The 54,050-nt window shown below is 60.8% G+C and carries 64 protein-coding genes (2 of these 64 only partly in view); 40 read left to right on the top strand and 24 right to left on the bottom strand.

Annotation, left to right across the window (positions count from 1 at the left end; translation table 11 throughout):
• The 5 genes in view from EI983_RS05750 to EI983_RS05770 are tightly spaced (at most 43 nt apart) and all read left to right on the top strand, a layout consistent with a single transcriptional unit that may run on beyond the window.
• Positions 1–591, top strand: the 3' portion of a protein-coding gene (locus EI983_RS05750) for a VOC family protein (protein ID WP_157706433.1). The gene continues 30 nt to the left of window position 1, outside the view; the window shows 591 of its 621 coding nt (coding positions 31–621); its start codon lies off the left edge, out of view; its stop codon occupies positions 589–591.
• Positions 588–1,076, top strand: coding sequence for a GNAT family N-acetyltransferase (locus EI983_RS05755; RefSeq protein WP_157706434.1), 489 nt, complete (start codon positions 588–590; stop codon positions 1,074–1,076). Before EI983_RS05750 ends, EI983_RS05755 begins: the two co-directional genes overlap by 4 nt.
• Before the next feature lie 43 nt (positions 1,077–1,119).
• Positions 1,120–1,797 (top strand): molecular chaperone DjiA, encoded by a 678-nt coding sequence (locus tag EI983_RS05760; RefSeq protein ID WP_157706435.1) that lies wholly within the window; start codon positions 1,120–1,122, stop codon positions 1,795–1,797.
• 1 nt (position 1,798) lies between these two features.
• Entirely contained in the window at positions 1,799–2,827 is a 1,029-nt protein-coding gene (locus EI983_RS05765; RefSeq protein WP_157706436.1) for an endonuclease/exonuclease/phosphatase family protein, read from the top strand.
• 36 nt (positions 2,828–2,863) lie between these two features.
• Positions 2,864–3,223 carry a hypothetical protein gene (locus tag EI983_RS05770; RefSeq protein ID WP_157706437.1) on the top strand — a complete coding sequence of 120 codons (360 nt, stop codon included), beginning with the start codon at positions 2,864–2,866 and terminating at the stop codon, positions 3,221–3,223.
• A gap of 15 nt (positions 3,224–3,238) precedes the next feature.
• Here the strand turns inward: EI983_RS05770 and EI983_RS05775 are convergent, their stop codons facing one another.
• From EI983_RS05775 to EI983_RS05790, 4 genes are all read right to left on the bottom strand, one after another.
• Positions 3,239–4,783 (bottom strand): Ppx/GppA family phosphatase, encoded by a 1,545-nt coding sequence (locus EI983_RS05775; protein ID WP_157706438.1) that lies wholly within the window; start codon positions 4,781–4,783, stop codon positions 3,239–3,241.
• 91 nt (positions 4,784–4,874) lie between these two features.
• Entirely contained in the window at positions 4,875–7,049 is a 2,175-nt protein-coding gene (locus tag EI983_RS05780; protein ID WP_157708995.1) for an RNA degradosome polyphosphate kinase, read from the bottom strand.
• A 74-nt stretch (positions 7,050–7,123) separates the two neighbouring features.
• On the bottom strand, positions 7,124–7,789 hold the full coding sequence (locus EI983_RS05785) for a P-loop NTPase family protein (RefSeq protein ID WP_157706439.1): 666 nt from the start codon (positions 7,787–7,789) through the stop codon (positions 7,124–7,126).
• Positions 7,789–8,856, bottom strand: a complete 1,068-nt coding sequence (locus EI983_RS05790; protein ID WP_157706440.1) for an AI-2E family transporter — start codon at positions 8,854–8,856, stop codon at positions 7,789–7,791. Before EI983_RS05790 ends, EI983_RS05785 begins: the two co-directional genes overlap by 1 nt.
• A gap of 211 nt (positions 8,857–9,067) precedes the next feature.
• On the opposite strand from EI983_RS05790, the gene proS reads away from it, so the two are divergent.
• The 5 genes from proS to EI983_RS05815 all read left to right on the top strand — a co-directional run bounded on the left by proS (position 9,068) and on the right by EI983_RS05815 (position 14,109).
• Positions 9,068–10,465: a proline--tRNA ligase gene (gene proS / locus EI983_RS05795; RefSeq protein WP_157706441.1), complete on the top strand. Its 1,398-nt coding sequence runs from the start codon at positions 9,068–9,070 to the stop codon at positions 10,463–10,465.
• Positions 10,466–10,519: 54 nt separating this feature from the next.
• Entirely contained in the window at positions 10,520–10,996 is a 477-nt protein-coding gene (locus tag EI983_RS05800; protein ID WP_246162310.1) for a DUF2937 family protein, read from the top strand.
• 133 nt (positions 10,997–11,129) lie between these two features.
• A complete protein-coding gene (locus EI983_RS05805) occupies positions 11,130–12,419 on the top strand; it encodes a lipoprotein-releasing ABC transporter permease subunit (RefSeq protein ID WP_157706443.1) in 1,290 nt (429 codons plus the stop codon).
• Entirely contained in the window at positions 12,412–13,107 is a 696-nt protein-coding gene (locus EI983_RS05810; protein WP_157706444.1) for an ABC transporter ATP-binding protein, read from the top strand. Before EI983_RS05805 ends, EI983_RS05810 begins: the two co-directional genes overlap by 8 nt.
• 21 nt (positions 13,108–13,128) lie before the next feature.
• Complete coding sequence (locus EI983_RS05815; protein ID WP_157706445.1) at positions 13,129–14,109, top strand: Ldh family oxidoreductase; 981 nt, start codon at positions 13,129–13,131, stop codon at positions 14,107–14,109.
• Positions 14,110–14,165: 56 nt separating this feature from the next.
• Here EI983_RS05815 and EI983_RS05820 read toward each other — a convergent pair whose 3' ends face one another.
• Positions 14,166–14,720, bottom strand: a complete 555-nt coding sequence (locus EI983_RS05820) for a hypothetical protein (protein WP_157706446.1) — start codon at positions 14,718–14,720, stop codon at positions 14,166–14,168.
• Here EI983_RS05820 and EI983_RS05825 point away from each other — a divergent pair.
• The 5 genes from EI983_RS05825 (at position 14,713) to EI983_RS05845 (ending at position 18,678) form a co-directional block, all read left to right on the top strand.
• Positions 14,713–14,889, top strand: a complete 177-nt coding sequence (locus tag EI983_RS05825; protein WP_157706447.1) for a hypothetical protein — start codon at positions 14,713–14,715, stop codon at positions 14,887–14,889. The two genes, EI983_RS05820 and EI983_RS05825, sit on opposite strands and share 8 nt — an antisense overlap.
• A 46-nt stretch (positions 14,890–14,935) precedes the next feature.
• Entirely contained in the window at positions 14,936–15,337 is a 402-nt protein-coding gene (locus EI983_RS05830; protein WP_157706448.1) for a c-type cytochrome, read from the top strand.
• 33 nt (positions 15,338–15,370) lie between these two features.
• Positions 15,371–15,781, top strand: a complete 411-nt coding sequence (locus EI983_RS05835) for a c-type cytochrome (protein WP_157708996.1) — start codon at positions 15,371–15,373, stop codon at positions 15,779–15,781.
• A 6-nt stretch (positions 15,782–15,787) separates the two neighbouring features.
• Complete coding sequence (locus EI983_RS05840; RefSeq protein WP_246162311.1) at positions 15,788–16,267, top strand: DUF4864 domain-containing protein; 480 nt, start codon at positions 15,788–15,790, stop codon at positions 16,265–16,267.
• Between the two features lie 119 nt (positions 16,268–16,386).
• Entirely contained in the window at positions 16,387–18,678 is a 2,292-nt protein-coding gene (locus EI983_RS05845) for a glycosyl hydrolase family 28-related protein (protein ID WP_157706449.1), read from the top strand.
• 9 nt (positions 18,679–18,687) lie between these two features.
• Here the strand turns inward: EI983_RS05845 and EI983_RS05850 are convergent, their stop codons facing one another.
• Complete coding sequence (locus tag EI983_RS05850; RefSeq protein ID WP_157706450.1) at positions 18,688–19,329, bottom strand: hypothetical protein; 642 nt, start codon at positions 19,327–19,329, stop codon at positions 18,688–18,690.
• 111 nt (positions 19,330–19,440) lie between these two features.
• Here EI983_RS05850 and EI983_RS05855 point away from each other — a divergent pair, with 111 nt between their 5' ends.
• From EI983_RS05855 to EI983_RS05875, 5 genes are all read left to right on the top strand, one after another.
• A complete protein-coding gene (locus EI983_RS05855) occupies positions 19,441–19,761 on the top strand; it encodes an antibiotic biosynthesis monooxygenase family protein (protein ID WP_157706451.1) in 321 nt (106 codons plus the stop codon).
• Positions 19,761–20,063 carry a DUF5665 domain-containing protein gene (locus EI983_RS05860; protein ID WP_157706452.1) on the top strand — a complete coding sequence of 101 codons (303 nt, stop codon included), beginning with the start codon at positions 19,761–19,763 and terminating at the stop codon, positions 20,061–20,063. Before EI983_RS05855 ends, EI983_RS05860 begins: the two co-directional genes overlap by 1 nt.
• Positions 20,064–20,112: 49 nt before the next feature.
• Positions 20,113–21,081 carry a DMT family transporter gene (locus tag EI983_RS05865; RefSeq protein ID WP_246162312.1) on the top strand — a complete coding sequence of 323 codons (969 nt, stop codon included), beginning with the start codon at positions 20,113–20,115 and terminating at the stop codon, positions 21,079–21,081.
• A 129-nt stretch (positions 21,082–21,210) separates the two neighbouring features.
• Entirely contained in the window at positions 21,211–21,732 is a 522-nt protein-coding gene (locus tag EI983_RS05870) for a hypothetical protein (protein ID WP_157706453.1), read from the top strand.
• Between the two features lie 141 nt (positions 21,733–21,873).
• The gene (locus EI983_RS05875) at positions 21,874–22,116 is read left to right on the top strand and encodes a TFIIB-type zinc ribbon-containing protein (RefSeq protein WP_157708999.1); all 243 of its coding nucleotides are present in this window, start codon (positions 21,874–21,876) and stop codon (positions 22,114–22,116) included.
• Positions 22,117–22,155: 39 nt separating this feature from the next.
• On the opposite strand, the gene EI983_RS05880 is transcribed toward EI983_RS05875, so the two are convergent.
• The 3 genes from EI983_RS05880 to uvrB all read right to left on the bottom strand — a co-directional run bounded on the left by EI983_RS05880 (position 22,156) and on the right by uvrB (position 25,677).
• Positions 22,156–22,584, bottom strand: coding sequence for a hypothetical protein (locus tag EI983_RS05880; protein ID WP_157706454.1), 429 nt, complete (start codon positions 22,582–22,584; stop codon positions 22,156–22,158).
• 45 nt (positions 22,585–22,629) lie between these two features.
• Positions 22,630–23,415 carry a formate/nitrite transporter family protein gene (locus tag EI983_RS05885; RefSeq protein WP_157706455.1) on the bottom strand — a complete coding sequence of 262 codons (786 nt, stop codon included), beginning with the start codon at positions 23,413–23,415 and terminating at the stop codon, positions 22,630–22,632.
• A gap of 72 nt (positions 23,416–23,487) precedes the next feature.
• On the bottom strand, positions 23,488–25,677 hold the full coding sequence (gene uvrB, locus EI983_RS05890; RefSeq protein WP_157706456.1) for an excinuclease ABC subunit UvrB: 2,190 nt from the start codon (positions 25,675–25,677) through the stop codon (positions 23,488–23,490).
• Between the two features lie 185 nt (positions 25,678–25,862).
• Between uvrB and EI983_RS05895 the strand changes: the two genes are divergently transcribed.
• From EI983_RS05895 to EI983_RS05905, 3 genes are all read left to right on the top strand, one after another.
• Positions 25,863–26,174 (top strand): ETC complex I subunit, encoded by a 312-nt coding sequence (locus EI983_RS05895; protein ID WP_157706457.1) that lies wholly within the window; start codon positions 25,863–25,865, stop codon positions 26,172–26,174.
• Between the two features lie 205 nt (positions 26,175–26,379).
• Positions 26,380–27,312, top strand: a complete 933-nt coding sequence (ppk2, locus tag EI983_RS05900) for a polyphosphate kinase 2 (RefSeq protein WP_157706458.1) — start codon at positions 26,380–26,382, stop codon at positions 27,310–27,312.
• An 82-nt stretch (positions 27,313–27,394) separates the two neighbouring features.
• Positions 27,395–28,753 (top strand): MATE family efflux transporter, encoded by a 1,359-nt coding sequence (locus EI983_RS05905; protein ID WP_157706459.1) that lies wholly within the window; start codon positions 27,395–27,397, stop codon positions 28,751–28,753.
• Positions 28,754–28,772: 19 nt separating this feature from the next.
• Here the strand turns inward: EI983_RS05905 and EI983_RS05910 are convergent, their stop codons facing one another.
• Positions 28,773–29,189 (bottom strand): hypothetical protein, encoded by a 417-nt coding sequence (locus tag EI983_RS05910; RefSeq protein ID WP_157706460.1) that lies wholly within the window; start codon positions 29,187–29,189, stop codon positions 28,773–28,775.
• A 130-nt stretch (positions 29,190–29,319) separates the two neighbouring features.
• Positions 29,320–30,522, bottom strand: coding sequence for a pyridoxal phosphate-dependent aminotransferase (locus tag EI983_RS05915; protein ID WP_157706461.1), 1,203 nt, complete (start codon positions 30,520–30,522; stop codon positions 29,320–29,322).
• Between the two features lie 88 nt (positions 30,523–30,610).
• On the opposite strand from EI983_RS05915, the gene EI983_RS05920 reads away from it, so the two are divergent.
• The 3 genes from EI983_RS05920 to EI983_RS05930 all read left to right on the top strand — a co-directional run bounded on the left by EI983_RS05920 (position 30,611) and on the right by EI983_RS05930 (position 31,873).
• Positions 30,611–31,012 (top strand): helix-turn-helix domain-containing protein, encoded by a 402-nt coding sequence (locus tag EI983_RS05920; protein WP_157706462.1) that lies wholly within the window; start codon positions 30,611–30,613, stop codon positions 31,010–31,012.
• The gene (locus tag EI983_RS05925; protein ID WP_157706463.1) at positions 31,005–31,271 is read left to right on the top strand and encodes an FAD assembly factor SdhE; all 267 of its coding nucleotides are present in this window, start codon (positions 31,005–31,007) and stop codon (positions 31,269–31,271) included. Before EI983_RS05920 ends, EI983_RS05925 begins: the two co-directional genes overlap by 8 nt.
• Before the next feature lie 101 nt (positions 31,272–31,372).
• Positions 31,373–31,873 (top strand): MarR family winged helix-turn-helix transcriptional regulator, encoded by a 501-nt coding sequence (locus EI983_RS05930; RefSeq protein ID WP_157706464.1) that lies wholly within the window; start codon positions 31,373–31,375, stop codon positions 31,871–31,873.
• On the opposite strand, the gene EI983_RS05935 is transcribed toward EI983_RS05930, so the two are convergent.
• From EI983_RS05935 to EI983_RS05945, 3 genes are read right to left on the bottom strand one after another with little or no spacing between them, the layout of a single operon-like run.
• Positions 31,867–32,586 (bottom strand): DUF1194 domain-containing protein, encoded by a 720-nt coding sequence (locus EI983_RS05935; RefSeq protein ID WP_157706465.1) that lies wholly within the window; start codon positions 32,584–32,586, stop codon positions 31,867–31,869. The two genes, EI983_RS05930 and EI983_RS05935, sit on opposite strands and share 7 nt — an antisense overlap.
• Positions 32,583–33,347: a DUF1194 domain-containing protein gene (locus EI983_RS05940; RefSeq protein WP_157706466.1), complete on the bottom strand. Its 765-nt coding sequence runs from the start codon at positions 33,345–33,347 to the stop codon at positions 32,583–32,585. The genes EI983_RS05935 and EI983_RS05940 overlap by 4 nt, the downstream gene beginning before the upstream one ends.
• The gene (locus EI983_RS05945; protein WP_157706467.1) at positions 33,314–33,742 is read right to left on the bottom strand and encodes a VOC family protein; all 429 of its coding nucleotides are present in this window, start codon (positions 33,740–33,742) and stop codon (positions 33,314–33,316) included. Before EI983_RS05945 ends, EI983_RS05940 begins: the two co-directional genes overlap by 34 nt.
• Before the next feature lie 123 nt (positions 33,743–33,865).
• On the opposite strand from EI983_RS05945, the gene EI983_RS05950 reads away from it, so the two are divergent.
• The 3 genes from EI983_RS05950 to EI983_RS05960 all read left to right on the top strand — a co-directional run bounded on the left by EI983_RS05950 (position 33,866) and on the right by EI983_RS05960 (position 35,516).
• Positions 33,866–34,657, top strand: a complete 792-nt coding sequence (locus tag EI983_RS05950) for a thymidylate synthase (protein ID WP_157706468.1) — start codon at positions 33,866–33,868, stop codon at positions 34,655–34,657.
• Positions 34,654–35,133 carry a dihydrofolate reductase gene (locus EI983_RS05955; RefSeq protein WP_157706469.1) on the top strand — a complete coding sequence of 160 codons (480 nt, stop codon included), beginning with the start codon at positions 34,654–34,656 and terminating at the stop codon, positions 35,131–35,133. Before EI983_RS05950 ends, EI983_RS05955 begins: the two co-directional genes overlap by 4 nt.
• 104 nt (positions 35,134–35,237) lie before the next feature.
• The gene (locus tag EI983_RS05960; RefSeq protein ID WP_246162313.1) at positions 35,238–35,516 is read left to right on the top strand and encodes a hypothetical protein; all 279 of its coding nucleotides are present in this window, start codon (positions 35,238–35,240) and stop codon (positions 35,514–35,516) included.
• Positions 35,517–35,726: 210 nt separating this feature from the next.
• Here the strand turns inward: EI983_RS05960 and EI983_RS05965 are convergent, their stop codons facing one another.
• Entirely contained in the window at positions 35,727–35,933 is a 207-nt protein-coding gene (locus EI983_RS05965; RefSeq protein WP_157706470.1) for a cold-shock protein, read from the bottom strand.
• A gap of 185 nt (positions 35,934–36,118) precedes the next feature.
• On the opposite strand from EI983_RS05965, the gene EI983_RS05970 reads away from it, so the two are divergent.
• A complete protein-coding gene (locus tag EI983_RS05970) occupies positions 36,119–36,433 on the top strand; it encodes an arsenate reductase family protein (RefSeq protein ID WP_157706471.1) in 315 nt (104 codons plus the stop codon).
• Here the strand turns inward: EI983_RS05970 and EI983_RS05975 are convergent.
• The 5 genes from EI983_RS05975 to thrS form a co-directional block, all read right to left on the bottom strand.
• The gene (locus tag EI983_RS05975) at positions 36,430–36,951 is read right to left on the bottom strand and encodes a DoxX family protein (RefSeq protein WP_157706472.1); all 522 of its coding nucleotides are present in this window, start codon (positions 36,949–36,951) and stop codon (positions 36,430–36,432) included. The genes EI983_RS05970 and EI983_RS05975 overlap by 4 nt on opposite strands.
• A complete protein-coding gene (locus EI983_RS05980) occupies positions 36,952–37,710 on the bottom strand; it encodes an HvfC/BufC N-terminal domain-containing protein (RefSeq protein ID WP_157706473.1) in 759 nt (252 codons plus the stop codon).
• Positions 37,707–38,564 (bottom strand): MNIO family bufferin maturase, encoded by an 858-nt coding sequence (bufB, locus tag EI983_RS05985; protein ID WP_157706474.1) that lies wholly within the window; start codon positions 38,562–38,564, stop codon positions 37,707–37,709. The genes EI983_RS05980 and bufB overlap by 4 nt, the downstream gene beginning before the upstream one ends.
• 65 nt (positions 38,565–38,629) lie before the next feature.
• A complete protein-coding gene (locus EI983_RS05990; RefSeq protein WP_157706475.1) occupies positions 38,630–38,917 on the bottom strand; it encodes a BufA1 family periplasmic bufferin-type metallophore in 288 nt (95 codons plus the stop codon).
• A gap of 273 nt (positions 38,918–39,190) precedes the next feature.
• Complete coding sequence (gene thrS / locus EI983_RS05995; protein WP_157706476.1) at positions 39,191–41,137, bottom strand: threonine--tRNA ligase; 1,947 nt, start codon at positions 41,135–41,137, stop codon at positions 39,191–39,193.
• A 307-nt stretch (positions 41,138–41,444) separates the two neighbouring features.
• On the opposite strand from thrS, the gene EI983_RS06000 reads away from it, so the two are divergent.
• The 6 genes from EI983_RS06000 to EI983_RS06025 all read left to right on the top strand — a co-directional run bounded on the left by EI983_RS06000 (position 41,445) and on the right by EI983_RS06025 (position 45,302).
• Positions 41,445–41,684 carry a hypothetical protein gene (locus EI983_RS06000; RefSeq protein ID WP_157706477.1) on the top strand — a complete coding sequence of 80 codons (240 nt, stop codon included), beginning with the start codon at positions 41,445–41,447 and terminating at the stop codon, positions 41,682–41,684.
• A 194-nt stretch (positions 41,685–41,878) separates the two neighbouring features.
• A complete protein-coding gene (locus EI983_RS06005) occupies positions 41,879–42,043 on the top strand; it encodes a hypothetical protein (protein ID WP_157706478.1) in 165 nt (54 codons plus the stop codon).
• 84 nt (positions 42,044–42,127) lie between these two features.
• The gene (locus EI983_RS06010) at positions 42,128–42,886 is read left to right on the top strand and encodes an alpha/beta fold hydrolase (RefSeq protein WP_157706479.1); all 759 of its coding nucleotides are present in this window, start codon (positions 42,128–42,130) and stop codon (positions 42,884–42,886) included.
• Complete coding sequence (locus tag EI983_RS06015; protein ID WP_157706480.1) at positions 42,883–43,857, top strand: alpha/beta hydrolase; 975 nt, start codon at positions 42,883–42,885, stop codon at positions 43,855–43,857. Before EI983_RS06010 ends, EI983_RS06015 begins: the two co-directional genes overlap by 4 nt.
• A gap of 33 nt (positions 43,858–43,890) precedes the next feature.
• Positions 43,891–44,505 carry a hypothetical protein gene (locus EI983_RS06020; RefSeq protein WP_157709001.1) on the top strand — a complete coding sequence of 205 codons (615 nt, stop codon included), beginning with the start codon at positions 43,891–43,893 and terminating at the stop codon, positions 44,503–44,505.
• Between the two features lie 71 nt (positions 44,506–44,576).
• A complete protein-coding gene (locus tag EI983_RS06025) occupies positions 44,577–45,302 on the top strand; it encodes an alpha/beta fold hydrolase (protein WP_157706481.1) in 726 nt (241 codons plus the stop codon).
• Positions 45,303–45,371: 69 nt separating this feature from the next.
• Here EI983_RS06025 and phaZ read toward each other — a convergent pair whose 3' ends face one another.
• The gene (gene phaZ / locus EI983_RS06030; RefSeq protein WP_157709002.1) at positions 45,372–46,679 is read right to left on the bottom strand and encodes a polyhydroxyalkanoate depolymerase; all 1,308 of its coding nucleotides are present in this window, start codon (positions 46,677–46,679) and stop codon (positions 45,372–45,374) included.
• 106 nt (positions 46,680–46,785) lie between these two features.
• Between phaZ and EI983_RS06035 the strand changes: the two genes are divergently transcribed.
• From EI983_RS06035 to EI983_RS06050, 4 genes are all read left to right on the top strand, one after another.
• Positions 46,786–48,585 carry a PHA/PHB synthase family protein gene (locus tag EI983_RS06035; protein ID WP_157706482.1) on the top strand — a complete coding sequence of 600 codons (1,800 nt, stop codon included), beginning with the start codon at positions 46,786–46,788 and terminating at the stop codon, positions 48,583–48,585.
• A 147-nt stretch (positions 48,586–48,732) separates the two neighbouring features.
• Positions 48,733–49,182: a phasin, PhaP gene (locus EI983_RS06040; protein ID WP_157706483.1), complete on the top strand. Its 450-nt coding sequence runs from the start codon at positions 48,733–48,735 to the stop codon at positions 49,180–49,182.
• Positions 49,183–49,315: 133 nt separating this feature from the next.
• Entirely contained in the window at positions 49,316–49,882 is a 567-nt protein-coding gene (gene phaR, locus EI983_RS06045; RefSeq protein ID WP_157706484.1) for a polyhydroxyalkanoate synthesis repressor PhaR, read from the top strand.
• Positions 49,883–49,888: 6 nt separating this feature from the next.
• Entirely contained in the window at positions 49,889–50,854 is a 966-nt protein-coding gene (locus tag EI983_RS06050; protein WP_157706485.1) for a LysR family transcriptional regulator, read from the top strand.
• 36 nt (positions 50,855–50,890) lie between these two features.
• On the opposite strand, the gene EI983_RS06055 is transcribed toward EI983_RS06050, so the two are convergent.
• The 3 genes from EI983_RS06055 to EI983_RS06065 form a co-directional block, all read right to left on the bottom strand.
• Positions 50,891–51,799: an aminotransferase class IV gene (locus EI983_RS06055; protein ID WP_157706486.1), complete on the bottom strand. Its 909-nt coding sequence runs from the start codon at positions 51,797–51,799 to the stop codon at positions 50,891–50,893.
• A 31-nt stretch (positions 51,800–51,830) separates the two neighbouring features.
• Positions 51,831–53,045 carry a DegT/DnrJ/EryC1/StrS family aminotransferase gene (locus tag EI983_RS06060; RefSeq protein ID WP_157706487.1) on the bottom strand — a complete coding sequence of 405 codons (1,215 nt, stop codon included), beginning with the start codon at positions 53,043–53,045 and terminating at the stop codon, positions 51,831–51,833.
• A gap of 165 nt (positions 53,046–53,210) precedes the next feature.
• On the bottom strand, positions 53,211–54,050 hold the 3' portion of the coding sequence (locus tag EI983_RS06065; protein ID WP_157706488.1) for an NAD(P)/FAD-dependent oxidoreductase. Its footprint extends 465 nt past the window's final position; only the last 840 of its 1,305 coding nucleotides appear in the window; the start codon falls outside the window, past its right edge — the gene reads right to left on this strand; its stop codon occupies positions 53,211–53,213.

The raw sequence follows: 54,050 nt of genomic DNA on the forward strand, positions 1-54,050 counted from the left end.
GCGGTGGCTGCGGAAACGTTGGCCGAGGGGCAGGCTGCGGTTGAGGCAGCCCTTGGCGTGGCTCTGCAACCCGGCGGGCAGCATCCGCATTTCGCGACGCATAATATGCTTCTGGGGTTGGAGGACGGGCTCTATCTGGAGGTGATTTCGGCTGATCCTTCGGTCCCCAGCCCCGATTACCCGCGCTGGTTCGACCTCGACCGCTTTAGCGGCCCCCCGCGGCTGAGCAACTGGATCTGCCGGGTGCCGGACCTTGCCCGGATGGTCGGTGTGCTGCCCCAGGCGGGCAGTCCTGTGGCGTTGGCGCGGGGTGATCTGCGCTGGCAGATGGCGGTGCCCGAGACTGGCATCCTGCCCTATGACAACCTGTTTCCGGCCCTGATCGAGTGGCAAAGCAGCCCGCATCCTGCAACGCGGCTTGCCGCGTCGGGCTGCCGTCTCAGGCGCCTGACGATCCGGCACCCGAATGCCGCCGCGCTGCACGCCGATCTAGCGCCGCAGTTTTCCGATGACAGGGTGCGCTTTGAAACCGGAGAGCAGGCGATGCTGGCCGCGTTTGATACCCCACATGGCGAGAGGGAGCTGGCATGATCGTCCGCGACGCGCGGGCCGCGGACACGCCCGCGATTGCAGAAATCTGGAATCACAATATCCGCCACACCGCGAACACCTTCACCACCGCTGAAAAAACGCCCGAAGGTCTTGCCCGCGATATCGAAACGCGCCGGGCCGAGGGCAAGGGGTTTCTGGTGGCAGAAGACGGGAAAGACATCGTCGGCTTCGCCACCTATTTCCAGTTTCGTGGCGGTCCCGGCTATGCCTTTACAGCCGAACATTCGGTGATGCTGGCGGAGGCCGCGATGGGCAAAGGCACGGGCCGGGCACTTATGGAGGCGCTGGAAGCGCATGCGCGCGGGGCAGGGATGCATTCGCTTATAGCGGGTGTCGCCGGAGAGAATGCGGCGGGTATCGCCTTCCATGCGGCTCTTGGGTATCGAACGATTGCCGTTTTGCCGGAAGTGGGCCGCAAGTTCGAACGCTGGATGGACCTGACACTGATGCAAAAGATGCTGTAACGCCGCACTGACAAGGCCGACGAAAGGCGATAGGGTCCGTGCCATGTCGATCTGGACCCGCATCACCGAAGCGCTGAGCGCGCTGGCCTCGGGCGAGGGGCTGAGCGCGGTCTTTGATCGGTTGCGCAGCCCACCCGAGCGTTCGGTTGCCTTTACCATCGCCGTGATCGCCCTCAGCGCCAAGATGGCCAAGGCCGACGGTCTGGTGACGCGCGATGAGGTGACAGCCTTCCGCGAAGTCTTTCAGATTGCCCGTGCCGATGAGCCGGGGGCGGCGCGTGTCTTCAACCTTGCGCGACAGGATGTGGCGGGGTTTGAGGATTATGCCACGCGTATTAGCGGGATGTTTTCCGAGGACAGCTCGGTGTTGAGCGACTTGATGGAGGGGCTTTTTCATATCGCCATGGCGGATGGGGTCTATCATCCCAACGAAGATGCGTTCCTGGCGCGGGTGGCCGAGATTTTTGGCCTGAAAGAAACCGAATTCAAATCGCTGCGCTGCCGTTTCGTGCCCGATGCCGCGCCCGATCCCTACTCGGTTCTGGGGGTGTCGCCCGACACGCCGATGGACGAGATCCGGCAGGTGTGGCGGCAGATGGTGCGCGATACCCACCCGGACAGAATGCTGGCGCGCGGCGTACCCGAAGAGGCGATCAAACTCGCCGAGAAGCGGATGGTCGACATCAACCGTGCCTGGGAAGAGATCAGCGGGGCAGGGTGAGATGCGCATCGCCACCTATAATGTGGAGTGGTTCAACGCGCTCTTCGATGATGAGGGTAACCTGCTCGACGATGGGGAATGGTCGGCCCGCTATGATGTCACCCGTGCCGATCAGCTTGCCGCGCTGGGCATCGTCTTTACGGCGATGGATGCCGATGCGGTCATGGTCATCGAAGCACCTGACACCAACGGCAAACGGTCCACTGAAACGGCATTGGAGAACTTTGCCCGGGTGATGGGGTTGCGCGCGCGCAAGGCGCTGATGGGGTTTGCCAATGACACCCAGCAAGAGATTGCCCTGCTCTATGACCCGGATGTCTTCAGCGCGCGGCATGATCCGCAGGGCGATGAGACGGGCAAGAAAGGGTCGCCCGATGCGCCGCGCTTTGACGGGGTGTTCCGGATCGACCTCGATATTGACGCGACCGAGGATATGGTCACCTTTTCCAAACCGCCGCTGGAGGTGGCGCTAACGACGAAGGACGGCTTTGCGATCCGCATGATCGGAGCGCATCTGAAATCCAAAGCGCCGCATGGCGCCACCAACCGAGATGAAATCATGCGTATCGCCATTGCCAACCGGCGCAAACAACAGGCTCAGGCGGTCTGGCTTCGCCGCAGGTTGGAGATGCATCTTGCTGCGGGCGAGCCGACGATCCTTCTGGGGGATCTGAATGACGGTCCGGGGCTTGATGAGTATGAAAACCTTTTTGGCCGGTCTGTGGTCGAGATCATCATGGGCGAAGGCACCGGCGGGATCGAGCTTTTCGACCCGCATGCCCGCCAGGCACTCACGCGCAAGATCGGTGGTGTGACGACCACGGCGCGGTTCTATCTGAGTCATGAAAAGCGGTATATGCAGGCCCTTCTGGACTATGTCATGCTCTCGCCCGATCTGATGCGTCTCAATCCCAGGTGGCGCATCCTGCATCCGTTCGATGACCCGGATTGTTGGAAGATGCCCGAACTGCATGCGGCTCTGATCACCGCCTCGGATCATTTCCCGGTTCTGGTCGATCTGCAGTTGTGATCTTCTTTTCGGGAAATGCGTGCTTATATGCAGGGTATGAGACGGTTTATCACAACCTCCGGTGCGGTTTTGCTGGCCGCGACCCTGCCGCTTCAGGCGCAGGAGGAAGATGGCTTTTCGCTCATGGAGCGCGGCGCGCAACTCTTTTTCGAAGGGATTCAGCGCGAAATGGAACCGGCGCTGAACGATCTGATGGCGCTTGCCGATGATATGGAGCCCGCCTTGCGCGCGTTTATCAGCGAGATGGGGCCCGCCTTCGTCGAGCTTCTGGGACAGATCGAGGACCTCAGCGCCTATCACCCGCCCGAGATTCTGCCCAACGGCGATATCATCCTGCGCAAGAAGACGCCGGAAGAAATGGCCGAGGAAAACCCGGAAGGCGAGATCGAGATATAAACTCGCCGCTGCGGATCACCGCTGCATTTTGATCTCGGTTTCGGCTTCGAGTGAGCCGGCAAGAGAAGCAAGGCGCGCCTGCGCGACCTCCCCGAAAAGCGGCTCGGCCTCCGGGGTGAGCCGAAGTTCCAGCACACGCTTTTTCGGATACCAACGGAGCTTGCCGGGCGAGGCGTTCTTGTCCAGCCACAGCATTGCGCCGAAACGCATCGCCTTGCCGAGGATTTCCGCTTCGCGCTGCTCCTTTTCAGGGATCAGATGATAGAGGTTTTCAAAATGCGTGCCATCACGGCGATTGGTATAACGATGCAGAAGAGCCAGCCCCAGAAACACCCGTTCTGAATGTTTCAGCCCGCCCAGATTTGCGCGGGTCGCATTGTCAAAGCACACTTCGGCACGATAGTCGGGATGCGCCCGCCAGCTGACATCGTGCAGAAGGCAGGCCGCCTTGACGAGCCGCCGCCGTTCCGGGTGCACCGATTTGAACAGAGGCTGGATGAACTCGTACAGCAACTTGCCGAAACCCGGCACGCGCGCGTCCTTGTTCTCGGCAAAGCGGCAGGCCTCGATCAGCGGATCCCGATCGCGCAGCCGTTGGGGCATCTGCTCATAAAGCATGCCCTCACGGATACCATAGCTGGAAATGGCGATATCGTGCGGTCTGAAGAATTTGACCACTTCACGCAGCACCTCGGCGGCATGGGGCACAAGGCCGATCCGGGCCGAGGATATGCCGGTCTGCAGGCGCAGATCGTCTATTTCGTTGTCGAAGATGAATTTGGAGGTTGCGCGTACAGCCTTGGGCGTCATGCGATATTCGTGCAGCACGTTCAGGGGATAGCCGCGTCGCAGCATGTCGATCTTGGCGATGGCACGCCAGGATCCGCCCACCAGAAAGAGCCGGTTGCGCTGCGCTCCGAGTTCGCCCTGCATCTGCTCCAGCGTCTCGCGGATATGCGCCTTGCGTGCGCGTTTGCCGCCCTTGATGTCGCGCAGTTTGAGAGGCCCGAGCGGAGAGGTGACACGACGCCCGACCGTGCCGCCGTTGATCTCGGCCAGCTCCATGGATGACCCGCCGATATCGCAGACCAGCCCGTAAGCGCCGGGCCAGCCCAGCAAAACCCCCTGACCGGAGAGCCGTGCTTCTTCCCGTCCGTCGATCACAAAGATCTTCACGCCGGTCTTTTCCTCGACCTCGCGGACAAACTCCGCGCCGTCCTCGGCCTCGCGCACGGCGGCGGTGGCAACAGCGGTCAGCGGTCCGGTGCCCATCCCTTCGCCAAGGATCTGAAACCGCTTGATCGCGTGCAGCGCACGCACGCGCCCCTCGGGGTTGAGCCGCCCGGTCGCGGCCATGCCGGCCCCCAGCGCACACATGATCTTTTCGTTGAAGAAATAGGCCGGACTGCGCGCCGCCCCATCGAACACCACCAGACGAACCGAGTTGGAGCCGACATCGACAACACCCACTCGGCTGAGCGCGCGCACGGAGGGGTCATCGAAAAGAGGGCGCCCGAACGGGCCCCAATCGCCGGTTGACCTGTCGCTTGTGCCGTCCATGTCACCCCCGGGTGTCGTCCTCTTCGGGTTATGCGATGTTCCGCTCTACGGGTCAATCGGGGCAAGCTGTCGCGCCTCGAAAGAGCCTTTGTCAATCCTCGGTATGGGTGAGTTGCGGCACATCCGCCGCCCCGGCAGAGCCGCGCCCGGAAAGCGAGGGGTTCTCCATGAAAAACCGGTGACAATTGAACGCAAATTCGCCCTCGGGCACCTGCATCCGGGTGAAGCTGCCATCGGGGGCCATGACCCAGCTTTGCGCCACATCTGCCATGTTCGCGGCCATGATCTGACTGACGATCTGCGCCTTGACGGTGGGGTTTTCAATCTCGACCAGCGTTTCAATACGGCGATTGAGGTTGCGGCCCATCCAGTCGGCCGAGGATATGAACACGCGCGCCTTTTTCGAGGGCAGTTCGCGGCCGTTGCCAAAGCAGACGATGCGCGAATGTTCCAGAAAGCGTCCGACAATGGATTTGACCCGGATATTCTCGCTCAGCCCCTTGATGCCCGGTCTGAGCCCGCAGATGCCCCGCACCACGAGGCTGATCTTCACCCCGGCCTGGCTGGCCGCGTAAAGCGCGTCGATCACATCGGGCTCGATGAGGGAATTCATCTTGGCCCAGATTTCGGAGGGCTCGCCATTGCGGGCGTTCTCTGCTTCCTGCCCAATCATCTCGATCAGCCGATCCTTCAGGTGATGCGGAGAAATGGCGAGGTTTTCCAACCGCTCGGGCAGGGCATAGCCGGACAGATAATTGAACACCTTCGTGGCATCGCGGCCCAATGCAGCGTTGCAGGTGAAAAAGCTCAGGTCGGTGTAAATCTTCGCCGTGATCGGATGGTAATTGCCGGTCCCGTAATGAGTATAGGTCACCAGGTTCTCGCCCTCGCGGCGCACCACGGTGGAAATCTTGGCATGGGTTTTCCAGTCCATGAACCCATAGACCACATGCGCACCAGCCCGTTCCAGCCGCCGCGACTGGCGGATATTCGCAGCCTCGTCGAAGCGGGCTTTCAGCTCCACAAGGGCGGTGACGGATTTGCCCTCTTCGGCGGCTTCGCAGAGGGCGGCGACGATCGGGCTGTCATGAGACGTACGATACAGCGTCTGTTTGATGGCCACGACATCCGGGTCACGCGCGGCCTGGCTGAGAAAGCGGATGACCATGTCAAACGTCTCATAGGGGTGATGCAGCAACATGTCCTTTTGCCGGATCGCGGCGAACATGTCGCCGTCGAAATCCTGCACCCGCTCTGGCACGCGCGGCGTGAAGCTGGGCCAAAGCAGGTCGGGCCGCGTGTCGATCACCAGCTCAGAGAGGTCCGCAAGGCCAATGATGCCCTCGACTTCGACCACCTCGTCGGGCGTTACATGGAGCTCATCCATGATCACCCGGCGCAGGCCCTTGGGCGCGTCCGAGGAGATCTTGAGACGGACCACCTCGCCCCGGCGGCGGCGCTTGAGCGCGACCTCGAATTCGCGCACCAGATCTTCGGCCTCTTCCTCGACTTCCAGATCGCTGTCGCGCAGCACGCGGAAGGTGCAATGCCCTTTGTAGCGATAGCCGGGAAAGAGACTGTCGAGATGCAACAGCAAAAGCTCTTCCAGCGGCAGAAACCGGTGCGTGCCTTCATGCGCGGGCAAGGTCACGAAGCGGTCGATCATCTGCGGGATCGGCAACAGCGCCTGCAGCGGGCGTTTGTCCGTCTTGCGCTCAAGTTGCAGCGCCAGCGAGTAACCCAGATTCGGAATGAACGGGAACGGATGCGCCGGGTCGATGGCGAGAGGCGACAGGACGGCAAAAACCCGGTTCAGAAAGACATCTTCCAGATAGGTCTTGTCCGCCTCGGTCAGCTGGCCAAGATCGAGAATTGACAGGTTCTCGGCTTCCATCTCGCGGCGCAGCGCCTGATAGGTGCGTTGCTGCGCCTGCAGAAGCTTGCGCGCGTCTTCGTTGATCAGCACCAACTGTTCGGCAGGGGTCAGACCGTCGGCGGCGGGGGTCGTGTTGCCCGCATGTGCCAGCTCGCGCAGGCCCGCGACACGCACGTTGTAGAACTCGTCGAGATTGTTCGCCGATATCGACAGGAAGCGCAGCCGTTCGAGCAGGGGCACGCGCGGATTTTCGGCCTCTTCCAGCACACGCCAGTTGAAGCCCAGCCAGCTGAGCTCGCGGTTGAAGAAACGGCCTGGGCCGGTGATGTCGAGATCCGGCAGTTCGACCGGCGCTTGCAGATCGGAGGCCAGAAAATCAGAAGTCAGCATATCGGTCTTTGTCATGGGCCAAGAGTATCGCAGAAATATGACCGTGAACAGATAGGCCGCCGCCGCGCGCGCGCCTAACCCTCCAGCAGCTTGGCGGCAAAACGCGTGGTGATCGGAGCGCCCTGTTCCAGCGCCGCCTTGTCGAGCCGCTCCACGATCTCGCGCGCAGCCTGAAAGGACCGGTCGATGCGCGGCACCAGATACGGGATCAGGCGCGGCTCGGGGCGCAGTTGCCGGTCAGCCATCAGTTTCATCAGCACGGCCCCGAGTAGCGCGTCATCGGGGGGCTGAAGGTCGGCCTGGGTGGTGCCCTGCATGCGGCTTGCAAGATCCGGCAGGCCAAGCCCCCAGCGCGCGGGAGGGGTGCGCGAAGTGATCAGAAGCGAGCCCCCCTCGGCCAATGTGAGATTATGCAGGTGAAAGAGCGCCTCTTCGGCAGGCGCGCAGCCCGCGATCCGGTCGGCATCTTCGACCGCAACCGGCCCCCGTGCGAGGGCGGGTATGTCGCTGTCGGTCAGGGTGGTCGCGGATATAACCCGTGCACCCGAAAGCGAGGCCCAGACCTGTGAAAGATGGGTTTTGCCGGCCCCTTCCGGTCCGGTCAGCAACAGCTTGTGAGACGGCCAGTCGGGCCAGCTCTCGATCAGCGCGACGGCGGTGGCATTGGCCGGAGAGACGAAGAAATCCTCGCGCCCCAGCGCCTCGCGCACGGGCAGGTCAAAGCTGAGTTGGCGGGGCATCAGTCGGAGTCGTTCTGATCAAGGCCGCGATAGAGCCTGCTTGCCTTGTATTGCCCGATCACAAAGCGCGCCAGCACGCCGATCGCGGCGGCAACGGGCACGGCGACAAGCATGCCGACAAACCCAAAGAGCATACCGAACACCGACAGCGCAAAGATCAGCCAGACCGGGTGCAGCCCAACGGAGCCGCCTACCAGCTTGGGGGTCAGTATATTCCCCTCGATCACCTGGCCCAATACAAAGACCGCCCCCACCAGGCCAATACTCAGCCAGTCGCCCCAGAACTGAAACAGGGCCAGCCCGATCGCCAGCGCGCCGCCGAGCAATGCGCCGATATAGGGAATGAAGGTGATCAGTCCGGCGAAGGCCCCGACCACCAGGCCGAACTGCAACCCGACAAGCATCAGCGCAATCGCGTAATAGCTGCCGAGGATCAGGCAGACCGTGCCCATCCCGCGGATGAAGCTGGCCAGCGTCCGGTCGATCTGACCGGCCAGGTCGCGGATCACCGGGGCATGGTCGCGCGGCAGAAGATCATCCACCGCCGCCACCATCCGGTCCCAGTCATAGAGCAGATAGACCGCCACCACCGGAACGATCACGAAAAGCAGCGCGATATTGATGATCGAGGCCGCGGATGTCAGCAGCGAGTTGAGAAGCTCTCCCCCCCGCTGGCTGACGGTTTCTCCGACAGCAAGAAGTGATCTGTGCAGGGTGCTTTCGGGCTCGACCAGTTGCGGGAAGCGCGTGGTCAGAAACTCCCGAAGGTTTTGGGCCAGTTGCGGCGCCGCTTCGAAAAGAGCGACCGCCTGATTGATCAGCGTGGGCAGGATCAGCAACACCATGATCACGAAAATCATGATCGCGATGAAGGTGATGACCGCCACCGAAACCGCCCTGCTGAACCCCATTTTCTCAAGCCGGTCCGCCACCGGATCAAGGAAATAGGCCACCGCCCCGCCCAGAACAAAGGGCAGCATCACGTCGCCCAGCAGCCATAGGGCCAAAAGAAACACCAGTGTGGCGATGCCCCAGTATCTCAATTGTGTGTTAACGGGCAGGGCCATGAATGCCTCGGTTCAGTTCGGTCTGTCCTACATGTCGCCCATGGGGCGATGGGTTTCAAGGGCGCGTGTCGCGCGAAACGGCGACAGGTGTCAACCGGCCAGCGCGCCGGTCGCCCGCAGAAGCCGATAAAGCGCCTCGGGCGGTCTTGTCTCGGAGCGTGTGAAGCCATAAACCCTTGGCAAAACCTGCGCCGCCGAGAGGAGCCTTTTGATGCGTCTGAGCCGTTACTTCCTGCCCGTTCTCAAGGAAACCCCCGCCGAGGCGCAGATCGTCAGCCATCGGCTGATGCTGCGTGCCGGCATGATCAAGCAAGCCAGCGCCGGGATTTACTCCTGGCTGCCGCTGGGCTTCAAGGTGCTGCGCAAGCTGGAGGACATCGTGCATCAGGAACAGGTGCGCGCCGGGCATATCCCGATGCTGATGCCGACGCTGCAATCGGCTGATTTGTGGCGCGAAAGCGGACGCTACGACGATTACGGAGAAGAAATGCTGCGGATCAAGGACCGCCATGACCGCGACATGCTTTATGGGCCGACCAATGAAGAGCTGATCACTGACATCTTCCGCGCGCATGTCGGCAGCTACAAGGACCTGCCGCTGACCCTCTATCATATCCAGTGGAAGTTTCGCGATGAGATCCGCCCGCGGTTCGGCGTGATGCGCGGGCGCGAGTTTTTCATGAAGGACGGGTATAATTTCGACCTCACCAAGGAAGATGCGCTGCACGCCTATAACCGCCACCTGGTCAGTTATCTGCGCACCTATGAGCGGATGGGCCTGCAGGCGATCCCGATGCGCGCCGACAGCGGGCCAATCGGTGGCGATGACACCCACGAGTTCCTGGTGCTCGCGGAAACGGGCGAGTCGGAGGTGTTCTATGACAGCGCCGTGACCGACATTCGCCTGGGCGAGCGCGAGATTGACTACGACAATGTCGATCAGTGCCGGGCGGTGATGGAAGAGTTCACCTCGCTCTATGCCCGCACCGACGAAACCCACGAAGAAGCTGTGTTTAACCAGATCCCTGAAGAGCGCCGCCGCAGCGCACGCGGGATCGAAGTGGGCCAGATCTTCTATTTCGGCACCAAGTATTCCGAGCCGATGGGCGCCACCGTGCAGGGCCCCGACGGCAAGCCCGTGCCGGTGCATATGGGCAGCCACGGCATCGGCGTAAGCCGCCTTGTCGGCGCGATCATCGAAGCCAGCCATGACGACAAAGGGATCATCTGGCCCGAGGGGGTCACGCCCTACCATGTCGGCATCGTCAATCTGAAACAGGGTGATGAGAAGGCCGACGAGGCATGTGAGGCTCTCTACAAATCGGTCCAGGCGCTGGGCTTGGAACCGCTCTACGATGACCGCGACGAACGCGCCGGAGGCAAGTTTGCCACGATGGACCTGATCGGTCTGCCGTGGAGGATCACGGTCGGACCGCGCGGGTTGAAAAACGGTGTCGTTGAATTGACCTGCCGCCGCACTGGCAACAGCGAGGAATTGACGCCGGAGAAAGCCGTGGAAAAAGTCGCGGAAATCTATGCGCCGCACCATCCGCATCATGTCGCCCGGACAGAGCCGATGGCCAAGCAATCGTTCCACACCTGGATGTAATCTGTTACCCTCTGGCAGTTAAGAGGGCAGAGCATGGTGTTCAGGGCGTTGACATTGGCAGGCGGCCTCGCCGGAGCGGCGGCGCTGTCGCAGTTTCCGGAATTTTCACAGCAATATCTGCAGCGCATGGCGGGTCACGTCGAAGAGTTGACTCGCTTTGTCGAGGCGTTTGACGCCGATGCGGCAGCGTTGGGTGTCAGTCGCGAGCAGGCGCTGACCGACCTCGCGCAAGGTGGAGCGATCGGGGCCGAGCGGGCAGAGACCATGCGCCAGACGATGATACGGCAGGCACGTCTGTCGGCGGCCCTGCAGGATCTGCGCGGGGCCGGGCCGTTTACAAGGGCGTACCGCGCATCCGCGTTTACCGACACCGAGCTGGCGCGGGCCACATTAAAGGACTTCAAGCCCGCCATGCCGCTGACGTTCGAGGGTCTTGTTTTCGGTGCCGTCGGCTTTGTCGCGGGCATGCTGGCGTTGTCGGGCATTTCTGCCATGCTGGGCCGGGCGCTTCGGCGGCGCGGGCCTGCATGATATCCGCGTCACGATATGATCGGGGAGAAGAAAATTCGTACGAATTTTCTTGGCCCTCTCCCAAATCGTCTTATTCGCTTGACGATGAGCATTCGCGCACTCAGGTTGCGCCCAGCAGTCATTTGGAGCCCTGATGCCCGCCTCTCCCGCCCCCTTTGCCCCGTTTGAATGGATGATCGCCTGGCGCTACCTGCGCGCCAAGCGGGCCGAGGGCGGGGTCAGTGTGATGACCTGGATCAGCCTGATTGGCATAACGCTGGCGGTCTTTGCCCTTATCGCCACGCTGGCGGTGCGCTCGGGCTTCCGGGCGGAGTTCGTCGACACGATCCTGGGGTCCAACGCGCATGTCACGGTCTATTCCCTCGGCGAGGTGGATGCCGTGACGGGCCGGATCGACCGGACCCTCAGGAACTATGAAGAGATGGCCGAGGCGGTGCGTGGCGTGGAGGGCGTGACCCGTGTTGCCCCGCTTGTCAAAGGCCAGGTGATGGCCAATGCGCGCGACCGAAACTCGGGCGTGCAAGTCTTCGGTATCACGGCGGACAACCTCAAGACCATTCCGCGCATCGCAGACCCGGAGACGGGGATCGGCAATATTGACGATTTCGATCGCGGGGTCGCCATTGGCTCGGGCGTGGCGCGCGAGCTGGGCGTGGGCGTGGGCGACCGGATCAAGCTGATTTCACCCAATGGCGTGAAAACCGCCTTTGGCACCAGCCCGCGCATCAATGCCTATGACGTGGTCTATGTTTTCACCGCCGGGCGCTATGACATCGACCGCACGCGCATCTATATGCCGTTTGCCGAGGCGCAGAGCTATTTCAACCGCGAAGGTGTCGCCGATGAGCTGGAGGTGATGGTCGCGGCCCCGGAGCAGATCGACGATATGACCCTCGCTCTGATGCGCGCCGCCGGAGAACGCAGCCAGGTCTGGACCTGGCAGGATCAGTCCGGCAGCTTTCTGCGGGCGCTGGAGGTGGAGGATAACGTGATGTTCGTGATCCTTTCGATCCTCGTGCTGATCGCAGCGATGAACATCACCAGCGGGCTGATCATGCTGGTCAAGAACAAGGGGCGGGACATCGGCATCCTGCGCACGATGGGCCTGACCGAGGCGTCGATCCTGCGCGTGTTCTTCATCTGCGGGGCGTTCACCGGCATCATCGGGACGGCGATGGGTGTGATCCTGGGCTGCCTGTTCGCGATCTATATCGACCCGATCTTCAGCCTGGTGAACTACGTGGCCGGGGGACAGGTCTGGGATCCGTCCATTCGCGGTATCTATCATCTGCCGGCGCAGTTGCGGTTTGGCGATGTCATGTCGGCGGTGGTGCTGTCGCTGGGGCTGAGCTTCGTCGTGACCATCTTTCCGGCCCGGCGTGCGGCGCGGATGAACCCGGTGGAGGCGCTGCGCTATGAGTGATGCGATGTTGCGCCTGAGCGGGGTGAAAAAGACCTACAACGCCGGACGGAGCAACGAGGTGTGCGTTTTGCAGGGCGTGGATCTGGAGCTGCGGGCGGGTGAGCTGGTGGCGCTGGTGGCCCCTTCCGGAGCGGGCAAGTCAACCCTGCTGCATATCGCGGGTTTGCTGGATACGCCCGATACGGGGCGGGTCGAGATTGCGGGCACCGATATGACCGGGCTCAGTGACCGCCGACGCACCATCGCGCGGCGTCAGGATGTCGGCTTTGTCTATCAGTTTCATCATTTGTTGCCTGAGTTCACGGCGCTGGAAAACATCGTTTTGCCGCAACTCGCCAATGGCGTGGCCCGCGGCGAGGCCGAGACCCGCGCGCGACAACTCCTGGCGCAAGTGGGCGTGGTGGAACGGGCCAGTCACCGGCCGTCCGCCATGTCAGGCGGCGAGCAGCAGCGCGTCGCCTTTTGCCGGGCGCTGGCCAATCAGCCGCGCCTGCTTCTTGCTGATGAGCCGACAGGCAACCTTGATCCGGGCACGTCGGATCAGGTCTTTGCCGCGCTGATGGAGCTGGTGCGCGGCACCGGGCTTGCGGCGCTGATCGCCACCCATAATCTGCAGCTTGCCGCCCGTATGGACCGGGTTGTGGAGCTGAACCACGGAACCATCGCAGCCAGACCAAAGAGCGACTGACAGAGCGGAAGGAATACCGACATGCCGATGATATCCCTCGCAGAAATCGAAAGCACGACCCGCACCGCGCTGGAGCGGCACGGCGCTGCGCCCTGGATCGCGGCCTCTGTGGCGCGCGCTGTGCGGCAGGCAGAAAGCGTCGGCAACAGGATTTGCGGGCTCTACTATGTCGAGAGCTATTGCCAGCAACTCCGTTCGGGCCGGGTGAAGGGCGATGTGGAACCGGAGGTGAGCCGCCCGCGCGGTGGCACGGTGCTGGTGGATGCCAAATACGGGTTCGCGCAGCCCGCCTTCGAGCGCGGCTTGCCCGAGGCGGAGAAAGCGGCACGCGAGTGCGGGATCGCCAGCCTGGCGATTTGCCACGCGCATACCTGCACGTCTCTGGGATACTTCACCGAGCAGATTGCACAGGCGGGGCTGATTGGCCTTGGTTTTACCAACGCGCCGCCTGTGGTGGCGCCACCGGGCGGCAAGACGCGTATCATCGGCACGAACCCGATCTCGTTTGCCGCACCGGACGGGCAGGGCGGGGTTGCCATGCTGTTCGACCAATCGACCACCACCGTGGCGCTTGGCAAGATCACCATGGCGAAAGCCGCCGGAGAGAGTATTCCCGAAGGCTGGGCCATGGATGCCGAGGGTAATCCGACGACCGACCCGGCCAAGGGCGTGGAAGGGTCCTTGTGTTCCATGGGCGGGTACAAGGGCTGGGGTTTCGGCCTGATGTGCGAGCTGCTCGCGGCGGGTATGACCGGCTCGAAAGTGGGGCTTGATATGCAACCGTTAAAGGCGCCAGAGGGCGCGCCGCACGGCATCGGAGATTATTATCTGCTGATTGACCCGGGTACGACCGGCACGTTCCATGACCGCTTTGCGCGGGTGGCGGGGGCTGTTGCCGCCGACGGCGGCGGGCGCATCCCGGGCCAGAACCGGGCCACAACGGACCCTGTAGATGTGCCCGATGCCGCTTGGGCGCAGGTTCTTGAGCTTGCCCAAAACTAACAGCAAAGGCGTTTCATCGCGACGAAGCTGATGTTAATCGGTTCGAGCGGGTTGGATCAGAAACGCCCTTCGCTGGGGTGCTTGATCCAAGTGTCTAAGCCCTTGATGTATTTCTGCGTTTTCTGAATCTGTTCCTCAGCCTCCGCAGCAGCCCTGGTGTACCCTTTGTCCTTGGCACGTTGCCGTGCCTTCTTGAGGTCATTCAGCTCTTTCTGGACGCGGTTCCTTTCACGGGTGAGACGGGCAACGCGTTTCTTGTCGTCTTTCAGTTTTTGCATCTCGAGGATCAGGCGCTGCGTCCGGCGACGACGGTGCACTGCCATGAGGATCAGGTAATCGCTCATGTTCTGTGAAAACCCGGTGATATGCAGCCGCTTCCCACGAGTAAACTTCCACTCGAGCTGATCGAGTTCTGCGGTGGAGAGGCGCGTGAATTCGTCTTGTGTATATTTTGACTTTGTTGCCGGTGGCTGTTTTGGTCGCGGGCTCAGGCCGCTGTTTCCGCCGCCTCCGCCGTCGCCTCCTGCGGCCGAAGGAGAGCACAGGAACAGCGCCAGACCGGTGAGCAATAGCTGGCGACGGGTGGCGGAAGGGGGGCTCAACATGTTCATAATCCTCTCCGACTTGCGACGAAAAAACTGGGGACATCAAAAGCATCTGAAAAGTATGAAGGAAAGTTTACGCCAAAAGCACGATTTCGTCAAAAACCGGAGACGAGGCAGCGAAGATGGCTGGGTGCTGGCGCCGGGCGGCACCATGATCCAGATCATTGAACTTTGAGCCGTTCCGCAGGATACTTTGGTCAAAACAAATCGGAGGGCGAGCGATGCGACTATGGTCAGGCGTTGGAATTCTGGCGCTGGTGGCCTGTGCCCAGACGGTCAGCGACACATCTCTTGAGCGCGGGCGCGAGATTTTCGCAAGCTATTGCGCAAGTTGCCACGGAAGCTCCGGCACCGGCGATGGGATTTTGGCGACAGATCTGCCGGTGCGGCCGGCGGACCTCACGATGTTGAGCAAGCGCAATGGCGGCGTGTTTCCGACCTCTGACGTGATGGCCAAGATTTACGGCTATCCGGGGCGATACCAGGCTGAAGTGATGCCTGAATTCGGCCCTGTGCTGGAAGGTCCGTCGGTGCGCTGGACGGATGAAGCGGGGTTGCAGGTCGACACCCCTCAGGCGCTTTTGGACCTGGCAACGTATCTGCAATCTCTTCAAGACACGTAAGGACGTGGGGCGCATAGAGAAGGAGTGACGATGATGAAGATCAAATCCGTTACGGTGCTGCTGGCCTGTCTTGCGGGTGCGGCCCATGCCGCGGATGGCGATGCGATGCGCGGTGAAGACACCTTTCAACGCCATTGCGCTGTCTGCCACGGGCTGGAGGCGACAGGGCACGGGCCGATGGTGACGGTTCTGACGATCCCGCCGCCTGATCTCACGCGGCTGAGCGCGCGAAACGACGGCACCTTTCCGATGACACGCGTGGTCACGCGGATCGACGGACGGGATCCTCTGGTGTCGCATGGAAGCCCGATGCCGGTCTATGGCGATTTCTTTGAGGGGCGGGATGTGATGCTGCCTGCAGAGACCGGCCAGCCAATCGCCACGAGCCAGCCGATTGCCGACCTGGTGGCATATCTGCAAGGCTTGCAGCAGACCGGGGATTGATCGGACATGACAGCGCGCTACCCTTATCTTAGCGATGGGGGAGCAACGATGCGACATTTGCTGTATGCCTTTGCGATGATTATCGGGCTGACTGGCGCCGTACGCGCCGATGAAGCCGCTATTCAGGGCGTGATTTCCAGCCAGATAGACGCATTCAAAGCGGATGATTTCGCCACGGCTTTCACCTATGCCAGCCCGACCATTCAAGGTGTGTTTCGCACTCCGGAGCGCTTCGGCCTGATGGTGCGGGAGGGCTATCCGATGGTCTGGCGTCCGGCGGAAATGCGGTTTCTGGACCAGCAGGTGATCGATGGAGAGTTGTGGCAAAATGTGCTGATCCGCGACGCCGAAGGGCAGGAATATCTGCTTGGTTATCAGATGGTCGAAGGTGCGGACGGCTGGAAGATCAACGCTGTACGTGTCGAAAAAGCAGCCGCCGGTATGGCACAGAGCCCGGCACCGCGCGGTGGTCTGAGTTTCGGTTAACCCCTTGTTGATAAATCCCTGAGCCACCGGGCGCGCCCGGCAGGCGAAACATATGACATCCCGCGCGCATGGGCCGGATCCGAACCGGGGCGTGGCGCGGGGTGAGGAAAGGGATTTGCATGAACAAGGCAGTCACCGAAGGCATCCAGTTTAATCCGACCCCGTTCTCGGAGGGGCTCGATGTCTGGTCGAGCGGCGACGGGACGCCCGGCTCCAACACCTATCTGAACGATCCGAATGCGGCTTTCGTGCCTGCGGACCAGGATTTCGGCGGCGCGCTCGAACTGGTCAAGACCGATGCGGTGCAGAAGATCCGTTTCATGGGCGAGACGCCAATCCTGCCGGGCTGCTATCTGCAGATCAAGGCGCGGGTGAAGGCGATCAGCGGGGCCTTGCCTGCCATGCGGGTCGCGGGCTGGGCCGGGCAGGCGGGCGGGGCGCACCTGAACGGGGTGACCGAGATCACCGCCTCCACGGCGCTGACCAGCTATGGCGAGGTGGTTGAAGTGACGGGCATTGTCGGTGTGGGCGTGCGGTCGGGCGTGGATATGCCCTGGGGCACGCAGGCCGTGTTCGGGCATTTTGGCATCGACCTGATCGGCGCCAGCGGCGGGATCGTTCGGATCGACGATATCGAGATCACGGACGCGACCGAGTTTTTCCTGCGCGACATGATGGATTGGGTCGATGTGCGCGATTACGGCGCGATCGGAAATGGCAGTGCCGACGATCATGCGTCCTTCGAGCTGGCGGATGCGGCGGCGGACGGGCGCGAAGTGCTGGTGCCTGCCGGGACGTACCGGCTGAACAACAGCGTGACTTTCCAGAACCGGGTGCGCTTTCAGGGCACGGTGACGATGCCCGACGACAAGATTCTGTCGCTCACCAAGAATTTTGACCTGCCCGCGTATATCGACGCATTCGGCGATGAAGAGCTGGCGTTCAAGAAGGCGTTTCAGGCGCTGTTCAACAATTCGGGGCACGAATCGCTCGATCTTGGCGGGCGGCTGATTGCCGTGCGCGCGCCGATAGACATGCAGGCGGCGGTGAACAACAAAACCACCTTCAAGCAGCGTCGCTATATCCGCAATGGCCAGTTCTCGATTGTGCCGGGGTCGGCCTGGGACACGGAAACATACACCTCTCAGGGGACATACTCGCCCTCCAACAACAAGGTTCTGACCGGGGTCACCAATGTTGCGGCGATTCCGGTTGGCTCTCTGGTTCAGGGTAACGGCGTGGGCCGTGAGATTTATGTGCGGTCCAAGAATGTCTCGGCGCAGACGCTTACGCTGAGCGCGCCGCTTTATGATGCCGCCGGGACGCAAACCTATACCTTCAAGCGCTTCAAATACATCCTGGATTTCAGCGGGTTCGACCAGATCTCCAAGTTCGCCATGTCCAATGTCGATCTGCAATGTTCGGGCGATTGCAGCGCGATCCTGCTTCCGCCGAGTGGCACCGGATTTCAGTTGCGCGATTGCTTCATCACCGCGCCGAAGGATCGGGGTATCTCAAGCCACGGTGAGGGCGATCAGGGGATGATGATCGACCGGTGCCAGTTTCTGTCGAACGAAAGTCCCCTGCTTGTGGACAACCGCGAGTCGATCGGTCTGAACGCCAATGGCAACGATGTGAAAATCCGCAACAACAGGGTCGTGCATTTCAAGCATTTCGCGATTCTGGGCGGCTCCAGCTCGATCATCATGGGCAACCACATCTTTCAGGGCGATAACGGCCCCGTCGGGCCGCGCTCGGCCGGGATTGTTCTGACCAGGACGAACAATCGCGCGACCATCACCGGCAACTACATCTGCGACTGTTCGATTGTCTGGGCCAATGAGCACGACGAGGCTCCGGGTTTTTCAAGCGAGTTCTCCTTCAGCGGGCTCAGCATCACCGGAAATGTCTTTCTGTCGCAAAGCACCGCACCGTGGTTCAATTTCATCTCGGTGAAACCGCATGGCTCCGGGCATTTCATTAACGGGCTGGCGGTGACCGGCAACACGTTCCGCCTGATCGACGGAGCCATCGACCGGATCGAAGGGATCGACACCAGTTTCGCCAGCATGGATTTCAACCGGTTCCAGAACATCACCTTCGAGAACAACACGTTCAGCAATGTGAACGATCAGGTCGCGAACCCGCTGGTGCTGGATCACAATGAGGCCAGCGCGCAATCGGTCTGGAACGTCGTTCTGGCTCCTAAACTGCCGTTCGGGGCCTGGGTGCAAACGGTCGAATCGGTGCAGCCCGCCGGCGCGATCCGTGATGCGAACAATGCCGCCTATTATGGCATTCCGTACTACCAGGCCAAGCAAGGGCCAAACAAGGATCAGGTCAACCTCAACTGGGAAAAACCGGTGCGGGGGACGGTAACGATGCGGGTGCGGATTGACGATCCGGTGTGATGTCGTTTTTCAGAAGTGATGCCACAGGCCCAGCTTGACGGCATAATCCCCTTCTTCCTTGAGTCCGGCCTTCATCCCCAGTTCCAGATGCAGGCCGGGCGACGCTTCGAACACCACCGATGGGGCGAGGTTGATATAGTCGGGATCCATCGGGTGGTCCCCGCTCTGCACTTGCACCAGGAGTTTCAGCGCATCGGTCATGTTCAGGCCGACCGTGACATCGGTGCTGAATTCGACGTTATTGTTTTCGATTTCATAGATGGCGAGGCTCTCTATGGAGAGCCAGCCCGACCGCTCGGCAAGGTTGAAACCCCGCCCGAAGCTGAGGCCGGGGCGCAACACGGCGTTGTCCTCGGTGACACCGATCCCCAGTTCAAAGGCCGTTTTCCAATCCGCAGCAGCGTCTGAAAGCGAGACGCGGCCAAACGCCACGGCCTTGTAAAGCGTATCATCGCTGAACCCCAGATCGACCCCTGCGGTGATCCGCCCGGTGAGCCCGTATTCGGCGAAGGCGGCGGTGAAGAAGCTTTCATCTTCGGGCGCATATTCGATGCTGAAACTGAAAAACCCATGGCCTCTTTCCCGAGGCCAGGCACCGGCCAGAGCCTGCCCGGTCATCAGTATCAGTAGCAACAAGGCCCGGATCGCCATCCATTCTCTCCTGCAAGCAGCATCGTTAAACAAAGTAAACGGGGGGTTAACGACGCTTGGGATTTGACCCGGGCGATCAGGCTGATACGCTGGAGCGGAAGGGAGACAGACATGCCCATAATCGCCAAATCCGCAAGCTATCAAACCGTCATCACCACCTTCGAGATGACACCCGGAACCTGCCAGGATCTGCTTGATGCTCTGACTGACGCCTATGAGAGTTTCATTTCGAAACAACCGGGCTTCATCGCCGCTGGTCTGCATGTGAATGACGCCCAGACGCGTATCGCCAACTATTCCCAGTGGGAGCGCCGCGAGGATTTTCAGGCGATGCTGAGGACCGAAGAGATGCGTCAACGCAATCGCCAGATCAACGAGATGTGCAAGACATTCGAGCCGGTGATGTACGACGTTGCCGCCACATTCGACTGATGTCCAAGGCGGATGACAGGCGCGAGGCCGAACTTTCGGTCACGGCAGAACTGAAAGCGGTGCGCAAAGAGCTCGAGCAGCTCAATTCGCACCGTTTCATCCGCATGCACAATTCATTCTTTCGTCTGATTGGTTTCAACCTCGCCCGTGGGCTGGCCTTTGGCCTGGGTACGGTGCTTGGCGCGTCGGCCCTGATTTCCTTCATCGCCTGGTCCGTAAGCCAGATCGAGTTCATCCCGATCATCGGTGAATGGGCGACGGAAATTCTCAAGCAGATCGAACAGATACAGGAAAGCCGGTAACCGCATGAAACGGGTCGCCGGGCAGGGCGTCCTGATGCGATGAGGGCGTATGACACCCACCGCGCCCCGCATCACCCCTGTCGCTGCTCTCATGTTGTTCGCCCTTGCGTTTGTCTGGGGCGGCTCTTTCTTTTTTGCCGAGGTGGCGCTTACCGAGCTGCCGCCCCTGACCGTCACGCTGCACCGTGTTGCCTGGGCGGTGCCCGTTCTGTTCATTGTGGTGTGGCGCATGGGGCTCTCGTTGCCGCGCAGCCCTTGGGTCTGGGGGGCGTATCTTGTCATGGGCGGGCTCAACAACGCCTTGCCGTTTTCGCTGATCTTCTGGGCGCAGACCGAGATCGAGAGCGGGCTTGCCTCCATTCTCAACGGAACCTCGGCGGTGTTCGGCGCTGTGGTGGCCGGGGTATTGCTGAAGGACGAACCCCTCAGCCCGCGCAAGCTCCTTGGCGCGTGTTTCGGCCTTGTGGGGGTGGTGTTCATCCTGGGCTTTGATGTGTTGCGCGGGCTCGACCTGCGGAACCTGGCGCAAATTGCGGTTCTTGGCGGGGCGTTGTCCTATGCGTTTGCGAGCGTCTGGGCCAAGCTGTGTCTGGCGGGCCAAGCGCCGCAAATGAACGCGTTGGGCATGTTGATGGGCAGCACGGTGATCATGGCGCCGCTGGCGATCTGGCTGGATGGTTGGCCGACGTTCCATCTGTCTCTTCCCGTCTGGGGGGCGATTGCGGGGGTCGCGTGCCTGTCTACCGCGCTGGCCTATCTGCTTTACTTCGCCATTCTGGTCAGAGCCGGTGCCGCCAATCTGATGCTGGTCACGCTGCTGATCCCGCCCTTTGCCATCGGCCTCGGCGCGGTGTTTCTTGACGAAAAACTCTCAGGATCGGCCTATCTGGGCTTTGGTTTGATCGGGCTTGGACTGATTGTCACCGATGGCAGGCTTTGGGCCTGGCTGACCCGGAAACGGAAAAATCGCGCTTCGCCGCGACGGGGAAAAGCGGGGAATTCCGCGCATATGTGCTAAAAATCCAAGGAATTCTTTGGTTTTGACGCCTATTCCGTGTATCTTCCCCTATCGGTGAGAAAGTTTTGCGACAGAATTGAACCACTCGCCCGTATCAGATGCAGATCGTCGATCTCAAGGAGGCAGACAGTGTTTAAACGTTTTATCACCCCGCTCGTGGCTGGCGCAGTGGCCCTGACCCTTTATGCCGCGCCCGTGCAGGCCGGTCCCGGCGAGGACCGTCAGCAGGGGCTGGACACCTATCAGACCTGGCAGCACGATAGCGTGACATCGCGCAAGGCCTGGAAGCGCAATGGCGAACTTCGCAAATCGAAGCGGCGCGGAGAGCGTGGCCAGTTCCGTAAGGGCAAAAAGCGCGACAGATGGCAACAGGCCCAGGTGAACCGCAAGGCACGGCGCGCCAATGGCGGGGCTGTCCGCTCTGCCGATGTCGGGGGTCATCCCGGCTCCTTCACCCAGATTTTGAGCGGGTATGACCTGCCGGATTATGTCGGTGGGTACAACCAGCCGCCGGACAACGGCTCGGGCGGGCTGACCCGGATCCTGAACGAATACGATCTGCCCGACTATATCGGCGGGTATAACCAGCCGCTGAACAATGGCGGGGCCTCGATCCGTGACTACATCGGCGATGTGAACGTCTATCAATAAACGACGATCAGCAAGAGTGCCGAGAGCACGCATACGCGGGCAGACATAGGGTCTGCCCGTTTTGTTACGACCGCCAAACCTTTAAATCGAGCAGGAATGACCTAAATCTGAGTGATACGCTCAGATAAGGAGACCACCTCGATGCAATGCCCGATTGATGGAACCCAACTTGTCATGACTGATCGCGCCGGGGTCGAGATTGACTATTGTCCACAATGCCGCGGCGTATGGCTCGATCGGGGGGAGCTGGACAAGATCATCGAAAGATCCGCGCCGCAACAGGTCGCTGCGCAACCTGCCCGGCAGCATGATGACGGCTATGGCGGCAAACCCTACAAAAAGAAGAAACGCGGCGGGTTCCTTGAGGATATCTTTGATTTCTGATCGTGCGGCGGGGTGAGCCTCGACTCGGCAAAAGATCTGTCATGACGCCAGCGGCGCGCCCTCGCAGGCCCGGAATGCGGCGACCGGCTCGGCCGCGCCCTCCAGTGGGAAACTGACCTGCGCATCACCGGCCATCGCAAGGGCCGTGTGATTGAACTCCAGCCCGTCCAGCACATTGCCAAACCCTGTGTCGATCACGGTCAGGGCCGTGCCGCCCTCGTGCAGCTTGTGCCTGTCCGTGCCGATCCCGATCGCGCGGGGGCCGTCAAAGCGCATCGCGAAGACGGGCGCGTCGGGCCAGGGTAGGGCGCGGGTGATCGTGATCGTATAGAGCGGTTGGATGGGATCATAGGTCAGCTCGATCTGCGCCTCTGGCGTCTCGTGGCTGAGCCGACAGGGCAGGCCGGGTGTGAACTCCCAGGCCTGGGCGGGCAAAGCAAGACTGAACAGCAGACCAATGACGCGCATGACCGCAAGATAGCGCCTTCATGCGCCCCTGCCAGCCCCCGCGGCTCAGTCGCGCGGTGGATAGGCAAAATGATAGGCCAGCGCCACGCCGCCCGCGCCGCCAAGAATATTGCCCAGCGTGACCCAGATGAGGTTTGCAACCATTGCGCCGATGGGGGCTGTGCTGCCAGCCAGAACACCTTGGGGAAAGAGGTACATATTGGCGACCGAGTGTTCGAGACCAAGAAGGACAAACGCGGAGATCGGCCAGAGAATGGCAAGTATCTTGCCCGCCGCCGTGCGTGCTCCGAAGGTGAGCCACACCGCGAGACAGACCAGACCATTGCAGAGCGCGCCGCGCATGAACGCCTGCAAGGGTGATAGGGCCGTCTTGCCCTCTGCGATGTTCATGGCTGTCTGGCCCATCGGGCCGTCGAGAAGACCCGTCAGCGCGAAGGCAACGGCAAGCCCAAGCGCACCCAACGCATTGCCGACATAGACAAGGCCCCAGTTGCGCAGAAGGGCGGCAAGGGTGATGCGCCTGTCGACCGCGGCCATCGTCATCAGAGCATTGCCGGTAAAAAGCTCTGCACCACCGATGATCACGAGGATCAGACCCAGGGAAAAGACGACACCGCCCAGAAAGCGCGCGGGGCCGAAACTGCTGTCCAGGCCCGTCATCACCATGGTGTAGGCCGCACCGCCAAAGCCGATGAATGCCCCCGCAAGAATGGCCAGTGTCAGCATCTGACGCGCGGGTAGCGCGGCCTTGGCCACGCCCGCGATTTCGACGCGCTCCGCGATCTCGGCAGGTTTGTAGGCGTCAAGCCCGGTGGGATTGGCAGGTGTCATGACAGGCACAATGCCCGGTTCGCGGTCAAGACGATTTGATCGGGATCAAATCAGAGGGAGCGGTCTTCGTACTTATCTCTTGCGCCGCTTCACATTCCCGCCACGCTGCCCCGGACGGCCGGCCGTAGAGCGGCCTTTCGTGGCCTCGCTTGCCGCCTCCACCACAGATTGCCGGGCCAGCGGATCGTCAGCCACGGCCAGGTCCACCGCTTCCAGCCGTTTGATCTCGTCGCGCAGGCGGGCGGCTTCCTCAAATTCCAGGTTTTCGGCGGCCTTGCGCATATCCGTGCGCAGCCCGTCGAGATGCGCCTGAAGATTTGCACCGACCAGAGGTTTGTCGACCTTCGCCGTGACACGCGCCATATCCACGTCGCCCTTGTAAAGCCCGGCCAGGATGTCCTCGACGTTTTTCTTTACCGTTTCGGGGGTTATGCCGTGTTCTTCATTATAGGCGATCTGTTTGGCGCGACGGCGGTTGGTCTCGTTCAGGGCACGTTCCATCGAGCCGGTCACCTTGTCGGCATACATGATCACGCGGCCCTCGGCGTTGCGCGCGGCGCGTCCGATGGTCTGAATGAGAGAGGTCTCAGAGCGCAGGAACCCTTCTTTGTCGGCGTCCAGAATGGCCACCAGCCCGCATTCGGGGATGTCGAGCCCCTCGCGCAGCAGGTTGATCCCGATCAGCACGTCGAACGCCCCGAGGCGCAGATCGCGCAGGATCTCGATCCGTTCGAGCGTGTCGATGTCGGAATGCATGTAGCGCACGCGGATGCCCTGCTCATGCAGGTATTCGGTGAGGTCCTCGGCCATGCGCTTGGTCAGCGTGGTGACAAGGGTGCGATAGCCATCCGCCGCCACGCGCCGCACCTCGTCCAGCAGGTCGTCCACCTGCATCTCGACAGGACGGATTTCCACTTCGGGGTCCAGAAGGCCGGTGGGGCGGATCACCTGCTCGGTAAAGACCCCGCCCGATTGCTCCAGCTCCCAGGCGGCGGGGGTCGCGGAAACGAAAACGGATTGCGGGCGCATCGCATCCCACTCCTCGAACTTGAGCGGGCGGTTGTCCATGCAGGAAGGCAGGCGGAAGCCATGTTCGGCCAGGGTGAACTTGCGCCGGTAGTCGCCTTTATACATCCCGCCGATCTGTGGGACCGAGACGTGGCTTTCGTCGGCAAAGACGATGGCATTATCCGGGATGAACTCGAACAGCGTGGGGGGCGGCTCTCCGGGTGCGCGCCCGGTGAGATAACGGGAATAGTTCTCGATCCCGTTACAAATCCCTGTGGCTTCAAGCATTTCCAGGTCGAAGTTCGTGCGTTGCTCCAACCGCTGCGCTTCCAGCAGGCGGCCCTCGTCAACCAACTGGTCCAGGCGGATGCGCAGCTCTTTCTTGATGCCCTGAATCGCCTGCTGCATCGTGGGTTTGGGCGTCACATAGTGCGAATTGGCATAGACGCGGATCTGCTCCATCGTGTCGGTTTTTTCCCCGGTCAGGGGGTCAAATTCTGTAATCGATTCAAGTTCTTCACCGAAGAAGCTCAACTTCCAGGCGCGATCTTCAAGGTGGGCGGGCCAAATCTCCAGGCTGTCGCCGCGCACACGGAACGCGCCGCGCGCAAAACCCTGATCGTTGCGGCGGTAGGCTTGCGCCACCAGATCGGCCATGATCTTGCGCTGGTCATATTCGCCGCCGACTTTCAAATCCTGCGTCATTGCCCCGTAGGTCTCGACCGACCCTATGCCGTAGATACACGAAACCGAGGCCACGATGATCACATCATCGCGTTCCAGCAGCGCCCGCGTGGCCGAGTGGCGCATGCGGTCGATCTGTTCGTTGATCTGGGATTCCTTCTCGATATAGGTATCCGAGCGGGGCACATAGGCCTCGGGCTGGTAGTAATCGTAGTAGCTGACAAAGTATTCCACAGCGTTATGGGGAAAAAACCCTTTAAATTCCCCGTAGAGTTGTGCTGCAAGTGTTTTGTTGGGGGCGAGAATGATCGCCGGGCGTTGCGTTTCCTCGATCACCTTGGCCATCGTATAGGTTTTGCCGGTGCCGGTGGCCCCGAGCAGAACCTGGTCGCGCTCGCCGCTCAGCACGCCCTCGCTCAGCTCGGCAATCGCGGTGGGCTGATCGCCTGCGGGCGAAAACTCCGAGACCATCTCGAACCGCTTGCCGCCTTCGAGCTTGGGGCGTTCTCTGACATCGGGCGCCGGGTTCGACAGCAGCGCCTCGGTCTTGTCGGAATGGGCATAGGGCATTGGGGGTGTCCTCTGGTTGCCCCCAAAGTTGATGTCTTTGCCGGGTACTTCAAGCCCCTATCCCGGGATCATGACGGAAACTGGCAGGAGCAAGCGGCGCATTCGGGTCCAAGTGTCGCGATTTGATGGCTTGCCGGGGACGCGGGATTTTGGGATAACGGGCACGCTAAAGATGGAGAGCGCCCATGCCCGCACGGATTTACAAACCGGCCCGTAACGCCATGCAGTCTGGCACGGCCAAGACCAGGCATTGGGTGCTTGAATATGTCTCGGAAACCGCGCGCGCGGTGGACCCGCTGATGGGCTGGACTTCCAACGACGACACGCAGACCCAGGTGCGCCTGCGCTTCGACAGCAAGGAGGCGGCGCTGGATTATGCCCAAGCGCATGGCATCGACGCCGTGGTGCAGGAGCCGAAGCCGCGCAAGCCCAACATCCGCCCGGGCGGGTATGGCGATAACTTCGCGACCAACCGGCGCGGTGCCTGGACCCACTGACGCACATCGGCGGCCCGCTGCGTGTTGATCCGGATCAAAGCGGCTGCACCCCAAAAATGTTAGTCTTGCATAAAGCGTTTTGACGCCAGACTGGTGCAACGTTGCAGATCGTGTACTGCCGTCCCGCGAAGGGTGGTGTGTGCGCGAACGGCTGCGGCGCAGGCTTGGTGCAGGACGCGTTTTTGTCATTTTTGGGAGAGTGCATATGACATCCACAAGCAAGACTGCCACGAAACCCGCCGCGCAGCCTGACCCCATCACCGACGTCGGCCTGCCGGAGATGCCGGAAACTCCGAGTGTCATCGAAGCCTTCGAAACCGGCGAATATCCCTATCAGGTCAAGATGGGGCGTCGGGAATATGAGGAACAGAAGGCACAGCTTCAGGCCGAGCTTCTGAAAGTGCAGCTCTGGGCGCAGGAGACGGGGGAGAAGTTCGTCTTGCTTTTTGAAGGGCGTGACGCCGCCGGCAAAGGGGGCACGATCAAGCGCTTCACCGAACATATGAACCCGCGCACCGCCCGCGTCGTGGCGCTCAACAAACCCACGGATGAAGAGCGGGGTCAGTGGTTTTTCCAACGATATATCAATCATTTGCCCACGTCTGGTGAAATGGTGCTCTATGACCGCTCCTGGTATAACCGTGCCGGTGTGGAACGGGTGATGGGCTTTTGCGAGCCGACGCAATACCTGGAATTCATGCGCCAGACGCCTGATTTTGAAAGGATGCTGACCCGCTCGGGCATCCGGCTGTATAAATATTGGTTCTCGGTGACGCAGGACGAACAGCGCCGCCGCTTCGCCAGCCGTGAAACGGACCCGCTGAAGCAGTGGAAGCTGAGCCCGATCGACAAGGCGAGCCTTGATAAATGGGATGACTACACCGAGGCGAAAGAGGCGATGTTTTTCTATACGGACACGGCGGATGCGCCCTGGACGGTGATCAAGTCAAATGACAAGAAACGTGCCCGGATCAACTGCATGCGTCATTTCCTGGCCTCGCTCGACTATCCCGGCAAGGACGAAGAGATTGTTGGCCAGCCCGATCCGCTGATCGTCGCCGCCGCGCATCATGTGATCCACAACAGCCAGCATATTCTGGGCGCGGCCCTGCATCCGGATCAACGCAAGGCCCGCTGAAAGGCCGGAACGGCGCGTGGCAGGCCCGGGACGCTATCAACCCGAGCTTGTCTAAACACGGCCCCCGGCGTAGGGCTGGGGGATGCACTCTCTGACCCATCATATGCGTGCGCATCTGCGCCTTGGTCTGCCGCTGATCGGCAGCCATATCGCGCAGCTGTCGATCACGCTGACCGATGCGATGATGCTGGGCTGGTACGACGTGGAGACGCTGGGCGCGCAGGTGCTGGCCTCCGAGGTCTTTTTCGTCCTCTTCATCTTCGGCTCGGGTTTCGCACTGGCGGTGATGCCCATGGTCGCCTCGGCGGAGGCCGCGGGCGACGGTGCGCAGGTGCGACGGGTCACGCGCATGGGGGCCTGGGCCTCGGTGCTTTTCGGGCTGGCGATCCTGCCGGTGTTCCTGTCGGGGCGGGCGATGTTCCTGGCGCTGGGACAAGAGCCGCTGATCGCCGATCTGGGTGGGGCTTATCTGGCCATTGCGGGGTTCGGGATCATCCCGGCGTTGCTGGTTATGGTGCTCAAATCGTTCCTGTCTGCCCTGGAGCGCACGCAGATCGTGCTGTGGGTCACGGTCGGGGCGGTCGGGCTGAACATGGTGCTGAACTATGCGCTGATCTTCGGCAACTGGGGAATGCCCGAGCTGGGGATCCGGGGTGCGGCGATTGCGTCAGTCGCGGTCAACACCGCGTCCTTCCTGGCCCTGGCGCTCTATGCTGCGCGCAAGACACCGGAACATGCCCTGTTTCAGCGGGTCTGGCGGCCGGATTGGGAGGCGTTCGGGCAGGTGTTTCGCCTTGGCGCGCCCATTGGGGTAACCATGCTGGCCGAATCCGCGCTGTTCATGGCGTCCTCGATCATGATGGGCTGGATCAGCGCGCTGGCGCTGGCGGCCCACGGGATCGCTCTGATGATCGCGTCGGTGACCTTCATGCTTTATCTCGGGCTTGCCAATGCCGCGACGGTGCGTGCCGGTCAGGCCTGGGGGCTGCGCGACATTGCCAATCTCCGGCAAGGGGCCAAGGCGGTGACCTTGCTTGTGGGCGGAATTGCGGTGGTGACCGTGACAATCTTCCTGACCATGCCCGAGCCCCTGATCATTCTCTTCATGGACCCCGATGAACCCAATCGCGAGGCGGTGCTGGCGATGGGTGTCGTTCTGATGGCCGGAGCGGCGCTGTTTCAGTTCATGGATGCGGCACAAGCGCTGGCGCTCGGGTTGCTGCGCGGGGTGCATGACACAAAGGTGCCGATGTGGATCGCCGCGTTCAGCTATTGGTGCGTGGGAGTAACAGCCAGCTATGTGCTGGGATTCACTCTTGATCTGGGCGGGATCGGCATCTGGCTGGGTCTTGCCATCGGGCTTGCCTTTGCTGCGGTGCTGCTGATGGGGCGGTTCTGGATCTGGACCGCGCGTTCAGACCGGATGGCGGCTGTGGGGTGAACCCCCAGGCTGCACAACTTTAGTCTTCGCCCTTGTCGCGCCCGGAAAGAAGGCGATCGGCCTTCTTGCGCACCAGCACGCTGCGCAGGTCGTGCATGGCCAGCAGAAGCGCGTCGCTGACATTCTCCAGATCCTCGTCCGAGGCCTTGGACTGCGCCCAGTGGGTCGTCTGGTTCAGGTAATCCACCGCCCGGTGAATGTCGTCGATATCGCGCGCGGCCAGAAGTGCGGTGCGCTCCGCCATCCATTCTTCGATGACGGCCATATCCTGATCGCTCAGCTCCCGCTCGCCATGGGCCTTGATCTGACCGTTGCGGATGTTGACCACGGCGATCTGGTCCATATCGATCCGGCGCTGTCTGTTCTCGGTGTCCACGCGAAAGACGAAGGCACCGTTTTCACGCACGCGAAAGTAGTAATCGGGCAGATCGGACATGGGGATATTGGCGCTCGTGATTGGACCTCTTCCAGACCATGCCTTGCCTGTGATGGATTTTCAACACATGCGTTAACCCTGCGCGGGAATGCGCGCTTGGCCCCGAGGGCGGCCCTGCGGACAGGATCCGTTATGTCAGGTTCGCACAGAAGCGCTGAATGCGGCTACAGGCCTCTTTCAGGTTCTCGTCCGAGGTGGCATAGCTCACCCGAAAATTCGGCGAGAGGCCAAAGGCCGCGCCGAAGACCACCGCAACGCCGGTCTCTTCCAGCAGGGCCGTGGCAAAGACTTCATCATTCTCGATAACGGTCCCTTTGGCCGTGGATTTGCCGATCAGTCCGGCAATGGAGGGGTAGACATAGAACGCACCCTCCGGGGTGGGGCAGGTGATGCCGTCCGCGGCGTTCAGCATATCCACCACCAGATTACGGCGGCGTTTGAAGACCTCGTTGTTGCTGGCAATGAAATCCTGCGTGCCGTTGAGCGCCTCGACAGCGGCCCATTGGCTGACCGTGCAGGGGTTTGAGGTGCTCTGCGACTGAATTTTCCGCATTGCCCCGATAAGGGCTTTCGGGCCGGCCGCATAGCCGATGCGCCAGCCGGTCATCGCATAGGCCTTGCTGACGCCGTTGCAGGTGAGTGTGCGGTCATAGAGCCCGGGCTCTACCTGTGCCGGGGTGCAGAACTCGAACCCGTCATAGGCGAGGTGCTCATACATATCGTCGGTCATCACCCAGACATGGGGATGACGCATCAGCACGTCGGTCAGCGCCTTAAGCTCGTCGCGGCTATAGCCGGCGCCGGTCGGGTTCGAGGGAGAGTTGAAGATGAACCACTTGGTCTTTGGCGTGATCGCCGCCTCAAGCGCCTCGGGAGTAAGCTTGAACTTTGTCTCAAGCGAGGCTTCGGCAATCACCGGCTCGCCCCCTGACAGCAGGACCATATCGGGATAGCTGACCCAATAGGGGGCAGGGATCACCACCTCGTCGCCGGGGTTCAGCGTGGCCATCAGCGCGTTATAGAGGATCTGTTTGCCTCCCGTGCCGATGCTGACCTGATCTGTGCTGTAGCTGAGCCCGTTGTCGCGCCGGAACTTGTCGCAGATCGCCTGCTTCAGTTCGATAATCCCGTCCGGAGCGGTGTATTTCGTCTTGCCGTCGCGAATGGCCTGGATACCTGCCTCGGCGATATTGGCCGGGGTCGGAAAGTCCGGCTCGCCGGCACCAAGACCGATGACATCCTGACCTGCGGCCTTCATCTCATTCGCTTTGGTTGAAACGGCGATGGTCGGGGACGGTTTGACGCGAGATAATGTCGCGGACAGGAAGGTCATGGCAGACTCCACTTGGTATGGGTGTTACGCCCCCTATTATGTAGAGATGTCGGCCGCATCAAGCGGCATAAAATGAGAGGAGACCCCAATGAACACGCAACCTCAGGACGATTGGTACGATCCCGAGGCCACCACTTTCGGCGATCGCCTGTCGGGCGCGCGGGAAGAGGCGGGAATGACCCAGCAAGAACTGGCACAGCGTTTGGGGGTGAAAATCAAGACACTCAAGGCGTGGGAAGATGATCTGTCAGAGCCCCGCGCGAACAAGCTCTCGATGATGGCGGGTATGCTGAATGTATCGCTCTCTTGGTTGCTCACCGGCGAGGGCGAAGGGCCGATGGACCCCGCGATCGGAGATTTGTCGCCCGATGTGAATATGCTGCTGGAAGAGTTCCGCGATTTGCAGAACCAGATGGCGGCCACCAGCGACCGGCTGGGGCGGCTCGAGCGCGAACTGCGCAGCACGCTCAAGGTGGAAGCGATTGACTGAAACCGAAGAGACGCGGCTCAAGCGGCTGCGCATGCGCTCGATGCGGCGCGGGATCAAGGAGATGGATATCATCCTGACCCGCTTTGCCGATGCGCGGCTGGCTGCGATGTCCTCCGGGGAACTCGATGTCTATGAGCGCCTGCTTGAGGAAAACGACCAGGATCTCTACCAGTGGGTGACAGGGCAGGCCCCGTCACCCGAAGATCTCAGCGCGCTCATTGATGATATCGCCTCTCTGGTAGAGGCGCGCCAGGGCTGACACCAAGTGCATGGCATTTTATGCGTTATTGCCTCGGTTTAACTGATTATTACGCAATTTGAGTCACGGTCTCGTCTGAGCAGCATCAGACGGAGACGGATATGAGTGTGCATTCGGATATCAGCCCCCCGGTGGATCAACGGAGTTTCATGGCGGGCTATCTCGATGCGTTGGCCCTGGTGGAGCGTCTGCACCGCCTGTTGCTCGACGTGATCAAGGATGAGTTTGAACGGGTCAATGTGCTGGAGATCAACGCCGTTCAGGCGCTTTTGTTGTTCAACATCGGCGAAAATGAAGTGACCGCGGGCGAGCTGAAGACGCGCGGCTACTATCAGGGCTCCAATGTCAGCTATAATCTGAAGAAGCTGGTGGAGATGGGCTATATGCATCATCAGCGCTGTGATGTGGACCGCCGCTCGGTCCGGGTCCGGCTGACAGAGAAGGGCCGCGGAGTGCGCGATGTGGTGGCCCATCTTTTTGAACGTCATGCGGAAGGGCTGCAATCCAAAGGGGTCCTTGGCGCGGATGGCATCGACCAGATCACCGGCTCCCTGCGCCGGGTCGAACGCTATTGGACCGACCAGATCCGCTATATCTACTGAGGCAAAGACGACAGGGCAGGCGGGCTGATCTCACGCAGAAGCTTGCGTTTCATGGCCTCCGCAAAATCGGCATGATCAATGGCAACCTCGGCAAAGGCCCCGGGGCCGCGCAGCACAAAGCTGCGGAAATAGCTTTCGAGCGATTTCACGTTATGCAGGTTCTTCGAGGTGTTCGAGCGGCTATGCAGCCCGATCACGAGGGCGTTGACGACGATATCGCCCAGTTGCTCATCAGTGATGTCGGTGGGGTGCTTTCCCACATTCGCAGGCCCATCGCCTGAAATATCCAGAGTTTTCTGCCAGCACCCCGCCTGCTGCGCGAGGGCATCCGCACCAAACAGCATGGCCGGGCTGATCGCGGTGGCCGGGTCATTGATATGCGCACTCTGCGTGGTCCGGAGCCGGTTGGCCACGGCAAAGATCTGATCCTGCGTGGTCAGTTCCGTCCAGTCCAGCAGGACCCGTTGCTCGTAAAGCCCGCTCCATTCATAGATAAAAAGCCGGATCGGCGCGTCTGGCATCGCAAGGATGGCGGCCTGAACCTCGGGCGTGCTCAGCGCATGGGCCAGCCCGTCCAGTTGCAGGCGGTACTCCGTCGCATCGACTGACCCAGAGACATCAAGCGCCAACGCCAGGGCCTGGCGACAGGCGGCTTCGGCGCTTTGCACACCAAGACCGACCAGTACCGCAAAGGCGCGCAAGACCGGCGTCATCCCTCGTTGTCCGGATCGGAATGCGATGCAGATCCCAGGGTGATATCATTGACTTCGCGATATAATTTCTTGGTCATGGCATCCCTGAAATCGTCAAAGCTCTGCGCGGCAATTACAAAGGCATTGGTCCCGCGCAGGATCTGGCTTTGATAGTAATGCAGCACATCCACGTCCTGTGTGAGGATCGCCAGCCCGTTCACCGTCACCCCGTCAAAGGGGAAATTGGCATAGGCTTCCTCTGCGCCATAGCCATAATTGTTGACCCCATCGCCCGACACATCAAGCACCTTGCGTGTACAATCCGGAGACCGTCTGAGCAGGGTGGCGCCATAGCCGAGCGCCTGGCCCACCGCGGTTGGAAAATCGTCATGGCTGCGCTCCATTCTGGCCAGGATACGCACGGCCTCGTCAATGTCCTCGTGACTGCGCAGCAAGGTCCAGTCGAGGTGCAGCTTCTGCTGGTTGAAACCGCTCCATTCATAGACCGCAAGCGCCACATCGCCGCGCGCCCCTGCAAGGATCGCGTGACGTACATCCGGCGCGTCCAATGCCGCGGCAAGCCCGACCCGCTGCAGATCATATTCCAGCGCATCCACCGAAGAGGAGACATCGAGCGCCAGCGCCAGCGCCAGCCGACACCGGTCCTGCGCCTTTACGGATTGGGCCAGGACGATATCTTCCGCCCAGGCCGCGGCACTCATCCCCAGCAGCAAAAGCAGCGCGGCCCTTACCAATGGCCTGTGTTCTCCATGCTGGCCCATGGCTCTTGCGGGGGCAGGTTCTCGCCCTCCTGCAACAGCTCGATAGAGATATTGTCAGGGCTGCGCACAAAAGCCATATGCCCGTCGCGTGGGGGGCGGTTGATCGTCACTCCATTGTCCATAAGGGTCTGACATATCTCGTAAATATTATCCACGCGATAGGCGAGATGGCCAAAATGGCGGCTGTCGGAGGGCAGGCCTTCATCGCCGTCCCAGTTATAGGTCAGCTCGACCGGGCAGTCCTCTTGTCCCGGAGGGGCCATGAAGACCAGCGTAAACCGCCCGCCCTCGTTATCCCAACGCCGGGTTTCCTTCAGGCCGAGCAGTTCGAAAAACGCCATGGATTTTTCCAGGTCCTTCACCCGCACCATCGTATGTAGATATCGCAATGCCATTACTCTCTCCTATTTATTCATCATGATCCTAAGCCCTTTGCGGCCTTCGTCCAGCCGGCATTTTGCTCTGGCGGTCGGCCGCGCACCTGTCTTATCGTGCAGGCAAAGCAAAGGAGGCCCCGCGTGCAGCAATATCACGACGCCCTGCGCACCGTGCTCGATCATGGTGAAAAAAGCACCGACCGGACCGGCACCGGAACCCTCTCGTATTTCGGCCTGCAAAGCCGTTATCCGCTTGCCGATGGTTTTCCTCTCGTGACCACGAAAAAGCTGCATCTGCGCTCCATCGTGCATGAGCTTCTTTGGTTTCTGTCAGGGGACACGAATATTCGCTACCTGCAGGAAAACGGCGTGACGATCTGGGATGAGTGGGCCGATGAAAACGGCGATCTTGGCCCGGTTTATGGTCATCAATGGCGGCATTTCCCGACAGCGGCGGGCGAAGTGGATCAGATCGCCAAGCTGGTCGAGGCCATCCAGAAGACGCCCGACAGCCGCCGCCTGATCGTTTCGGCCTGGAACCCGGGGGAGGTGGATCAGATGGCGCTGCCGCCGTGCCATACGCTTTGGCAGGTGCGCATCACCGGGGGAAAACTGCATTTGCAGCTTTATCAGCGGTCAGCCGATATGTTCCTCGGTGTGCCGTTCAACATCGCCTCTTACGCGCTGTTGCTGGCGATGCTGGCGCATGTGACGGGCTATGAACCCGGGGACTTCGTTCATTCTATTGGCGACGCGCATATTTACTCCAACCACATGGAGCAGGTCGAAACTCAGCTCGCACGGACACCCGGTCCCCTGCCAACCCTTCGTATCAAGCGCGATGTGGGGTCTATCTTTGATTTTCGGTATGACGATTTCGAATTCGAAGGCTACGCGCCGCAGCCCGCCATCAAGGCGCCGGTGGCGGTATGATCACGCTGGTGGTCGCGCGAGCCCGCAACGGGGCGATTGGCAAGGAGGGGGATATACCCTGGCATGCGCCCGAGGATCTTCGGGCGTTTCAGCGTGAAACCATGGGGGGTGCGCTGATCATGGGGCGCCGCACCTGGGAAAGTTTGCCGGTCAAGCCATTGAAGGGGCGTATGAATTCCGTGATTTCACGCGATGCGTCGCTGACCGAGCATGTGTTTGACAGTGTCGAAGCGGCGGTGATCGCGAGCTATGGCGCAGGCTATACGCGCGTGTACGGGATCGGCGGGGCGCGCATTTATGAGGAAATGCTGCCCCTGGCACACAGGCTCTTGCTGACCGAGGTTGAGCTTGACGTGCCGGACGCTGACGCGTTCTTCCCTCCTATTGACGAGGGCGAATGGGTCGAAGCCCGGCGCACATTGCTGCGCGAGGACGGCCCGCCCTGCCTCTTGCGCGACCTTATCCGCCGCCCGTAAACCCCCGGACCCAAAGCCCTGACCGGGGGGATAAAAATTGACATGTGGCCGGGCATACGTACCATGACAGCACGTCAGGATTACCACCAGTTGATGAGGGACACATGAGTATCACAAAATCTGTTGTTGCCGCCGCGGCCATCGCAATGCTCGGGACAGGCGCCTTGGCAGAGATGAAGATCTATCCCTACAAGTCGGCTGAAAATTATTGCCCGGACGGATTGCAGCCGGTGACCATAAGCGGCGTGATCTGCTGTGGCAGCCCCACAACCAGCCAATCCTACCAATCGGCAATGGCGCATCCGACACCGAAGAAAAAACATCGGGCGCACAAGGCGCGGTCGGTCGAAACCTGCGCCGAAGGTGTGAAAGGGTGCTACTGAAGCGGCTCGTTTAGGACCTGGCTCACTGCGATTGGCAAAACGCATCGCACACGGACCATCCAGAAAGAAATAAGGGCGCCTGTCAGATCAGCGCCCTTTGAGTGGATGCGCCTGCCGTGTTGCCCGGCAAGCGGTTTTGAAGAAAAAGGCCCATGCCGCTCCAAGGTGGTGCGGCAGTAAACCCTTGAAAACCTGTTCTACTTCAGGGGTTTAAAGTAGCTTCAGATCGCCGGCCATCTGACGGCCATCACGGCCCTCTTCCAGCTCAAAACTGACCTTCTGATTGTCGGCCAGTCCCGTCAGTCCCGATCTTTCAACAGCGGAAATATGCACGAACACATCTTTTCCGCCTCCTTCAGGTTCGATAAAGCCGTAGCCTTTCGTGGTATTAAACCATTTCACGGTGCCATTCGGCATGCCGCTTCTCCTTCTTCGTGTCGTCTCCCGGAAAATGCCGGGCCGTCAGACCCGCCCCGCCAGACATGCCAGAGGATGCGGGGTCATGGTTAAGATCATTGCAGCAGTGGGGCAAAATGCAAGAAAAACCCCGTGACGGCGCGCCGGGCCCTATGTATGCCGTCTGCAAGCAAAAGGAGGATGCGATGATCCTGTATGGACTCAAAAGCTGCGACACCTGTCGTAAGGCGCTGAAATCATTGCCAGAGGCGACATTCGTCGATGTCCGCGCAGAGGGCGTGCCCGATCAGGTGCTAAAATCCGCCTATGCTGATTTGGGCAGCGCCTTGCTGAATACGCGCTCAACCACATGGCGGGAGTTGAGCGATGAGGCGCGCGGTCAGGAACCGATCGAACTGCTGAAAGCGCATCCGACCGTGATGAAGCGCCCGCTGATCGAGGCAGACGGACGCTTCTATCTTGGCTGGACCAAGGCCACGCAGGAGGCCCTGCTGAACTAGGCGGATTTGCGCGATAGCAGCCGGTCGAGCGAAAGCGGCCCGGCCCCCTTCACCGCGATCACGATCAGCAGGAAGATCCACATCACCCGCTCGTCGATCAGCCCGATGCTGGTGTCAAAAAGCGTGCCCAGCTTTGCCCCGTGGCCGGTCACATCCACGACCGTCTGCACAAAGACAAACCCAATGGTGCCCAGTGCCGCGAGCCGGGTGAGCAGCCCGATCAGGATCAGAACCGGCAGCACGAACTCGGCCACTGTGCCGGCAAAGATGACAAGCCGTTGGAACCCCGTCAGCGCCTCGACATTGTAAAGCGCCTCTTCGGCGGCTTTGGGAAACATCTGCCCGAACGCCCCCGCCGAGGGCGAAAAGATGGACCCGTCAATCTTCAGCGTGGCGGAATTCCAGTAATAGATGAACAGCACCGCGACAAAGACCAGACGCGCCAGGGTGGGCAAGAGCCACTCGGCCCGTTCAAGCCGCTCAAAAACAGAATTGTGCAGTGAAATCAGGGCGTTCATCTAGGCGTCTCCAATGGTGATCTCGGTGATGGCGCGATTGGTCAGAAGCAGGCCCAGCAACCCGCCAAGGTCAAAAGCGGCCTCTTGCGACAGCGCGGTATCATTGGCGTCCGACAGGCTGGCACCTGCCATCAGGGCCGCGATACACTCTGCCGCCGCCTCGCTCAGCAGGTGCAATTCGGGATCGAACTCCGCGCGCAGGATCAGCACGGATTCGCCCCGGTTCTGCGGTTTCGGTGCTCCGTCTTCCATGTTGAAAGTCCAGATGCCGTGGATCGGCCAGGGCGACCGGACAAGCCGGGCGGACGGGGCGAAGGCAAAACGCGCGGCCGCCATCTCTTCCGGTGTCAGAGATTGCAGCGTTCCCGTATCGATCGGAGCTGCGTCAGCGGCATGATAGGAGGTGCGGATCGCCTGTTCCAGCCGCGCCACATCCGGAAGATATCCGATGTTTTCCAAGGGCTTGAAGCCTTCGAGAAAGCCCGGCATTTCATCGCCATATTGGCTGAGCATCGGGACTTTGGGCGGGTGCTGGCGCAGGAACACGCCCGATAATGCCTTGAAGTTCTGCGCGCCGATCAGCTTCTGGATGACCGGAAAACTGATCTCTAGAGCTTCGGTCAGAGAAGAGGCCACGTTGTTGCGATAAACCGCAAAGCGGCGACCGGCGGGCTGACCCAGCCCATCGGACAGCCCGTCCGGGACCGGCTGATCGGGGTCGAGCAACGCGGTGTGGAAACGGGTCTGTGAGACGGTCATGCCGACACCTTCTCCAATGCGCGGGCGGCGCGCATGGCTTCGGCGGCAAGGGTGGGCCAGTCTGGCACATCGGCGTCCCACTCGATCAGAAGAGGGCGCGGGCCAGACCGCTCAAGCGTGTAATCCAGAAGTGCCCAGACCGGATCAGCGACTTCGCGGCCGTGACTGTCGATCAGCAGGGGCGCGCCGTGATCATCCTCGTCCTCGTCATGGCCGCCCAGATGAATTTCGCCAACAAGGTCCAGCGGGAAAGCATCGACATAGGCGCGCGGATCAAGCTTCAGATTGGTGGCGGAGACAAAGATGTTGTTCACATCCAGAAGCAGCCCGCAGCCGGTGCGCTTGGCCACCTGCGACAGGAACTCCGTCTCGGCATAGGTGCTTTCGTCAAACGCCAGATAGCTGGAGGGATTTTCCAGCAGCATCCGGCGGCCTAGCAACTCTTGCAGCTCGTCGATATGGTCGGCAACACGGGTCAGCGTGGCCTCTGTGTAGGGCAGGGGCAGCAGGTCGTTCAGAAAATGCGCATCATGTGTGGACCAGGCGAGGTGCTCGGAAAAACTGGCCGGTTGCAGCCAGTCGCAGAGCGTTTTCAGGCGCGCAAGGTGGTCGCGGTCCAGCGGCAGTTCGCCACCGATGCTCAACCCCACACCATGCACGGAAATTGCAAATTTTTCAGAAAGATGGCGCAGCTGCGCCAGGGGACGGCCGCCGTCGCCCATATAGTTCTCGGCGTGAATTTCCAGCCACTCGACAGGTGCTGCATCCTGCGTGATCGCGGCAAAATGCTGAGGCTTGTAGCCGAAACCGGGCGCGGCGGGCAGATGGGGAAAGCGCGGAGACGTATCGAGCATTGCAGGGCCTTCGGTCTTTGAGGTCGGGATGCGCCCGGCGGTCCGCGCGCATCCCCGGATGTGTCTTAGCCCGGCAGGTCGCGGTCCAGCTCGGTCAGCGAACCCATGCGGTCGCCCGGCAGTTCCATGCTTTCGCAGGTGCCTGCATCGACCAGGGTCCAGGCATTGCCTTGATAGTCAACCGTGGACGAGCCTGCACAGGTGGTGCCTGCACCGGCTTTGCAGTCGTTCTGGCCAGCGAGCGAAACGCCATAGCACTTCTCTTTGTCGGCGGCGACGGCAGTGGTGGTGTGCGCGGCCAGAGCGGCGGTCACGGCGCCAGCGATGGCAACGGTTTTCATCATATTCGACATTCGGGGTTCTCCCTTGAGGTTACAAAAGTCATATCGCGGGTTCGGTCAGGAAGCAGCAGGATTTGCGCTCCTGCCTCACAACCTTCGGATGCGATGGGTTCAAGATAACCGCTTTTCGTCGCAGTGCACTTCACGAGCCTGTCAGACACGAATGCGTTAGCGGATGTGAGCCGGTTCATTTGCGGCTTGTCCTTGTTTTATTGGGGTTTGGCGTCTCTGAAACAAAAATCCCCGGCACAGGGCCGGGGATTTTCAGGCGAAATTCCGCAAATGTTACAACAGATCGGGCGGCGTCGCGGCGCGGGCCAGATCGGATGTTACAGCCTCCAGCGGCTCGACCGAGGTCTGTTTCTCACCGAGGCGACGGAGCGTTACGGTGCGATCCTCAACTTCCTTCATCCCGCAGGCCAGGATCACCGGAACCTTGCCAACCGAGTGTTCGCGCACCTTGTAGTTGATCTTTTCGTTGCGAATGTCGGCTTCCGCACGGACGCCTGCCTTGCGCAGCGTGGCGACCACCTCTTTCACATAGTCGTCGGCTTCGGAAATGATCGAGGCAACGACCACCTGCCGAGGTGCCAGCCAGAAGGGCAGTTTGCCCGCGTGTTCTTCGATCAGGATACCGATGAAACGCTCGAAACTGCCGAGGCAGGCCCGGTGCAGCATATACGGTCTCTGTTTTGACCCATCGGGCGCGATATAGGTGGCGCCCAGCCGCTCCGGCAGGTTGGGATCGACCTGGAACGTCCCGCATTGCCAGACCCGGCCAATCGCATCGGTCAGATAGAAATCCAGTTTCGGCCCGTAGAAGGCGCCGTCTCCCGGTTCGAGCACGAAATCACGGCCGGTGGCCTTGATGGCCCCTTCCAGCGCGCCCTCCACATGGTCCCAGCTTGCATCGCTGCCCACGCGTTTCTCGGGGCGGGTGGCGAAGCGAATCTCGAATTTGGCGAAGCCGAGATCGGCATAGATCCCCGCCAGAAACTCGATGAAGCGGGCACATTCGCTTTCGATCTGGTCCTCGGTGCAGAAGATATGTGCGTCATCCTGCGTGAAGCCGCGAACGCGCATGATGCCATGCAGCGCACCTGACGGCTCATAGCGGGTACAGGATCCGAACTCGGCCAGGCGCAGAGGCAGGTCGCGATAGCTTTTGAGGCCCTGGTTGAAGACCTGCACGTGGCAGGGGCAGTTCATCGGCTTGAGCGCGTTGACCGCTTTCTCGCGGGCATGTTCCTCTTCGACTTCGACGATGAACATATGTTCCTGGTATTTATCCCAGTGCCCCGAAGCTTCCCACAGCTTGCGGTCCACCACCTGCGGTGTGTTGATCTCATTATACCCGCCGGCGCGCTGCTTGCGACGCATGTAATCCTGAAGCGTGGTGTAGATGGTCCAGCCATTCGGATGCCAGAAGACCTGGCCTGGGGCCTCTTCCTGCATGTGAAACAGGTTCATCTCGCGGCCCAGGCGCCGGTGATCGCGCTTTTCGGCCTCCTCAAGGAAGGTGAGATATTTCTTCAGCTTGTCGCGGTTCTCAAAGGCCACGCCATAGATGCGCTGAAGCATCTGCCGGTTGCTGTCGCCGCGCCAATAGGCCCCGGCCACGCTCATCAGCTTGAACGCATCCGCCGGAAGCTGGCCCGTGTGCTGCAGGTGTGGGCCGCGGCAGAGATCCTGCCACTCGCCATGCCAATACATGCGCAGCGGCTCGTCGCCCGGGATGGCGTCGATCAGCTCCACCTTGAAAGGCTCACCGGCATCCTCGTAATGCTTCACCGCGCGGGCCCTGTCCCACACTTCGGTACGCACAGGGTCGCGCAGGTTGATGATCTCTTTCATCTTCTTTTCGATCAGCCCGAGATCCTCGGGCGTGAACGGCTCGGCCCGGTCGAAGTCATAATACCAGCCGTTTTCGATCACCGGGCCGATGGTCACTTTCACATCGGGCCAGATCTCCTGCACCGCGCGGGCCATGACATGCGCGAAATCGTGGCGGATCAGCTCAAGCGCCGCCGCCTCGTCCTTCATGGTATTGATGGTGATCTGGGCATCGGCGTCGATCGGCCATTGCAGATCCCAGTGCTTGCCATCGACAGTGGCCGATATGGCCTTCTTGCCGAGCGAGTTGGAAATGCTCGCCGCGACCTCGGCGGGGGTGATGCCAGCCTGAAAGCTGCGGGCGTTGCCATCGGGGAATGTCAGGGAAATGTCGGCCATCGGGCACGGTCTCCTCGTCAGTTTGGCGCCTACGAAGCGCCCGGTTGCGGGTTATGGTCGCGCTCTCTGTGCCGGTCCGGGGCTGTGAAGTCAAGCCCGGCCGGGCGGCTAAGTGCCTGATGCGTCACAGGATATGCCTCATGGTGCGCAAAGGTATGCAAAATCGGTGTGCAAACGTATGCCGTGTATCTCGTAACACTTTGTCGCACAACGATTTTTTTCTTGAACTTTCCTATCGGAAACATACTTTATGCGTAGCTCCGCAGCGTGCGGATAGCGATACAACAGGGAAAAAAGGAGCATTCACATGCCCAAATACAACGACAAGTTCGAGCTTTCGGTTGCGGATGTCGACCTGATCGAGGAAGCGCTGCGCCAGACCAAGCGCAGCCTGGCGGTTCGGGCCATCGACGCCACAGACGCCGACGTGACGCCGCGCGACACTGATCAGGATGACACGGTCCGCCAGATCCACGATCTTCTGGGTCGGCTGCATAATCAGAAAGTGTTCTACCGTCCTCAGTCCGGTGCATATATCGGCGGCTGATCCCTAAGAGCCGCCGCGGTCCGGTCGCGGCGGCCGAAATGTAGACGATTGTGAACCTTCGTATGCAGTTGCATATTGTAACATACTGACACAAAAAGATATTTTTATTTAACTTCAGCTCTGTTAACGCTTGAAAACATGGCTATATGCCTTCAGCGGAAGCAATGCACCGCGGCGTCAACAGGACAGTGAGCATGACCCAGAGCGACACAAAAAACCCGCAACAAACGGGTGAAGACAAACAGGCAGACGTTCAGAGCTATTCAAAGGAATTCCCGCCGGAACTGGGCGAGCGCGCGGGACAGCCGCGCGAGTGGACGATCAGCCGGGTCGAGTCCGTGATCGGCTCCATCGCCTGACGTTACGGCCCGCACGCCCCTCGCATCTTGCACAGCCTGCGCCTTTGCGGCGATGGTGACGCAGGATGACAGTCAGGAGGGGCCATGCAAGACGCCAGCTTTTTCACAACGCCGCAAGGGCGCGACATCGCCTATCACCTGAACGGTGGCGGGGGACCCGGCGTGGTTTTTCTCGGCGGGCTCAAGTCCGACATGCAAGGCACCAAGGCGACGCATCTTGAAGCCTGGGCCAAAGCGCGCGGACAGGCCTTTTTGCGGTTCGATTATTCCGGGCATGGCCAGAGTTCCGGCAGCTTCGAACAAGGCTGTATCGGGGACTGGGCCGAAGATGCCGAAGCCGCGATTGCGGCGTTGACATCGGGCCCGCAGGTTTTTGTCGGGTCGTCCATGGGGGGCTGGATCTCGCTCCTTATGGCCCGGCGGATGCCAGAGCGCATGGCGGGCCTTGTGACCATCGCCGCCGCACCTGACTTTACCGAAGACAGTATGTGGGCCGGGTTCAGCGAGGCGCAAAAATCCGAGATGGCCGAGACGGGGCGCGTGGCGCTGCCCAGCGATTATGGCGATCCCTATATTATCACGCAGCGGATGATCGAGGACGGTCGAAAGCAGCTCGTCCTGCGCACCCCGCTGTCATTGCCGGTGCCCGTGCGGTTCCTTCAGGGCACGGCCGACAAGGATGTTCCGATGTCCGTCGCGCTTCGGCTGCTTGAACATGCGCAGGGCCCAGATCTGCGGCTCACCCTGGTGGATGGGGCCGATCACAGTTTTTCGACCGCGCCGTGCCTGGATCTGATCACCAACAGCATCGAAGAGGTGCTTGGTTTGGCAGGGCAGCCGTGAGACGCGCGCTGCGCTGGAGCGCGCTGATCCTCGTCGGGGCCTTGGCCGGGCTCGTTGCATTTGCCCCCCATGAGCCGGTCGACACAGATGTGAGTTTTGATGCGCGACTGCTGGAGGGCGGGGTCGCTGCGTATCTGAGGCGTGTCGAGGCGCGGTATGACGATATCCGCCCGGATAGCGCCAAGCGGGTGATCTGGGCCGCCGGGCAGGAGGAAAGGCAAACCCCGCTGTCGATCGTCTATCTGCATGGTTTCTCGGCCTCATCGCAGGAAATCCGCCCCGTGCCCGACAGGCTTTCCGAGGCATTGGGAGCCAATCTTGTGTTCACCCGGTTCAGAGGCCACGGGCGCAGCGCCGATGCCATGGCCGAGGCGCGCGTCGCCGACTGGATGCATGACGCGGCCGAGGCGTTGGCCGTGGGCCGGGCGGTGGGCGAAGAGGTGATCGTGATTTCAACCTCCACCGGCGGAACGGTGGCGGCCCTTGCACTTTCACAGCCGGAACTGGCCGAGCGGGTTAAAGGGGTGATTTTCGTGTCGCCCAATTTCGGCATTCAGAACACGCTGGCCCCGCTGCTCACCTGGCCCGGCGCGCGCCATTGGCTGCCGCTTCTGGCCGGAGAAAGACGCAGTTTCGAGCCGCGCAATCCGGGCCAGGCGGCGCATTGGACGACCGAATATCCAAGTGCCGCGGTCTTTCCCATGGCGGCCATGGTGCGGCATGCGATCAAACAGGATTATAGCCGAACGACCATTCCCGCGCTTTTCTATTATTCCAGCGATGACAAGGTGGTACGCCCCGATATTACAGCAAAGGTTGAAGCGGCCTGGGGCGGAGAGGTCACGCGCCTTTCGCCCGTGCTGACTGAGACTGACGATCCCTTCGCGCATGTTGTGGCCGGTGATATCATGTCACCAGGCAATACCGGTGCCGCGACACAGGCCATGCTCACCTGGATCACGGGCCTTTAGGGAAAGGTATGAAAGATGAGGCCGCCGCGCAGCATGTGGAGCCTTGAGACGCTCGGGCGCGTGCGGCTGAGCCGGTATTTCTACATGCGCGATTTCCTTTATTCAGAGATCGGCAGTTTTCACCAGATCCCGAACATTCCCGAAGACCCTGACATGGCCATCGCCAATGGTCGTCGGCTTTGCGAAGAGCTGCTTGACCCGCTCACCGAAACTTTTGGACGCATCGCCGTCCGCTCGGGGTATCGCAGCCCCACGCTCAATCGGTTCGGCAATGAAAACAACCTCAACTGTGCCCGCAATGACGCAAATTACGGCCACCACATCTGGGACCGGCAAAGCCCGGACGGGGCCGGGGCGGGTAGCTCTCTGGTGATCCCGTGGTTTGCAGACAGGTACGCCCAGGGGCGCGACTGGCGCGATCTTGCCTGGTGGATCCATGATCACCTGCCGTATTCCGACCTGTGGTTCTTTGCCAAGCTCTGCGCCATGAACCTGAGCTGGCGCGAGCAGCCCCGGCGGACCATCTCCAGCTATATCGCGCCCAAGGGGATGTTGTTGAGATCCGGGGACGATCCGCACGAAGCGGCTGAGGCGCGCCGGTCACGCTATGCGGATTTTCCGCCGTTCCGGGGGCTTGATCTGCCCTAGGCCATTGACCCGCGCCGCCTCTGTGGCATGCTGAGCAAAAAAAGCAGAGCAGGCAAAGGATATCGGGCAGCATGAACGAACCATTGGTGTTTTTGCCGGGCATGATGTGCGATGCGCGGGTGTTCGGGCCGCAGCTGGCCGCGCTCAGCCCCCATTACACGCTGACTGTTGCCCCCATCACCGGCGGCGACCGGATCGAAGAAATCGCCTCTCGCCTGCTGGATAATCTGCCCCGCAAATTTGCCCTGGCCGGGCTGAGCATGGGCGGGTGTGTGGCGATGGAAATCCTGCGCCGTGCCCCTGACCGGCTGACGCGGATCGCGCTGATGGACACCAACGCGCTTGCCGAGACGCCGCAATCGGCGGCCAATTATGAACCGATGATCATCAAGGTCCGCTCAGGCCGTCTGGCCGAGGCGGTGCCGGACTTCCTGCCGCCGGACAATATCTCGTCCACCTACCGCAACGAAATCATGGCGCTGGTGCAGGACATGGCGGAAAACCTGGGCGCGGACACCGTCATCCGACAGGCCCGTGCGCTGCAACGCAGGCGAGATCAACAGCCTGCGCTGCGGCGGTGCAAAATCCCGGCGCTGGTGCTGTGTGGCTCCGAAGACAGGCTGACACCGGTCAAGCGGCACCGGTTCATGGCCGAGCTGATCCCATATGCCGAACTGAAGGTGATCGACGGGGCCGGACATCTGCCGACACTCGAACAGCCCGACGCGACAACGCAGGCCATTCTGGATTGGATGAAACAGCCGTTCGTTCTGCAAACCCCTGCAATCACGGGCTGATCGTTACGACCTGGCACAAGAAAATTCGTACGAATTTTCTCAATGCGCCCGGGGTCGATGTTGTGCGGTTCAGGCCGCGGCGTTCTTGTTTGCGGGTTTGCCCGGCTTGGCCTTGCGCGGCGCCGTGCGGTTGCGCGGGGCAGGGGCCTCGGAATTGGCGTCGATAAACTCCAGCACCAGCGGGCGGATGTTGTTGCGCCAGCTGCGTCCGGCGAAAATCCCGTAGTGACCGGCCTCAGGCTCGATATAGCTGGCCTTCTTGCTGTCGGGCAGGCCGGTGCAAAGGTCAAGCGCGGCAACGCATTGACCCGGGGCCGAGATGTCATCTTTGCCGCCTTCGACGGTTTTCACTGCGACATTGGTGATCGCTCCGATATCGACCTTGTGGCCATCGACCACAAACTCGTTGCGGGCGATCTCAAGCCCCTTGAAGATACGTTCCACCGTCGACAGGTAGAATTCGGCCGGCATGTCCATCACCGCAAGATATTCGTCATAGAACTTGTTGTGCGGGTCATGGTCGCTGGCGTCGCCCTGGGCGACCCGGCTGATCTGATCGACGAAGGCCTTCGTATGCCTGTCGGCGTTCATCGACATGAATGAGGCCAGTTGCAGCAGGCCCGGATAAACCTTGCGGCCCGCGCCCTTGTATTTGAAGCCAACGCGTTGAATCATCGTCTCTTCGAGCTGACCCATGGTCACGCGGCGGCCGAAATCGGTCACGTCGGTGGGGGTGGCGTCGGGGTCGATCGGACCGCCGATCAGGGTCAGCGAGCGCGGCTGCGCATCGGGGTCAAGCTCGGCCAGGTAGGCGGTGGCAGCAAGCGTCAGCGGCGCAGGCTGGCAAACGGCGATCACATGCAGATCCGAGCCCAGCTCGCGCATGAACTCCATCAGGTAAAGGGTGTAATCCTCGACATCGAACTTGCCTTCGCTCACCGGGATGTCGCGGGCATTGTGCCAGTCGGTCACATAGACCTCGCAATCGGGCAGAAGAGAGCGCACGGTCGAGCGCAGGAGCGTGGCGTAGTGGCCTGACATCGGAGCCACCAGCAGAACGCGGCGGTCCATATCCGCACGGCCCTGAACGTCGAAATGAATGAGATCACCAAAGGGGCGCTCCAGCACGGGTTCGATCTTGATCAGGTGATCACGGCCGTCTTCGCCGGTGATTGATTCGATGCCCCAGTCGGGCTTGATGATCATCCGCTGAAAGGTGCGTTCCGTGACCTCACCCCACGCCGCCATCCACTGAAAAGCGGGGTTTGGCACCATGCTGAAAATTGGGTAAGATGCCATGGAAAGGGCCGTTGCGCCCAACCATTGATTGGTGTTTCGGAGGGTTTCCATCAGGTCGTAAGTTGCCATGTACCGCATCATCGTCTCCTTTTTGGCCGCGCAGGCCTGGTCGCTTTCGTCGCATGGCCCCTCCTGACCACCAACGTTATGCTGCATAGCAGAAACTTAAAGGGAAAACTCTTTCATGGCAACGCAAGAGGATGTCGCAGTACAAGATTTTCAGAAATTGAATGAAAATCTCGTTAAGGTTGAGGAGCTCTCTCAGCGCCTGATCAAGGCGTTGACGGCAAGAAACCCTCCCAAACCAACGCTTTCCGCGCCCTCGCAGGATTTGTTCGCGAAGGCGACCGCATCTTATATGAGCGAATTTCTGGAAAATCCTGGCAAGCTCTATGAAAGCCAGCTTGAATATTGGGGCAAGTCGGTGCGCCATTTCCTGGAAGCCCAGCAGGCGATGCTGCAAGGCGGCGAACTGGAAGAAGACGAAGACGACCCGCTGGCCCGCGACAGCCGTTTCGCCAACCCGATGTGGAAGACCAACCCGTATTTCCACTGGATCAAGCAGCAATATGCGCTCAATGCCAAGGCTATCGCGCAAGCCGTGGAAGAGGTCGACGATCTGGACAGCAAGGAAAAGGCGCGCCTGCGCTATTTCTCGCAGCAGATCATCGACATGATGGCGCCCACCAATTTCCTCGGCACCAACCCGGACGCTCTGGAGCGCGCGCTTGAGACCGAGGGCGAAAGCCTGGTGAAAGGGCTGGAGAACCTGGTTGCCGACCTTGAGGCCAATGATGGCGAAATGGTTGTGCGCCTCGCGGATGAATCCGCCTTCCAGATCGGTGAGAATGTTGCCACCACGCCCGGCGAGGTGGTGTTCCGCAACCGCATGATGGAGCTGATCCAGTACACGCCGAGCACCGAAAAAGTGCATAGCGTCCCGGTGGTGATCTTTCCGCCCTGGATCAACAAATATTACATCATGGATCTCAAGGAACAGAACAGCCTGATCAAGTGGATCGTCGATCAGGGCTACACGCTGTTTGTCGTCTCCTGGATCAACCCTGACCGCAGCCATGCGGATGTGGGCATGTCCGATTACATCGAAGACGGGTTTTTGACCGCGATCGACGTCGCCAAGTCGATCACCAAGCAGAAACAGGTCAACGCGGTCGGCTATTGCATCGCCGGAACGACTCTGCACCTCGCTCTGGCGCTGATGAAAAAGCGGGGCGACAAGTCGATCAAATCGGCGACCTTCTTCACCACCCTGACGGATTTCTCGGATCAGGGGGAGTTCGTGCCCTTCCTGCAGGATGATTTCATCAACGGGATCGAAGAGGAAGTGGCAACCCAAGGCGTGCTGCGCTCGTTCATCCTGGGGCGGACCATGTCCTTCCTGCGCTCCAATGACCTGATCTATAAGCCGGCGATCAAAAGCTACATGATGGGCGAAACACCCCCGGCCTTCGATCTGCTCTACTGGAACGGCGATGGCTCGAACCTGCCGGCCAAGATGGCCCTCGATTATCTGCGCGGGCTTTGCCAGCAGAACCTCTTTGTCACCGACGGGATCGAGATGTGTGGCGAGACATTGCATATCTCGGACGTGAACGTGCCGATCATGGCCGTCACCTGCGAAACCGATCACATTGCGCGGTGGAAAGACTGCTATCGCGGCTTCAAGATGACGGGCTCCAAGGACCGTTCCTTTATCGTGTCCGAATCCGGTCATATCGCGGGCATCGTCAACCCGCCGTCCAAGAAGAAATACGGCTATTACACCAATGAGGATCTCAGCGGCGACGCCGAGGCCTGGATCGACGGCGCGACAGAGCATGAAGGCTCCTGGTGGCCGCATTGGGAAAGCTGGCTGAGCAAGCGCTCGGGCAAGATGGTCGAGGCACGAGAACCCGGTGATTCTACGCATAAACCCATCGCTCCGGCCCCGGGAACCTATGTGCGCAAGAAGGCAAGTGTCTGAATCAATGTGATTTCCTGGCTTTGTGAAAATTTTGCTGCAGTGCAGAAAAAATACTTGAAATGCCGCAGTGCAGCATGTATATAGTTTGCAGACGCAGAAAGCAGCGACCCTCGCTGATCACGCAAAGCCAAGTAAAGGAATTGATCCATGGCCAAAGCACAAGACATGAACACCGTCCTGAAAGACATCATGGGCGCATTCCCGGTTGACACCAAAGCAATGGAAGAAGCCTTCCAGAACCAAGCCGCTCTGAACGAAAAGCTGTCGGGCGTCGCCCTGGCCGCTGCTGAGAAATCGGCCGAGATTTCGAACAAGTGGACCAAAGAGACCCTGGCCAAGCTGAACGACATGACCAAAGTCAAAGCCGAGCCCGCCGACTACGCCAAAGCCATGACCGATTTCGCATCGGCCAGCGCTGAAGTGGCCGCCGAGAACATGGCTGCCTTCGCTGAAGTCGCCAAAAAAGTTCAAATGGACACCGTCGAGCTGATGATGGCCGCTGGCAAAGACCTGCAAAACGACGCAGCTGCCGCTGTCAAGAAAGCCACCGACGAGGTTACTGCCGCTGCCAAGAAAGCAACCGCAGCTGCCAAGTAATTGAGCGATAGGGTCCGCTCCCTCCCTTCGGACCTCTCCTCATAAAGAGCGAGCCAACGGCTCGCTCTTTTCTTTTCTGCGCCGTGGCATTAAGCTGCACTGCAGCGATGCCGATGTCTGGGAGGAACGCACCGTGGCTGACACCAACAAACCCCTGCTGATCAAGCGATATGCCAGCCGCCGGTTGTACAACACCGAGACGTCCGATTACGTGACGCTCGACGACATTGCCGAATTCATTCGCGAGGGGCGCGAAGTCCAGATCATCGACCTGAAATCCGGCGATGACCTGACACGGCAATATCTTCTGCAGATCATCGCCGAACATGAAAGCCGCGGAGAAAGTGTATTGCCGATCAGTGTCCTGACGGATTTGGTGCGCAGCTACTCGACACAGGCCACCTCGATGGTGCCCGACTTTCTGGCGGCTTCTTTCGAGATGCTCCAGAAAAGTCAGAGCCAGATGATGGAAAACATGGCCAAGGCCAACCCGCTGGCCGGTCTGCCCGGGATGGATGCCATGCGCGCCCAGCAAGAGGCGTTTCTGAAGGCGATGACAGGCGGCATGGGCGCAGCCGGTGGCCAAGAGGGTAGTGCTGAAGCGCCCCCCGCCGCGGATGCCGATGACGCCGAAGGCCTCGACGATATCAAGAAACAGCTCGCCGATCTTCAGGATAAGCTGTCGAAACTGGGCAAGTAACCCGCGATGGTCGATAGTCCCGGCCGGATAACCCTCTGGGGCATCGAGGTTTTCATGGCCGCCGCCGATGAGCGGTCAATCTCTGCCGCCGCCAAGCGACTGGGGGCCAGCCCGTCCGCCGTCAGCCAGCAACTCACCAATCTCGAAGGCGCCGTTGGCGCGACGCTGCTGCAACGCAACGCGCGGCCCATCCGCCTGACCCCTGCGGGCGAGATCATGCATCGCCGGGCGCAAACCATCCTGAACGAGGCGACCCAGGCGCGGGCTGAATTGGCCATGGCGAACCTGTCGGCGCTCACCCGTTTCCGCCTCGGCATGATCGAAGATCTGGAGGCCGATGTGACGCCTCAGCTCCTTACCCATATGGCGGGCGAGTTGAAGGGGTGCCAGTTCCTCCTGGAAACCGGGGCCAGCCACTATCTCTATGATCAGCTCGACGCCCGCGCGCTTGACGTGATCGTCGCTGCCGAGCTTGGTGCCGAAAGCGACTGGGTCGAGGTGCACCCGCTGATGCGCGAGGGTTTCATCGTGGCCGCGCCCAAGGGCAAGATCCACCGTGATGGCGATATCCTGCGCCAGCTCAAGCGCATGCCGATGGTGCAATATACCCAGCGGCATTACATGGGGCGGCTGGTCAACGCGCATCTCGCGCGCCAGAACCTGACCCTGACCCACCGTTTTGAGATCGACAGCTATCATGCCATCCTGGCGCTTGTCGGGCAGGGCACCGGCTGGACAATCCTGACGCCGCTGGCCCTCATGCGGGCCCGTCGGTTTGCCGATCAGATCGACGTGATGGATCTTCCGTTCGAGCCCCTGACGCGCACCATTTCGCTTACCGCGCGCAAGGGTATCCTGCAGGACATGCCCGCGCGGGTCGCCGCGACGCTGCGGCCGATCCTGCAGGAAACCATCGTCGAGCCCGCCCTCGCGCAGCACCCGTTCCTGCGCGGCAGCCTCACCGTTTTCTGACAGCGATTGTTCCTGAAATGTCAGCAAATCAGATGTTTACACGGCGCTTTTCACCTTGGTGAGATACCTGCTGTCCTGCATCAGCGCCCAGTAAGCCTGCCGCAAGCGCAACGCCTGCGCCCCCGCCGCGCCATTGGAAAACTGCCGGTCATTGATCCGTGCCACCGGGATGACCCCACCGCCTGAGCTCGACAGGAACACCTCGTCGGCTTCCATCAGCTCCGCGACCGGAAGCGTGCGTTCTTCCACCGAAAACCCCTGCGCCTCGGCCAGTTCCAAAACTGTGCGCCGGGTGATCCCGTGCAACACGCCGCGCTCCGGTGTGATCACGCGATTGCCCTTCAGGGCAAAGACGTTGAACCCCGGACCCTCGGTCACATTTCCCGCATGATCGGGGAGCAGCACGGTTTCAAACCCGGCGGCCTTCGCGGCGAACAGCCCTTGGGTGAAATCGCCCCAATGGTAGTTTTTCACCAGAGGGTTCACGCTGTCTTCGGGGATGCGCCGCACCGTATCAGGCAGCATCACCGCGACGCCTGCCTCAGCGATCTCGGGCTTGACCACATGCACGTAAGGCACGCACCAGGCATAGAAATGGTTGGCGCAATCGCGCGGGTCGCGACTGCCGGGAATGATCGGTACACCCCGCGCGGCCACCATCGCCACATAGGCGGCATCAAGGCCCGACCCTGCCACCATGTCGTGCAGCGCGCTCTCGATTGCCGCGCGATCCATGCCGACATCCATATGGCAGGCTGTCATCGACGCCTCGAACCGGTCGAGATAATCGCCCAGGCGGAAAAAGGCCCGGTTCCAGACCGGCACCACGTCATAGGTCACGTCCGAATGGGTCAGCGCCCAGTCGGTGACGCCGATTTTCGCCTCATGGATCGGAACAATATCGCCCCGTATCCACGCGGCGCCCTTGGAGAAATCCTTGCTCATGCGCCCATCAAGCGGGCAGGGCGCTCTGGCGTCAAGTCCCGTAGGCGAGCGGATCCCCTTCCATCACCTGACCTGCGGCAGAGAGAAGTATATCAGCGACCAAGTCCTGCTCGGCCCGGGTCAGCCTTGCGGGCAGACGTACATCGCAGGCGCGCATCAGCATGGCACGGGTTTGCGGAAGATCCGGGGCCTCACCGGGAAGGAATTTCCAGTTCCAATAGGCCCGGGCGTTGTCCTTGCTCTGGCCGAAGACCTGCACCTTGACTCCGCCCGCATCGGCGGCGGCGACAAAGGCATCCACATCGTCGTCCGACAGCCCCACGAGGTTGAACTGGATCGAATCCGGTGCGCGTTCTTCCTTGGGCAGGGGATCCGGCACATGCAGCCAGAGCGAGGTATTGAGCCGGGCCGCCACATGATCATGCCCTGCGCGGCCATCGCGCACGCGGCGCGGGATCTCGGGAAGCTGTGCGCGGATAATCGCGGCCGAAAGGTTGGACAGACGCAGATTGTACAGCGGAACATGGTTTTGCCAGCGCGCGAAGGCCGCTTCAAGTTCGGCATCCATCCCGTTGAAATGTTTCGCCCAATTATGCTCGTATGCACCTGACATGATCACGGCGCGCGCGATCAGATCGGCGTCGTCGGTGATCAGGATCCCGCCTTCGCCTGCGTTGACGAGCTTGTAGGATTGAAAGCTGAAACAGCCCACCCGCCCGATCGTCCCGATATTACGGCCGTCCCAGGTGGTGCCGAGCGAATGCGCGGCGTCTTCGATCACGGGGATATCGCGCGCCTCGCAGAGTGCCATGATCGCGTCCATGTCCGAGGTATGACCCCGCATATGGCTGATGATCACGGCCGAGATATTCGCATCAAGTTTGGCCTCGAAGTCCTTGAGGTCAATCCGGTAATTCTCACCCACCTCACACAGAACCGGGACGCAATCGGCATGCACGACCGAAGATGGCACCGCCGCGAAGGTAAAGCCGGGGATCAGCACGCGCGCGTCGCGCGGCAGGCCAAGCGCCTTGAGCGACAGGAACAGTGCGGCAGAGCAGGACGAAACAGCAAGCGCATAGCGGCTGCCCATGAGAGCGGCAAATTCCTGCTCCAGAAGCGTCACCGGTGCGTTTTCAGGCGCGGTATAGCGGAAAAGATCGCCGGATTTCAGAAGCTTGTCGATTTCCTTGCGGGCGGATTCGGGGATCGGCTCAGCGTCATAAACGTTCGGAGGGAGTGGCATCTTCGGATTTCCTGAAACTAGACTTCGGAATACCGAAATACATACTCCAAAGAGGGGTAAAACCCAAGTGTTAATTCTGTGACCTTTTCTGGGCGCGAAACTTCGCGCACCGCCCTTGTGGGCGGCCCGCTGAGGCAGAAACATCAGTAAAAGAAATTTGCCGGGTTACATGCCCAGACGGTCGCGCATGGCATACCAGGTCATCGCCAGCGCAAGAAGAGGCGAGCGCATCATGGCCCCGCCCGGAAACACCTGGGCGGGTACGCGCGCCATGATGTCAAACCCTTCGGATTGCCCGGCAATCGCCTGAGCCATGAGCTTGCCTGCATGGGTGGCATTGCCCACGCCGTGCCCTGAATAGCCGGACGCCGACAGGATATTCGGCGCCACCCGGGCCAGATAGGGCATCCGCCGCATGGTGATGGCCAGCGTCCCGCCCCAGCTATAGTCGATCCTCACATCCCGAAGATGCGGGTAGATCTCAAGCATCGGTTTGCGCACCGTCGCTGTGATGTCGCGCGGGAACTTGTAACCATAGCTTTCGCCGCCGCCAAAAAGCAGCCGCCCGTCATGGCTGAGCCGGTAGTAATTCACCACGAACTTGCTGTCGGCCACCGCGATATCGCGGGTCAGCACCTGCGCGGCGGCATCGCCCAGGGGCTCGGTGGCGATGATGAAATTGTTGATCGGCATGACCCGCGCGGCCACCTTGCGGTCCAGCCCGCCCAGATAGCCATTGCAGGCCAGGATCACATGATCGGCTGCAATGCGCCCGCGATCGGTCTGAACCACGGGCTTGGCGCCGCGCTGGATATGATGCACCTCGGAGCGCTCGTAAATCCGGACGCCCGCCAAAACGGCGGCCTTGGCCAGCCCCAGCGCATAGGCCAGCGGATGCAGATGCGCCGCCCCCATATCAAGCGTGCCGCCATGATAGCTTGGCGAGGGGACAATCGCGCGCATGGCCTCGGCGTCGAGCGTCTCGATCTGGTCATAGCCATAGCG

It is taken from the genome of Roseovarius faecimaris, from assembly GCF_009762325.1.
GTDB classification, from domain to species: Bacteria; Pseudomonadota; Alphaproteobacteria; order Rhodobacterales; family Rhodobacteraceae; genus Roseovarius; species Roseovarius faecimaris.

Bases quoted from the DNA above. Each gene is read 5' to 3' on its own strand.
- thrS (WP_157706476.1), bottom strand. From the start codon at position 41,137: ATGGCCGACATTTCCCTGACATTCCCCGATGGCAACGCCCGCAGCTTT.
- EI983_RS05930 (WP_157706464.1), top strand. From the start codon at position 31,373: ATGAGTGTGCATTCGGATATCAGCCCCCCGGTGGATCAACGGAGTTTC.
- EI983_RS05760 (WP_157706435.1), top strand. From the start codon at position 1,120: ATGTCGATCTGGACCCGCATCACCGAAGCGCTGAGCGCGCTGGCCTCG.
- EI983_RS05780 (WP_157708995.1), bottom strand. From the start codon at position 7,049: ATGCTGACTTCTGATTTTCTGGCCTCCGATCTGCAAGCGCCGGTCGAA.
- EI983_RS05865 (WP_246162312.1), top strand. From the start codon at position 20,113: ATGACACCCACCGCGCCCCGCATCACCCCTGTCGCTGCTCTCATGTTG.
- EI983_RS05770 (WP_157706437.1), top strand. From the start codon at position 2,864: ATGAGACGGTTTATCACAACCTCCGGTGCGGTTTTGCTGGCCGCGACC.
- EI983_RS06050 (WP_157706485.1), top strand. From the start codon at position 49,889: ATGGTCGATAGTCCCGGCCGGATAACCCTCTGGGGCATCGAGGTTTTC.
- EI983_RS05990 (WP_157706475.1), bottom strand. From the start codon at position 38,917: ATGTCGAATATGATGAAAACCGTTGCCATCGCTGGCGCCGTGACCGCC.
- EI983_RS05845 (WP_157706449.1), top strand. From the start codon at position 16,387: ATGAACAAGGCAGTCACCGAAGGCATCCAGTTTAATCCGACCCCGTTC.
- EI983_RS05815 (WP_157706445.1), top strand. From the start codon at position 13,129: ATGCCGATGATATCCCTCGCAGAAATCGAAAGCACGACCCGCACCGCG.
- EI983_RS05790 (WP_157706440.1), bottom strand. From the start codon at position 8,856: ATGGCCCTGCCCGTTAACACACAATTGAGATACTGGGGCATCGCCACA.
- ppk2 (WP_157706458.1), top strand. From the start codon at position 26,380: ATGACATCCACAAGCAAGACTGCCACGAAACCCGCCGCGCAGCCTGAC.
- EI983_RS05880 (WP_157706454.1), bottom strand. From the start codon at position 22,584: ATGCGCGTCATTGGTCTGCTGTTCAGTCTTGCTTTGCCCGCCCAGGCC.
- EI983_RS05830 (WP_157706448.1), top strand. From the start codon at position 14,936: ATGCGACTATGGTCAGGCGTTGGAATTCTGGCGCTGGTGGCCTGTGCC.
- EI983_RS06040 (WP_157706483.1), top strand. From the start codon at position 48,733: ATGGCCAAAGCACAAGACATGAACACCGTCCTGAAAGACATCATGGGC.
- EI983_RS05920 (WP_157706462.1), top strand. From the start codon at position 30,611: ATGAACACGCAACCTCAGGACGATTGGTACGATCCCGAGGCCACCACT.
- EI983_RS05825 (WP_157706447.1), top strand. From the start codon at position 14,713: ATGTTCATAATCCTCTCCGACTTGCGACGAAAAAACTGGGGACATCAA.
- phaZ (WP_157709002.1), bottom strand. From the start codon at position 46,679: ATGCGGTACATGGCAACTTACGACCTGATGGAAACCCTCCGAAACACC.
- EI983_RS06060 (WP_157706487.1), bottom strand. From the start codon at position 53,045: ATGCCACTCCCTCCGAACGTTTATGACGCTGAGCCGATCCCCGAATCC.
- EI983_RS05775 (WP_157706438.1), bottom strand. From the start codon at position 4,783: ATGGACGGCACAAGCGACAGGTCAACCGGCGATTGGGGCCCGTTCGGG.
- EI983_RS05835 (WP_157708996.1), top strand. From the start codon at position 15,371: ATGAAGATCAAATCCGTTACGGTGCTGCTGGCCTGTCTTGCGGGTGCG.
- EI983_RS06005 (WP_157706478.1), top strand. From the start codon at position 41,879: ATGACCCAGAGCGACACAAAAAACCCGCAACAAACGGGTGAAGACAAA.
- EI983_RS05785 (WP_157706439.1), bottom strand. From the start codon at position 7,789: ATGCCCCGCCAACTCAGCTTTGACCTGCCCGTGCGCGAGGCGCTGGGG.
- EI983_RS05965 (WP_157706470.1), bottom strand. From the start codon at position 35,933: ATGCCGAATGGCACCGTGAAATGGTTTAATACCACGAAAGGCTACGGC.
- EI983_RS05905 (WP_157706459.1), top strand. From the start codon at position 27,395: ATGCACTCTCTGACCCATCATATGCGTGCGCATCTGCGCCTTGGTCTG.
- EI983_RS05840 (WP_246162311.1), top strand. From the start codon at position 15,788: ATGACAGCGCGCTACCCTTATCTTAGCGATGGGGGAGCAACGATGCGA.
- EI983_RS06025 (WP_157706481.1), top strand. From the start codon at position 44,577: ATGAACGAACCATTGGTGTTTTTGCCGGGCATGATGTGCGATGCGCGG.
- EI983_RS05935 (WP_157706465.1), bottom strand. From the start codon at position 32,586: ATGACGCCGGTCTTGCGCGCCTTTGCGGTACTGGTCGGTCTTGGTGTG.
- EI983_RS05875 (WP_157708999.1), top strand. From the start codon at position 21,874: ATGCAATGCCCGATTGATGGAACCCAACTTGTCATGACTGATCGCGCC.
- EI983_RS05855 (WP_157706451.1), top strand. From the start codon at position 19,441: ATGCCCATAATCGCCAAATCCGCAAGCTATCAAACCGTCATCACCACC.
- EI983_RS05805 (WP_157706443.1), top strand. From the start codon at position 11,130: ATGCCCGCCTCTCCCGCCCCCTTTGCCCCGTTTGAATGGATGATCGCC.
- EI983_RS05940 (WP_157706466.1), bottom strand. From the start codon at position 33,347: ATGGGCCAGCATGGAGAACACAGGCCATTGGTAAGGGCCGCGCTGCTT.
- EI983_RS06010 (WP_157706479.1), top strand. From the start codon at position 42,128: ATGCAAGACGCCAGCTTTTTCACAACGCCGCAAGGGCGCGACATCGCC.
- bufB (WP_157706474.1), bottom strand. From the start codon at position 38,564: ATGCTCGATACGTCTCCGCGCTTTCCCCATCTGCCCGCCGCGCCCGGT.
- EI983_RS05970 (WP_157706471.1), top strand. From the start codon at position 36,119: ATGATCCTGTATGGACTCAAAAGCTGCGACACCTGTCGTAAGGCGCTG.
- EI983_RS05910 (WP_157706460.1), bottom strand. From the start codon at position 29,189: ATGTCCGATCTGCCCGATTACTACTTTCGCGTGCGTGAAAACGGTGCC.
- EI983_RS06035 (WP_157706482.1), top strand. From the start codon at position 46,786: ATGGCAACGCAAGAGGATGTCGCAGTACAAGATTTTCAGAAATTGAAT.
- EI983_RS05975 (WP_157706472.1), bottom strand. From the start codon at position 36,951: ATGAACGCCCTGATTTCACTGCACAATTCTGTTTTTGAGCGGCTTGAA.
- EI983_RS06000 (WP_157706477.1), top strand. From the start codon at position 41,445: ATGCCCAAATACAACGACAAGTTCGAGCTTTCGGTTGCGGATGTCGAC.
- EI983_RS05960 (WP_246162313.1), top strand. From the start codon at position 35,238: ATGAGTATCACAAAATCTGTTGTTGCCGCCGCGGCCATCGCAATGCTC.
- EI983_RS05945 (WP_157706467.1), bottom strand. From the start codon at position 33,742: ATGGCATTGCGATATCTACATACGATGGTGCGGGTGAAGGACCTGGAA.
- EI983_RS05765 (WP_157706436.1), top strand. From the start codon at position 1,799: ATGCGCATCGCCACCTATAATGTGGAGTGGTTCAACGCGCTCTTCGAT.
- EI983_RS05755 (WP_157706434.1), top strand. From the start codon at position 588: ATGATCGTCCGCGACGCGCGGGCCGCGGACACGCCCGCGATTGCAGAA.
- EI983_RS05810 (WP_157706444.1), top strand. From the start codon at position 12,412: ATGAGTGATGCGATGTTGCGCCTGAGCGGGGTGAAAAAGACCTACAAC.
- EI983_RS05915 (WP_157706461.1), bottom strand. From the start codon at position 30,522: ATGACCTTCCTGTCCGCGACATTATCTCGCGTCAAACCGTCCCCGACC.
- EI983_RS05980 (WP_157706473.1), bottom strand. From the start codon at position 37,710: ATGACCGTCTCACAGACCCGTTTCCACACCGCGTTGCTCGACCCCGAT.
- uvrB (WP_157706456.1), bottom strand. From the start codon at position 25,677: ATGCCCTATGCCCATTCCGACAAGACCGAGGCGCTGCTGTCGAACCCG.
- EI983_RS06020 (WP_157709001.1), top strand. From the start codon at position 43,891: ATGTGGAGCCTTGAGACGCTCGGGCGCGTGCGGCTGAGCCGGTATTTC.
- EI983_RS05895 (WP_157706457.1), top strand. From the start codon at position 25,863: ATGCCCGCACGGATTTACAAACCGGCCCGTAACGCCATGCAGTCTGGC.
- EI983_RS05850 (WP_157706450.1), bottom strand. From the start codon at position 19,329: ATGGCGATCCGGGCCTTGTTGCTACTGATACTGATGACCGGGCAGGCT.
- proS (WP_157706441.1), top strand. From the start codon at position 9,068: ATGCGTCTGAGCCGTTACTTCCTGCCCGTTCTCAAGGAAACCCCCGCC.
- EI983_RS05820 (WP_157706446.1), bottom strand. From the start codon at position 14,720: ATGAACATGTTGAGCCCCCCTTCCGCCACCCGTCGCCAGCTATTGCTC.
- EI983_RS06055 (WP_157706486.1), bottom strand. From the start codon at position 51,799: ATGAGCAAGGATTTCTCCAAGGGCGCCGCGTGGATACGGGGCGATATT.
- EI983_RS05955 (WP_157706469.1), top strand. From the start codon at position 34,654: ATGATCACGCTGGTGGTCGCGCGAGCCCGCAACGGGGCGATTGGCAAG.
- EI983_RS05885 (WP_157706455.1), bottom strand. From the start codon at position 23,415: ATGACACCTGCCAATCCCACCGGGCTTGACGCCTACAAACCTGCCGAG.
- EI983_RS05860 (WP_157706452.1), top strand. From the start codon at position 19,761: ATGTCCAAGGCGGATGACAGGCGCGAGGCCGAACTTTCGGTCACGGCA.